Consider the following 57,671-nt stretch of genomic DNA (forward strand, 5'->3'; position numbering starts at 1 on the left):
AGGAAACAGAGTTAATTCCCCAAATGATGCACCAGTCGAGAGGGTAGTAATTAAGTTGTGAGCGCTATCTAGCAGCCTCACCTTACCCCCAAGAACAATATAAATCCCGGCCGATGCTGTAGCTGCTTGCCAAAATTGTTTGGCGATTGGTGGTTCAATAATTTCTAAACTTTGGATGCACTTTTCTAACTCCCGTCCTGACAAAGACTCACCCAGTATATGGGTGAGTTGTTCCGCTAAATATTGCCGGGAAAACCCTGATGGCATTTCCCCACCTCCAACCCCAAGGGGGAATTCAAAATTTAATAGGACTTACGTATGCAGATTTTCGGGTGTAGGGGTATAAGGGTGTAAGGGTGTGAGGGTGTGAGGGTGTAATACCGTTTCTTGATAAAGACGCACTTTATTCTTTACTGTAGAGACGTTGCATGCAACGTCTCTACATCATTCATTTGGCGCAACTCCATAGAGAATTAGTATAAGGGTTGCAAATATTCATACCCCTACACCCCTATACCCCTCTAACCCCCTACACCCCTAACCCCCTATACCCCTAATCACGAATTAAAAGACCAATTAAGACTAGGTTCAGATGTGGTTTTTAAGTCGCCAATTGTAATTGCAGCATCCTCCAGAGAATTAGTTTCTTTCGGCTGGGAACTTTTGCGTTTAGTGGAAAGTCCCATTTGTTTAAGCAGGCGATTAATGTGGCGATCGCTAATTTCAATCCCTAATTCTGAAGCTAAATGCTTGCTTAACCATTGAGCCGTCCAGTGAGTAAAAGCATACCCATAATCACGAGGGCTATTACTTACTAACTCTCTTAATCTTTCCAGATATTGAGCATTCACAATCTTCGGTCTACCTATGGGACGTTCATTCCATTTATGAGCTAAACCAGCTTCGGCTAGACCAATCCAATAACGAGCCATTTCTTGGGAACAACCTAATATTTCGCATATTTGAGCTTGAGATTTACCAATATCAGCCATTAACATGATTTCGATCCGTCGGCGATATTCTGGCTGTAAATTGTTTTGTAAATGTTTGAGTAAAGCCTTCCGTTGGAAAGGTGTTAAAAACTTGCTCTCTTGGTTGTCATAAATAGCAAAAACTGTTTCTTGATTAAAACTGTGTGACATAATCATTACCAGTTGCTGTCTAATGTGAAACTGCTGTAAACTTGCGTATTACAACTAAAAAATTAGTTGCAAAATTAATTTCTCATCAGTATCCGATGATGAGTGTCTACCCCCCTATCTGAGAAGATTAAGGCGGCTATTTATCAACATTTAGTACTCAGAATCTAGTAGCCATAGCAGTTGTAATATCGAGACTCCCACCTCGCTTCTAACGATTCACAACTAACAACTGACACGCGCAGCGCAATAAGATTCCTTATCCAGTAGTAGTCAGCAAACCTAACAAAATATGCTGATAGCATATATGTCGTCTCTCCTGATAAACAGCATTATCTGGTAAAACACCTAGAATGAATGAGTTTTGCACTGGTTAACTGGAATAAATCGGCAGTTTTTCTGAAGCTTGGTGTAATACTGGTATTTTTCTCGCCGATAATTTTCTAAAGTTTAATACTCAAGTCCGATTTTTAGGATGTTACTGAACTTTGCGATTTTAGTTCAGAGGTAAGCCTCTCTATCTTTAAACTTAGTTTTTTAGAGACTAATAAGAGGTTAAAGCCTGTTATACATAGGAATAAAAACATATGCAGCTAGGTATAAGTGTAAACAATGTTGTTTACATCCACCTAACAATAATTGTTTTCAGCAGTAGAATCTGATGTGCCTGGAGTTAATTAAAAAACTAAATTCTCGTAACAGTGACAGTGATTTAATTTAGTTTTTTACACCACTGTTATTCTTTTAAGAATTTTTCATCATATAGTCAATAGTTTTCATTGAAAAACTTAAAACTTCATCAAATCTTTATATTAGCCATGTAAAGAATAAATATTGCTTATTGGTTATGATAAAAGTTTGAATATTAGATTAGTTTTACTTTTACTTTGCGGACAAAAATTTAAACTTAATAACTTCATTTTTTATTGGATTTCTTCTAATTCAAGATAATAATTATAAAAATCATAAGCGGACATACATCTACCTTGAGCAGGAAATATATTGGATTCATATTTGATTTCCGAAATGTCCTTAGGGTGAGCAATATTTACACGCATTAAGCAGGAATTGTACAATAAATTTTATTAAATTTACAATAACATAACTACTGAAACAATTATTTTTATACCAAGGAAAATAATTAAGATTGTAGTAGTATATATCTTTACAAAAAAATAAGCAAATAAATTACATCAGTTATAATTTTGTCATTATCACTACAAACATTTAATTATTTACTCTGTTCTACTTAACTTGCCGTAGGGTACTTGATATTTTGAATTGGCATTAGGTAATTTATCAAAAGATAATATCAAACTTGATGGCTTATATTTTTATTGGAATATATTTGGTTTCCCAGAGTAGTTTTCAATATTCTTGTAATTGATTTTCCAAGGATGAATTCAAAATCTTATTTAGTTCAGTAATCAACCATTGGTTAAACATATTATTGAGAATTTCTTGATATCGTTCCCCCGTTAATTCAGCAGGAATAAATTCCTCTACCATAAATAAGTGATAACCTTGGTCAGTTTGCAGGGGACTTATTAACTGTTTAGGAGATGTTCTAAAGATAACTGTGGCTACATTTACAGGGAGAGAGAATCGATAAACCTTACCTTCGTAACCGCATCTTTGCCTACGAACAGCATCAACATCATATAAATATGCAGCCTCATAGAAACTTATTTCCTCGTCTTCAATTTGGTAGTAAATTTCTTGAGCAAGTTTTTCCGAATTGACAATAATTTGATAGAGACTAACTTGCTCAAACTCCAGTTGATTTTGAAGAAAAAAAGCTTCTACTTTATCAGCAAATAAGAAATTAGCTAACTTTTGAGATAATAAGCGATCGCGGATACCCATTTCCCAATCCTCAGGGGAAGCTAAATGATCTGTCAACCACGCCAGAGTATCTGCGGCTTTCTCTAAACGCTTTTCCCGACGCTGGCGGTTCGCCTCAGACTCAATTTCTTCTGTTGTCACCGTGATTCCCTTAGCCTCAGCCACCTGCAAAATCAACCGTTGAAATAAGATTTTTTGATATACCTCTTTCAACTGCATATTTTTTTTGAGAAAATTGACAATTTCCTCAGGTGCAATAAATACTTTGGTTAAATCACTCATTGATGTAATTAGAAAGTGACTATATTGAATACTGGACTGATGAAAGGCGAATATAGGAATTCAATTTGATTATTGTTGACTTAACCTGCCCTTACGCATAAAAATCTAAGTACCTGTAGAGTCGAGCATTGCCCACCTATATTACAGAAATCAAGTATGAATCCTCTATTTAATATCATGTTATCTAGAAAGCTCTTAACATCTTTGGGGTAGATAATTAGTTAACTGACATCTTACACCTCCCCTTCTTAACACATAAAAAAGCTGGAGGCTAATTAATCGGGTTAGCTTCCAGCAGTTTTAAGAGTTGCTGTATAAATTACAAATTTATCTAGCAGAGGTAATCCTATCTGGTAGGACAAGGATTACTAAATTTTAAAAGGGCAAGAACTATAAGTTCTACCAGCTACGACAACAATCAAACCACGACTTTTATTCTTTTGTCTTGCTACTTTTGGTATGGTTCAAGCAATACCATCCCCAGTATAGAAAGTTTCCCGAAGTCCTCACCACCACATGAGAACTTGATATAGAGTATTAAAGTTAAGATTGGTAGGTGCCAGCAAACCAAACTTAATCCTTGCTCAACTTTCTCGAAAAAAGAACCGTTAGTAATAGTTAGCTTGTCCGTCTTGCTGTAGGATTTATTCAATTCCCCAAACACTAAGTACTTCAGCAATAGCACTCAGTTTTGTAGGTTTCATAATTAGATAATCATTGATACAATCAACGACCTCTATTTGAGTAGCTATATTTAATGTATAAGATTCCATTACTGAAAATTTGCCATTTTGGCAGAATTTAGTAATTAATTTACATCTGCTGTAAAACTTGCCGAATGTGATCTGATGTCACCTCGTCAGTAACTGTCACTACACCAATTTGAGTTGGTAAAACAAACCGTACTTTACCATCTTTGACTTTTTTATCTAATTGCAATGCCTCAATAATCCCTTCAATATCTAATCCGGCTGGTAACTTTGTCGGTAAACCCGCCTTTTCAATTAAGGCATTTTGACGGTCTGCATCTGCTTGTTGCCACAGTCCTAAATTTACAGCAATTTGCCCAGCCGCTACCATGCCGATACCTACTGCTTCACCATGTTTGAGTAGCCGATAGTTAGTTAAGCTTTCCACCGCGTGACCAACGGTGTGTCCGTAATTCAAAATCGCACGCAGTCCACCTTCCTTCTCATCTTTGCCGACAACATCAGCTTTGGCTTGACATGAACGAGTTAAGATAGCATCCATCAATTCTGGCTTGATGTAGCGCAGTTGGTCGAGACGTTTACTTTGTTCTAGCTGGTTGAATAATTCTGCATCCCAAATCACGCCATACTTAATTACCTCTGCCATTCCCGCGCGAAATTCTCGTACAGGCAAGGTTTTTAGTACTTGGGGATCAATTAACACAAATCGCGGCTGATGGAACGCACCAATCAAGTTTTTCCCGTGGGGATGATTAACACCTGTCTTACCACCAATAGCCGAATCTACCATTGCTAAGAGTGTGGTGGGTACTTGCACTACATTAATCCCCCGTAGCCAAGTAGCGGCGGCAAAGCCAGTCATATCACCAATTACCCCTCCCCCCAAAGCCACCATTGTTGAGGATCGTTCTAGGCGATTTTCTAGGGCTATATCGTAGAGTTTTTGAATAGAATTAAGGGTTTTGTAGCGTTCCCCTGCTGGTAAGCAATAACTTGCTACTTGAAATCCAGCAGCTTCTAAGGAATCAACCGCAACTTTGCCAAAATGCTTAAAAATCGTGGGATTAGAAACCAGTAATACTTTCTTGCCCAGTTTTAACCCAGCCAAGCTTTGACCAATCTGATCTAAACTTGCAGGTGCGATCGCAATCTCATAAGACTGCGTTGGTAGATTCACATTAATTACAGAAGTCATTACCCAAACCCAAACAAGCGCCGTGGGCTGTATTCTACCTTATTCTGGGGAGGAGATGGGATGACATATATTTATTTCCAAACTTCAGTTAAGTCCAACACAAACCCTGGTAAGACATTTTCCCCTGACAAGTTGACAGGATGATTAAGGATTTCCACACCTTGACCTGGGCGATAAACTTCTACTTGTCGATTTTTGCGGTCAATTAACCAACCTAAACGAGCGCCATTGTCGATGTATTCCCTCAACTTGGCGCGTAACTTTTCTATAGAGTCATTTTTAGAACGCAGTTCCAGGACAAAATCAGGACATATGGGGGCAAAAGTCTCTTGTTGTTCTATACTGAGGGCATCCCATCGGTCTTGACGTATCCAGGACGCATCAGGAGAGCGATCGCTACCATTGGGAAGATGAAAACCGCTTGAAGAGTCAAAAACCACTCCTAACTTAGCCTGACGGTTCCATAACCACAGTTGGGCGTTAATATCTGAATTTTTATACCCTGTATCACTCCCAGTTGGAGGCATAACAATTAACTCACCCGTAGCAGTTCGTTCTAATTGTAAATCTCTGTTAGCCAGTGCTAATTGAACAAATTGTTCGTGGGAGACTGTCAGCGTTAGTGTAGGTGGAATATTGACAGCAAGAGTCAGGGATAAGTCAGTTTTTGTCATTGTTCCGTCCTGAAACTGGAACCAAAATAGGAGTCTTCTAGTTAGTTCCAGATTAGCATTTACGCCAGATTTTCTTGGGAATTGGGGATTGGGGATGAATGATGATTGACTAATGACCAATGACCAGTGACCAAAATTTAATGATTCAATAGAGTTAGTAGAATATTGTGGAGAAAAATAAATGTTGGCAATTGTAGCTTATATTGGCTTTTTGGCTTTGTTCACTGGCATAGCTGCTGGTCTGCTGTTTGGTTTACGCTCTGCGAAGATACTGTAGTGTGAAAAAATAGACTCCCGACTTCTTGAATAACGTGAGTTCGACAAGTCTTTTTTGACCTCTCCCCCAACCCCTCTCTCTTGAAAAGTTCTGATCGCCGGAAGCCGGCGCTCAGACTTTTCGCTCCGACGCAGAGAGGGGAGTAAAGACCATGACATATTGACGAACAATAAAGGTTCTGAAGCCTCTCTCCTTGCAGGGGAGAGTTTTGGAGAGGGGTTTTTCCAGCCGTCGAACTCACGTTGAATAAGCCGGGAGTCTGAAGCGATTATGAATTACCCATGACTACAGGTTGTGGTCTTTGGGACGGGGGACGCATTTCTAAGCCAAGTAGGTTGAGCATTTCCTGGTCAGCATCGTAATCTGGACAGGGTGTTGTCACCGTCAGCATTTTATTATCGTCGCTGGAAAAGATGGAATTTGCTCCTGCCATAAAACAAAAGGCTTGTTCCACTTGAGAAAGTCTCGCCCTACCAGCACTTAAACGCACATCTGAGGTGGGCATAACTATACGTGCAGTCGCAATCATTCTCACCACATCCCAAACAGGTACATCTGGTTGATCTTCTAGAGGTGTACCTTCTACTTGGGAGAGAATATTAATTGGTACGGATTCTGGATGAGGATTGAGGGTGGCTAAGGTTTGTAACATTGCCACACGGTCATCTATGCTTTCACCTAAACCGAGAATGCCGCCAGAACATACGGTAACATTAGTCTGCCGCACATTTTCGATGGTGTTTAGGCGATCGCTATAAGTTCTCGTGGTAATAATAGTGCTGTAGTAGTCAGAGGATGTATCCAAGTTATGGTTATAAGCGTACAATCCTGCTGTCTCCAACTTTTTGGCTTGGTCAGTTGTCAGCATTCCCAGAGTACAGCACACTTCTAAACCCATGTCTGTGACATCTTTGACCATTTCTAGCACTCGGTCAAACTGAGAATTATCTCGCACTTCCCGCCAAGCTGCACCCATACAAACACGGCTGACACCCTTTTGTTTAGCATTTTGGGCAATTTCCACAACCGTTTGCTTATCAAGGAGTGCTTGGGGTTTGACTTCAGTTTGATAACGAGAAGACTGGGCGCAGTAACTACAATCTTCAGGACACCCGCCTGTTTTAATCGATATCAACTTACATACTTGTATTTGTTTAGGATTATGAAATTGCCGATGTACACTAGCAGCTTGATAAATCAACTCTAGCAATGGCATATCATATACTGCGCGAATCTCTGCTGTGTGCCAATCGTAGCGTATTCTTCCCACCGACATCAGTAAGTATCCTTATTTGAGTATTAGGGACTGGGGACTGGGCTATTACAGTCAACAGTCAACAGTCAACAATCAAAACCAATCTTAAAACCGTAGCTTGTACAAATCAAAGAACTCCCCTGGTTGTCGTCCAACTACTTTAGCACCAGCCGCGTTAATTATTTTTTCCCACTCGGCTACAGGTTCTAGAAACACCTCCGCACCCAGGTAAGTTTCTAACACTGCCCAATCTTCAGCTTGGGGGTGTGCGGCGTTGAGGATATCAAAAACAAAATGTCCACCTGGTTTGAGTACACGCTTCACGGCTTGTAACACAGATGTCCAATATTCCAGGGGAAAATAGCAACTGAATCCTGTGGCGATCGCTAGATCAAAATAAGCCGATGTGTATTTTAGCTGATGGGCTGCCCCTAATTCCACTCCTTTGAATAACTTGGAATTCAACTGAGAACCACGAGAATTAAGGGTATCTCGCGCTACATTACTCACTTCTTGCCCATAAAAAAATGCTTGCCAATCTCGCCAAGGATAAATCAAAAAACTGACTCCACAACCAATATCCAAACAGTGTTGATTTTTTTGGGGTTGGGCAATTTCCCAGAAAGGAGAAGCAATCTTTCCTGCCAATATGCCAGAAACCCATTCTCGATAAATCGGCATTTCCTGAACTTCTGCTGGTAGTTCCAAAGTTTGATTTTGATACTGTTGGTTAAAGCGATATGCTACCTGGGCTACCCTTTGTTGCCATTTATCTGAACGATTGATGTTGTCTATGTAAGGATTTTGTGAAGTAGACAGATGGCTTTGAGACGACTTTTGAGACATTAGGGCTACAAGACTCCTGAAATTTATTGTGATTACAAAGTAAAATTAGACAAACTATTTAATCAAGGTGAGTTTTCTCAACGAAAGTGTTTATATGAAGGGTGTAAGATTTTTCTGCGAAAATTCTTGTTTTAGCTAACCGAAGAGCCTTTTGGATGGTAAAAGTGAGAAAAATCTGACTACTGAATACAATATATGGGCAGACTTTTTTGTTTGGCAGTCCCTCACAATTAGGAATTAGTAGTTATTTGCTTCGTCAGGAATTAAGACTCAGGACTCAAGACTCTCTATGTTAGCAGGCAAAATTTTACAGGGTGGAAAATACACCCTCATCCAAGAAGTAGGACGTGGTGGCTTTGGCATTACGTTTAAGGCTACGCATCACTACTTAGGACATGAGGTAGTGATGAAAACCATCAACGAACGGCTGCGCCAACACCCTGATTTTGCAAAGTTTGAGCGTCAGTTCCAAGATGAAGCCAGAAGACTCGCCACTTGTATCCATCCTAATATTGTCAGGGTAAGTGATTTTTTTGTTGAGGATGGATTACCTTACATGGTAATGGAGTATATCCCTGGAGAAACCTTAGGAGATGCTTTTGTTTTACCGGCCATACCTTTACCAGAAGAAACAGCAATTCATTACATCCGCCAAATTGGGGCGGCATTGCAGGTAGTACACAACAATGGTTTGCTGCACCGGGATGTTAAACCAGATAATATCATCCTCCGTCAAGGTACACAGGAGGTAGTGCTGATTGATTTTGGCATTGCCCGTGAATTTAATAGCGGTGTGCGACAAACTCACACAGGGCTAGTATCTGAGGGCTACGCCCCCATCGAACAATATTTAACTCAAGCACCGCGCACACCCGCCACCGATGTTTATGGTTTAGCGGCAACTTTGTATGCACTGTTAACAGGACAAGTTCCCTTACCAGCATTATTGCGCGATCGCGAACAAATGCCAGCCCCCCGCGAACTACAACCCCACCTCAGTGCAGCCGTGAATCAAGCCGTTATGCGGGGTATGGCTGTAGAATCTCGCTTCCGTCCCCCAAGCGTTACCGAATGGCTACAACTACTACCCGGTAGTGGCATCAATTTGCCAATTCACGCATTACCTACTCATGCAGTGCCAACCATCGATTTGTCTGTGCATCTGCAAGAAAAGTTTTCTGGTGCTAAAACATCCGGTAGTGTTAAAAAACCATCGCCCCTGAAAAATATCGCCTTAATGGCTCAAAAGTCTGGCACTTCTCAACTCTTCCTGGGTGTCATCATAGCTTTGGTTGCTGCCGCCGCCGGATTTAGTGCCACCAGCCTGTTTTCCCGCTCTTGGACACAGCCATCGGCAAAACCCCTGTTTGAAGAACGCCCAATGGTACCAGTAGGTGGAAAATCTCAAGTTGATTCTCCCCAAAAGCAAGATAATACGAGGCAAAACTCGCAAAATTATTCCGCCAGCGAAACTACGCCTGTATCCACCTCTAGAAGACGCAGGCGTAATCTAACTAACCAACAAACCGAATCTCCCAATCCCAACAGCAATTCTCCAGAACAATCACCGCAACTAAATACAGGAGAATTACAGCCCCGCAATTATGAACAACCTGGGCTGTCACCTAACACATCCTCTACGCCATCCCTCGTAGAAAAATTGCGAGAAATCCGTTCATCTCGCACAGCCAAGCCAGCCAACACTACAGATACCAGTCCACCATCCTCAACTCAAAATTCCACCACACCAGTTGAGCCGCCGTCAAATTCTATAGTTGTGCCAGTACAACCCACAGAGCCAAAAAATTCAGATTCTTCTGTGGTAGTCCCTACAGTGGAAGTAAAGCAAAATTCCTCTACTGAGAGTCAAATTCCAGCACCGTCACAGAAAAACGAAAAATTTCCAGAGAATACACAAATTAATAATTAAGCATTGGTAGTTGGTAATGGGTAATAATAACTTCTCAACTACCAATTACCAATTACCTATTAACCATTTTTCTTATCGATTTTTCAATACTTTCAAGATTTAAAAATAAAAATTACTGAGTATTTTTTATATACAAAACTACTAATTGTACAGCTTAAAATTTGTTGCATATACATTGCCATGAAGTATAAATTACATTATTGTATAAATTAATAATTTAGCTTCTTACTGTTAGTTTAGTTCAGGGAAAGTATGGAGTCAGGGAAGATACATTGAAAAAGTCCCTAATAGCCTAATTGCTGCCTTTCTATAGACCGTACAGTATAGAAACTAACTTAGTAAATGATGAACCGTTTTCTATGAAGCCTTCTGTTTAGTTGAATTTACACAAGACTATAAGGGCTTGCTGGCATGAGACTATCTGAGCTAGATCCACTCATACCGCTTATTCATTTAAAAGAAGAACTTCTCAAGTTACCAAAGGGCTACTCATTTTATGAAGAAGAGGTGGTAGATTTTCTCTCTCGCAGAAGATGGCCTGAGAGCGATCGCCGCATTGACCGCACAACCTTCTGGCGTTGGAGGAACGATAACGGAATTGAACACCAAAAAGTATTCACTCGATCAGATGTTCTCAAACTCTGTCAAATTTGTGACCACTATCGAGTCGATGGTACCCGCACAGAATATTTGGCAATTATGAAAAAGAAAAAAGAGCTAGCACTAAGCAAATAAAACGTGAACTGTTGACTGTTAACTGTTGACAGTCAACAGCCCTCATGATGGATTGTGCAATTTATAGCTGTTGACGGTTGACTGACATGAAAACCTTGTTTTGTGAGGATTTTATCTTAGGTTGATGTCTTAATTGATCTGGCTACGACTATAAAAGCACAAAAGCTGACCAATGCAAAACCACTCCCGACATCAGCCCTAGTTGTGTTAAGTTTTGCAACTGCGGCGATCATCAATAACTTAATAACTATAGAGTGATTAAAGCTTAATAATTGCTTATATTCGGAATTTCAGCATGGCTCGTCACTCAGATAATTGTATTCAAGAAGCGACAAATATCAAATTTGATGCTAATTTGCTCAGGAAATACGATCAGCCTTTACCTCGCTACACCAGTTACCCGCCAGCAACAGAGTTAAGAGAGAATTTTGAGGAAAGGCACTTTACAGAGGCGATCGCCATCGGTAATGATAAAAAAACACCTATTTCGCTGTATTGCCATATCCCCTTTTGTGAAAGCGCCTGCTACTTCTGTGGCTGTAATACCGTCATCACACAGAAAAAATCAATAGTGGAACCTTATCTAAATTACCTAAACCGAAATATTAGGCAAGTAGCCAATTTAACTAATAATCAACGTACTGTTCAGCAATTACATTGGGGTGGTGGTACTCCTAACTATTTATCTCTTCCTCAGGTGGAAAGCCTTTGGCAAACTCTCAATGATTGTTTTCGGTTTGATGAGAATGCAGAAATTTCTATTGAAGTGAATCCGCGTTTTTTAACTAGAGAATATTTGTTTTTCCTCAGAGATTTGGGTTTTAACCGGATTAGTTTTGGCATTCAAGACTTCAATTTCCAGGTACAACAAGCAGTCAACCGGATTCAACCAGAGGAAATGTTGTTTCAGGTAATGGATTGGATGCGAGATGCTGGATTTGCCAGTGTAAATGTTGATTTGATCTATGGTTTACCCTATCAAACCCTAGAGACATTTAAAAGTACCGTTGACAAAACCATTCAACTAAATCCCGATCGCATCGCTGTTTTTAACTTTGCTTACGTACCTTGGTTAAAACCTGTTCAGCATCTAATTCCGCCAGCCGCTTTGCCTTCGTCACCAGAAAAGCTGGATATTTTGCAAATGACCATAGAAAAATTGACCAGTCATGGTTACGTGTTCATTGGGATGGATCATTTTGCTAAACCCAACGACGAATTAGCGATCGCCCAACAAAATGGTAAACTACATCGCAACTTTCAAGGATACACCACCAAACCAGAATCTGATTTACTGGGGTTTGGTATGAGTTCAATTAGTATGCTGCATGATGTATATGTACAGAACCATAAACGGTTAAAAAATTATTATCAGGGCATTGATAGTGAGACGCTACCCATTGAAAAAGGAGTCAAACTTAATCAAGATGACATTATTCGCCGCACCATCATTATGGAATTGATGTGTCAATTTCAACTTTCACCAGAAAATATCCAAGAAAAATATGATTTGAGCTTTGATAGTGATTTTTCCGAGTACTTTTTTCCAGAAAAATTGCCACTCCAATTATTAGCAGCTGATGGCTTGATTAGACTTTTCCCTGATCATATAGAAGTTACACCTGCCGGTAGATTGCTCATCCGCAATATTGCTGCTGTATTCGATGCCTATTTACAAAAGTCGTCAACTAGCGGTTTTTCCAAAGCTATTTGAAGTTTTCCCAACCTTCCTCAATCCCTATCCCCCATGAATACGTAAGTCATACTTACAACTGATGCCAAGATGACCAAAAACTGGTCAAATAGAGGTATAGTTACCCACACCGGAGTAATGACAGACCGCGTATTAATTCTTGGAGGACGGGGGCGGATTGGTAGCAGTGTTGCTCAAGATATAGCCACCCATACCCAAGCCCAAATTACAATCACCGGACGTTCCCCAGCGTCAGAGAAGGACATTACCTTAGCGTCGGGGGGAAGGATGCAGTTTTTGGTGCTGGACTTGGCAGAAGTTGACAAATTGCGACAGGCGATCGCCCAATCCAATTTAGTTATCCACTGTGCCGGGCCATTTCACTACCGAGATGCCAATGTGTTGAAAATATGTATTGAACAAGGGGTTAACTATTTAGATGTTAGTGACCACCGTTCTTTTACTAGCAAGGCTCTCAAGTATCACGAGGAAGCCGTTACTGCGGGTGTAACAGCAATTGTGAATACTGGCATTTTTCCGGGAATTTCTAACAGTATGGTACGTCATGATGTTGAACAATTTGATGACGCACAAAAGATACATTTAAGTTATCTAGTAGCTGGTTCTGGTGGTGCTGGCATTACAGTCATGCGGACTACTTTTTTAGGATTGCAGTATCCTTTTGAAGCTTGGCTAGACGGAAAATGGCAGATAGTTCAACCCTATAGCGAAAGAGAAGTAGTTAAATTTCCCTCTCCATACAATAATAGTGGAGTGTATTGGTTTGATATGCCAGAAACCTTTACATTACCTGAAGCTTTCCCCAGTGTAAAAACAGTTATTACTAAGTTTGGCTCAGTTCCCGATTTTTATAATCATTTAACTTGGATTGCTGCCCACGTTTTCCCTAAGTGGTTGATGCAGCGTCGTAGCATGATTGAATTCTTATCTCATGTCAGCCATTTCATGACAGATGTCACTAATAATTTTAGTGGTATTGGTGTGGCAGTCCGCTCAGAAGTGACGGGGATAAAAAATGGTAAGCAAGCCGTTTATTGCTCAACTTTAGTACATGAAAATACAGCCGTTGCTTCTGGCCATGGGGTAGGCAGTATAGCACAATTTTTGCTAGCAGGTAAGCTGAAAAAACCAGGGGTTTGGCCTGTGGAAAAAGCGTTACCAACAGAATTATTTCTAATAGCTATGGCAAACCGAGGCATGAATATTAACCATAATTGGTTATGAAAAAAATCAAAATCTCCAGCACTATGAGTGTTAGTTAAGAGAATAGTAGAATAGTAGGTTGGGTGGAGCGATAGCGTAACCCAACAAAGTCTTGAGAATGTTGGGTTCCGTTCCTCCACCCAACCTACACCAGTCTAAGTTGTTGCCTTAACTGAACTGTATTGAACCATAATTGGTTATGAAAAAATCAAAATCTTCAGCATTATGAGTGCTAGTATGGTGGGCAATGCCCACCATGAAATTAAACATAGTTCACCCTAAATTTGAGCCTCAATTTTAACGATTATCAAGCGCAGGGTACACCATTAACAATTCAAAATACTCTACGGGTACTCTGCGAGAACGCCTTTGGCGAACGCGGTAGCGTTCCGCAGGAAAGGCTTGCGCCTACAAAATACCCTTCGGGTTCTCCGCAGGAGTACAAAATTAAGGAAATTTTGCCTACGGCACGCTGTTCGCGTTCAGACGGGGATTTAAACCCCATCTGTAGCAAGTCCCGTAGAGTGCGCCGGCTGCCGGCCTTAGTGTAGCGGTAGCAAGTCCGCGTTCGCTTTTAGCGTCTCGTAGAGAGCGTCACAGAACTTTGTCAGAGAGGGGTCTTAAACCCTTTTATTTACGATAAGAATTAACCTAGATTCTATAATTTTTCTCACCGATGAGAATACATTCTACATAAGCAAGAAAAGTTATGAGATACGTTTACATTATTTAATTTTTTCTATGTTACATATCAGCACTTATAGGGATTAATAGAAAGGTGAGAAATGCAGTTATTTTCACTGGAATCCCTATGCAGTATCCACTAGAACTTACATTCAAGTTTTGGGCTTTAGCGCCGCAAATATCCGTCATAGACGCTCAAGGCAATTTAGTTTTCTACGTCAAACAGAAGCTGTTCAAGCTTAAAGAAGCTATCACCATCTTTGCAGATGTAGAGCGGACCCGTCCCCTATACTACATCAAAGCCGATCGCATCATTGATTTTTCTGCGCGCTATGAGTTCACCGATAGTAACGGTACGAATATTGGTGCAGTCAAGCGACGGGGTTTAAAATCTTTATGGCGTGCGCGTTACGATATATTTGATGGCGATACAACTACCTTAAATATTCAAGAAAAAAATCCTTGGGTGAAAATAGCCGATGCCTTATTTGCGGAAATACCCATTGTCGGTATTTTTACTGGTTATGTATTTAACCCTGTTTATTTAGTCAGCCGAAGTGATGGTACAGTTGTAATGCGTTTAGAGAAAATCCCTTCCTTTCTCTCCAGAAAATTTACTATCAAACAGGTTGATCAAATTAGCGATCGCGAAGAGCAACAAGTCCTACTAAGCTTAATGATGATGCTTTTATTAGAACGCAATCGTGGTTAGTGGCAGAAGTTGGGAGAGGAACCAGAAGCTAGTTATTGTACTAACCTCTCTAACCTCTCACCTCTAACTCATCACTACCACTAACCGATTAATTTCTGCCAACTCATTGGCCCAATAATTCCATCGGCCAGCAAACCATTTTGTCTTTGGAATCTTTTAATTGCTGCTTCTGTTTGCGCGCCATAAATACCATCAACTTCAACTCCTACTCGGAATTGTAAGTATCTCACCACCGGGCCACCAGCGTGGTTCTGTCTGATAATTCTTTTAGCTAAAATCAGATTGATGGCATTCCATGTTGCCTCATTGACGATGCCAGTTTTCTCCAGTCCCACGATGCCTTGAAATCTCTCTATAGCAAACTTTGTCTCTGCATTAAGTTGGCCATTTTCAACGAGAGATTTATTACTTCTATCTGTAATTTTGAGACGATTTAATGATTTTTGTAGTCTCAAAATACTCGTATCTATATTTTGTTCTTCATCTGGAACAGAAGGTACAGGAGTAGTTGGTAATTTTCCTGTTAATCCCTTGACAATTGCATTAGCAGTTGCTTCCGGATCAAATAAGTTCATGTCTTTTTGGGCATCAATAAAGCAACACTCTACCAATATTGCTGGCATATTTGTATTACGCAAAACAAACAGGTGAGAACCACTTTTAACCCCACGATTAAAATATCCTAACTTAATAATTTCGTCTAATACTGGTTTGGCGATTCTTCTACCATTATCACTCGTGGCAAATACTTCAGTACCGTTGGCTTGTCCATTAAAAGCATTAAAATGGATGGAAACAAAAACCTCTACTTTGTTGGCATTAGCCTTATTACATCTTTGAGAGAGAGAATCTTTGACTGAAGTAGCTCTATCTGGTTTACAGGATATTACTTCATGTCCTAAAGCTTTTAACTTAGATATGACTCGATTGCCTACATCTAAAGTGAGATTATCTTCAAACTTAATCCCTCTAGCTCCGGTGTCTGGTGAGCAATTATGACCAATATCAATTCCATATCTCATATATACATCCTCAAATGATTGCCTCAATACTTCAAAACTATTGCCATTTTAAACGTTAAGTTCATAGGACTGCTATTACAGTGAACTCAGCAAATAAATCAGCAAAATACTGCCGTACAAATCATCGATTAATCAAGTCCGTATTGTAACAAAAAAATCGTTACACATAATTACTCAACAATAGTTAAAAATACAAAACAGTAGGATTAATTAATATTTATCCAAATCCAAAAAATTCTGTTTACGTTGGCAAGCATAACACATCTTATCAGTAGGTAAATATGATCCACCTACTTATCTATCTTTGATATAGAAATCTGATTTTTCAGAATTATCATCAGTGTCAACTGACAATTGTATGGAATTAGAGGAGAAGTTTTTATTGGAGACAATCACTATTTTTGAATCAGCAAGAATTTCGTTGCACGACGATCTACGATCGCCTACAGATCGTCGTCATATTGAGAATGCTAAACTACTAAATCTCATCCACAAAATTAGGTCTGGCTTGTTGCGTTGTGTGTAACTTGGTTTCTAAAGCTGACCAATTTTCCTGCTCAACTAGAGCAATTACCTCATCAAGATTACGGCGATATTGGTGCAATGACCCCAGTAATGCTTGGCGATTGTATTGCGCCATCATCACCCCTAACTCTGGATTCCCACCACCAACGCGGCTAGTATCTCGAAAACCTGAACTAGCAAGGTTTTGGGCTAATTGTAAAACTTCCGGGTCAGTTTCGCTGATGCAGGCGGCAATTAAGGAGGAACTGACCATGACAGGTAAATGGGAAATCCAACTGACGGCGCGGTCATGTTGCTCTGGCTGACAATAGTAAATCTTAGCCCCTAACGATCGCACAATTTCCTCTACAAGTGCGATCGCTCCTTTGGGTGTTGTCGGCTCTGGTGTTAACACATAAGGTCTATGAGCAAATAAATTTCTTTGGGCAGATTCTATCCCACTATCTGTTGTCCCAGCCATTGGATGACCACCGACAAAGTTTTCCCACAGAGGGGAAATCGCTTCAACTATCGGTGCTTTCACTGACCCAACATCAGTCACCACAGTGGACTGGGGTAGATGATTAATCAACTGCTCCACTTGGGGAACAATAAGACCGATAGGTGTACAAATAAATACAACTTCTGCGGCTGTTAATAAGCTTATGTCAACGGAGGCTTCATCAACACTACCTAAGGAAACTGCTGTTTCACAAGTAGATTGCTTGCGGCTAACACCTAAAACATGATGACCTTGCGATCGCAAATCATAACCCAATGAACCGCCAATCAAGCCTAAACCTAAAATTCCAATTTGCATTTTTATCATTAGTCAATGGTCGTTTTTAATTACGAATTAGATAAATCATGAGGTATTAGATGAATGTAGAGGAATTGCTGGCACAATATGCGACTGGAGTCATCAATTTTAGTGGTGTTGACCTCTCGGAAGCTAATTTGAGTGGTGTCAAACTCTGTGGTGTGAATTTTAGCCAAGCAAATTTGAGTATAGCTAACCTGAGTGGATCAAATTTGAGCGAAGCTGACTTCAGCCATGCCAAACTGAACGTAGCTAGACTGAGTGGTGCCAATCTCACTAATGCTATTTTCAATCATTCCAGCCTCAATGTTGCTAATTTAATTCGTTCTGACCTCAGTCGCGCTCAATTACGTGGGGCTTCCTTGGTACGTGCTGAGTTAATTCGTGCGGAACTCAGTCGGGTTGATTTGTCGGAAGCAAACCTCAACAGTGCTGATTTGCGAGAAGCTACACTCCGCCACGCCAATCTTCGCCACGCCAATTTGAACGGAGCCAGCTTGAAAGGTGCATCCTTGGTAGGAGCTAATTTGGAAATGGCTAACCTTAATGGCTCTGACTTGAGTCGTTGTGATTTAACCAGCGCCAACCTGCGAGATGCTGAACTAAAACAGGTAAACTTCCGCCATGCTAACCTTAGTGGTGCAGATTTGAGCGGAGCGAACCTCCGGTGGGCTGATTTGAGTGGTGTAAACCTGAGTTGGGCTGATTTAAGTAATGCAAAATTGAGTGGTGCTAATTTAGTCGGCGCAGACTTGAGCAATGCCAATTTAACAAATGCTAGTTTAGTCCATGCCAATTTAATTCAAGCAAAATTAATTAGAGCAGAATGGGTGGGTGCTGATTTAACCAGCGCCATTTTGACTGGTGCAAAACTTTACTCTACTTCCAGATTTGGCTTAAAAACAGAGGGTTTGATTTGTCAATGGATTGACTTAAGTCCTACAGGCGATCGCTCCATTATCCAACGGTTTGACACTGAAGATCCACGAGAATTTTTCAACGAAACCCCACCAACCATTCAAATTGTTATCGATGCAGCTTTAGAAGCAGAAGCGAACTTTGCCTTAGCTGGCGCTTACTACCACATCGCCCAAGAATACTCCATCCTCAAACAACCCCCCAGCATGGAAATCAGTCGTCGTCGGACTGTGTTTACATTCCGGGTAGATAATGACGCGGACTTATTACCTACAGCCTGTATGGCAATTTTACCTTTTAAAGATGCTGTTAATACCCAAAAGAATATTTATGCCCTGTTAGCCATGATGGAACAGGAAAATATATCTTCCTTAGGAATAAAAACACCCCATCGGGTGAAGGAATTAACAAGTGCGATCGCGGAAGCTATAAGTCAGGCACAGACCATGAAAAAAACCAAAAAGAACCTGCACTTAGCTGCAAAAATCGAATTTTTTCAAGCTCCAACCCAAACCATATTAACTAATTCCAGCGCTCAAACTTTGATTGTTCATGACAGCCCCAACTTTGGTAAGCGATTTATCAACTCCTCAATTACCGAAATGACTTTTTCATCCGATGTATCCGGTGAATCTCTGCCACATAACTTACCTGGGTTAAACACACTTACAGATTTTGTTAACAGTTTTCACTATGTGAATGAATAATGAGAGAGATGAAGGAGCAGAAAAATTCAAGAAGGCAGAAATTCTTAATTTTGTACTCCTGCGGAGAACCCGTTCGCGTTAGCGTTGCGTAGCAAAGGGTATTTTGTAGGCGCAAGCCTTTCCTGCGGAAAGCTACCGCGTTCGCCAAAAGCGTTCTCGCAGAGTACCCGTAGGGTATGAGTGAATTTTGAATTGATCAGTCCCGATTAAACAAACTTTTGGAGGTTGACAAACTGGTATGTTTAACAAAATGATGGGTCGGACTCGTTATGTAGTATTTCGGTTATTTCTACATTTAAGCGGGTCTGACATAGCTCCCATATTAGGAGAACTCAATCGGATTGCGAGAGATGCAATCAATGCCGAAGGAGAATTGGAAGTTTTAGGAGAAGGATTGGTAGAACTATCCGAGACCCTACTACGCTACGATGAATACTGGCTCTCTGCTGCCAATGAAGGTGATGTATTTTGGAATGAAGGCGAAGCCGGAGATTACGTCAACGAATTATTTAGCGATTCTGCTGCCAGATACGGTGCTGATTTAGAATTAGATACTGATGACTTTGATCGCCCCCTCTCGTTACCTGCAACACGCAACATTGTCATCATGACTACAGTTGCCTATGAAGGGGAAGTACCGGAGTTAGAAACTGATTTGGCTAATATTCAAGCGTTACAAGAAGCCTTAAAAGCCCTAATTAATCTCCACTACAAACACAAGCTCAGAGCCATCCAAGTGCATTTCTCACCAGCACGGTTAGGGGATGAACTGAGTAATGATCAGCTATTGCAATATTACCCAGAGTTGATACCTTTATAACCAGGACTTACCCGTGAGAACTCAAAATCAAAGGGTTCAGGGGTATAGGGGTATCGGGGTATTGTTTGAAACCCTTACACCCCTATACCCTTACACCCAGTCTCAACAGACAACCTGTGTGCGTAAGTCCTAGACTTGTGTGGTTGTCCGTACCTACAACCCATCAAAGAACTTGTTAAGCTCGAAAATAAGATGACAATGCCATGATCATGACCATACTACGTAAAGTAACAGTAATTTTTTTAGCAGTCAGTTTGTGTCTGACAACCGTTGCTTGTGGAGGAGGAGAACAAACCAACTCTACAAATCGGAATGTTAACCAAACTTCTGCAACTACTAAACTCAATGACGGTCAGTATCAAGTACAACAAGCTACTTATGATGATGCGAGCGGGGAATACACTTTATTTTTACTCAACAGTACACCCCCAACCTTTGCCACCGAAAACTTGCAAATGGCAAGGCTGACTGATGATGAAATCAAAGAAGGTAAGAAAAGTTATCTGAAGGTTGACAATGGACAACCAGTTTTATATTTGACAGAAGATTTTAAAATTGAGTACGTCCACAACGTTACCGAGAATAAAACTAATCCCCAAACCGGACAGCAAGAAACAGTTGTAGTTCGCCGAGAAAATGGCTTTTGGGCCCCCTTTGCTGGTTCTGTAGCTGGTAGTATAGCAGGTCAGGCGATCGGTAATGCCTTGTTTAGACCCCAGTACTATGTTCCCCCCGTCTATCAACCAGGTGGAGTAATTAGCGGGTTTGGTGGATATGGTAATAGTTACGACCAAGCAGTATCCAGCTACCGCAGCCGTTACAATGCGCCACCCGCAGCCGTTAGAAATCGGACGGCTTTCCGTACCACTGGCACTATTAGAAGGTCTCCTAGTTCCACTGTCCGGACAGCCCCACGTACCACCACAAACCGTCCTTCTGGTTCTGGTTTTGGCGGTAGTACCCTAAGACCTTCTGGCAATTCCAGCACCACCAGACGCAGCCCTAGCGGTAGTAGTTTTGGTAGCGGACGTTCTCCCGCCCGCCGTTCAACTGGTTTCGGTTCCAGACGACGCTAGAAGATTGGGCATTAAGGACTGGAAAAACATCTGAGTAGGGTGGGCATTGCCCACCATATCAAAGTTTACGTCGGCATCACCCATCACCCATCACCAGTTGGAATTGTAATGATAAACTCAGCCCCCTTTCCTGGCGCAGAGATACACTGTAACTGTCCCTGATGGTTTTTCACCACAATTTGGTAACTAATTGATAGTCCCATACCAGTGCCTTTACCTATGGGTTTAGTGGTAAAGAAAGGGTCAAATAGCTGGCTACGAACTTTCTCTGCCATTCCCATCCCGTTGTCAGCAATGCAGATCATCACCTGATTTTCGGTGGTAAGTTCAGTCCGAATCAGAATTCGGGGATTGTTAGTTGTTTTACTATTTACCACTGACAACTGACTACTGGCAACAGACTCTTCCAAAGCGTCAATTGCATTAGTCAGTAAATTCATAAATACTTGATTGAGTTGTCCGGCGTGACATAAGATATTCGGTAGGTTGCCGTACTCTTTAATTACTTGAATCTCGCTACAGCCTGGTTTAGCTTTCAGACGATTTTGCAATAATAGCAATGTATTATCGATACCTTCATGAATATCTACTGCTTTCATGCCATCTTCGTCTAGGCGAGAAAAGTTACGCAAAGAGAGGACTATCTGTCGAATACGTTCTGCTCCCATGTGCATTGAATTGAGGACTTTGGGCAAATCTTGAGAAATAAACTCTAAATCCATCCCGTAGATATGGTCTAGGATTTCTGGTGCTACCGGGTTGTAGTGACTTTGATAGAGTTTTACCAAGTAAAGCAAATCCTCTATATATTCACGGGTATGGGTGATATTACCGTAGATAAAATTCACGGGATTATTAATCTCATGGGCAACACCCGCGACTAACTGTCCTAAACTGGACATTTTCTCCGTTTGAATTAATTGTGCCTGGGTTTGTTGGAGTTCCCATAAAGCTGCTTCTAATTTTTGGGCTTTTTCTTGGGACGCTTGGGCAATTTCTCGGTATTTAGCTTCGGATTTTCTTAGTTCTTCTTCAATCTGCTTGCGCTTAATGCCGATAGCAACTTCATGAGCTGTAATTCTCAAAGCTTCAAAGGTAGATTCGCTCAGTACTTGGCGAGAGAACATGGCGATGACCCCTAATATCTCTCCTTCCACAATCAAGGGATAGCCAGCAAAGGCAATCATTCCCTCTTGCTTTGCCCACTCTTTATTCCCTACACGGGGGTCGGTTTGTACAGAGTTGGTGAGATGGGGTTTGGCTTCTTCGGCGATTAACCCTATTTTGAATTTACCGACTGGTACAAATCTATGGGGGCCATCGATGTGGGTATACATCCCCGAACTAACTTGCAATTCGAGGATGTTATTTTGTTTATTTAGTGTCCAGATGCGGGCAAAGGCTGCATTGAGATGTGTCACCATAGTCTCAGTACAGCCACGCATTAACTGTTGTAATGTATGATTTTGAGAAAAAACATTATCAATTGCTGTCCGAAAGTTAGCTAACAAGATTCTTTCTGCTAGCGCCGCTTCTGTAAGTTTGCGGTCAGTTATATCGTGAGTAATGCCAACAAAATACACAACATTACCATTTTCATCTTTAAAGACAGATGTGCTAATTTCCTGCCATCGCCAGCTACCATCTTTGGCTTTTATCCGGTATTCTAGCGGCTGATGCTTGTTGCCAGATTTGGCAACTGTGGATAAATAATCAGTAAATAGTCGCACATCATCATTGTGGACAAAAGAAGCGAAAGATTTACCTTCCAGTTCTATTACTTCATACCCTAAAGTTTCTGTGACATTAGGTGAAGTGTAGCAAACATGACCATCACTCGTGAATACAATAATAATTTTATGAAAATTTTCTATAACTTGATATAAATTGTTTTCGGTTTCTAAACTAACTTTGAAGTTAAAGTATTTTTTTCCAGATTCTCCAATTTGCAGAGGCGCTTTTGTCTGATGAACTGGTAGTTTGGCAACTTGATTATTTGATGGTCTCACTTCCTATAAATCCCACTTATCTATTGGAGTCATGCCACAAGTCAGGCGATTTCCTGAACCTTATTTAGATAATTCTAAAAAGGATTTCACGGAAAAGCCGTAAAGATATAAAGAGTATTTTTATAGTTAATTGATAGTGAAAATACTGACTCGTTGTAAATTAATATTGCTATGATTTTCTATATCACGTATATCAATCAAGAATTATTTAAATTGAATATTCAAAAATTCATCTTGGTTTTATAAATTCCTAGTCCAAATTATCAATTTATAAAAAAAGTTATTTGGTCAACAAGCCACGTTACCAAAATGTACTAAAAATTACCCATATCTCTTTTTTCCAAAAATTAAACTCTCCACATCCTTCTACATCCTCGTGTGAGTAAATCACACCTTGGTTTAACCACGCCAAAGCAACTAATCAACAAGATGGCAAATAGGAAAGTGAAAAGATTTTTTTTGTGTTATAAAACTCACAGAAATTTATCTTAGCGGAAAGCTGCTCTATGGAGCCAGAAAAATTGGGACGTTTTAAAGAGTACGGCGAACTTATTCTGCAAAAATTAGATTTTGTTCCTCAATCTCCCTCCCAACAAGAAGATTGGGTTCCTGCTAGTCTGGATGATTGTCTTTTACGTCTACGGGAAGCTGCTCAAAAAACTGTAGAACTGGCTACATCGCCTGTGAAAATTGGCGTGATGGGAGAATTTAGTAGTGGTAAAACTCTCCTGTTGGGTAGCCTCATTGGCTATGCAGACGCTTTACCCATCAGCGAAAATCCCACTACTGGTAACGTCACAGCGATTCATCTCATCCCCCATCCAGGTTTTACTACTACCCAGGTAGGTAATTTCACGGTCGAGTATCTGACTCGTGAGGGGGTAAATGAGTGCTTACGCTTCATGTTAGGAGAAGCTAACCGCCGGACAATAGCCGCCGGACTTCCAGCAATGCAACCAGCAAAACTCAGTTCTGGGAAAGAAATTCTCGGTTGGTGTGAAGCCAGTTGGAAGAGTAGTAATAATTTAGAGTTGCGTTATATTTTGCGGGAGTTGGTGCTGTTTATCCGCGCCTATAGTTCCTATGGGGAGGCCTTGTGCGGTGGACGTTACGAAATTGACCCTGATTCCGCCCGTGAAGGTTTACAGTTGGCGGAGCAGCCTTTGGCTATCCAAACTCTCGGCTTTGAAGATTTACCACCAGCCCATATCCGTTTACCGAGTCCACCGCAAAAGTTAGCCACTAAGTTATTACAGAATAGTTTCCCTTTAATTCGCCGTGTGGATATTGATGTGAAAATCTCTAGGGAAATTTGGGATATTACAGATGCTTCCGAATTTACTCTTTTGGATTTTCCGGGGTTGGGTGCGGCTAACTCTGGTGCTAGGGATACCTTCTTATCATTGCGGGAATTGGCAGAAGTACAGACAATTTTGGTACTGCTTAATGGTAAATCGCCGGGGAGCGATCGCGCCAATAAAATTTTCACGATGATGCAGCAGCAGCGCCCAGGACAAGACCTGAAGGATTTGATTTTGGTGGGTGTGGGGCGATTTGACCAGTTACCGTTGGAAAGTGAAGGGGGGGAAAGACTACTCGACCAATTAATTGATGAGAGTCGAACACCGCATTTAACAGCCGATAAAGTTTTACAGCAACTACGAGTTTTACAAACCACCATCGACGGGGCGAGTGCATTCACCACCAACAAAGACCGCATTGCTTTACTATCGCCACTGTTGGGATTGGCGGAACTAGCCAAGCGTTCCAGCACTATCAAAGCGGGTTCGCCAGAGTTTTTGGCTAACTTGGACTATCCCAATTACTTGGAGAGGTCAAAACAGTTGCAGCAAAAGTGGGGATATTTGAGCGATCGCCTGCTAGAATCAGATCCACGCAGTCATTTAAGTCGTAAGTTAGGTTACTTTGCTCAAGACGGGGGTATCGCCAAGCTACGGGAATTGATGCAGAATCACGTTGCGACTCACGGACTTAAGCAACTGTATGAGGATACTAGCCGCGCCGCCGATAATTTACGGCAACAACAGGATAACCTCAAAGGTATCATCGCCGAAATTCATGAGCAAGGCATCCCCACAGGTGACAGTCAGGCTTTAATTGATTTGCGGACTGCATTGGAAAATTTAGATAAAACTTATCGCAACTTCCAAAAAGATTTGGGTAAAGAACCACTCAAAGACCGTCGGGGAACTGTGGTCAGCGATGTGGTGAAAGATGAACTGACCTTTAGAGTTTTGAGTTGGAATCATTGGACTTTGTTATTTAACAAAGCGAATAATGGCACAATCACCATAACCGAATCGAAGGGTGCAGCCGGTAAGTTATTTGACAGAGGAAATAGAACCAATACCAGTATCCCTACCAAGAGTGATGATTTTTATCCCGCTTTTGAAAAGACTGTCAAAGAAGTAGAAGAATTTGCGCGCGATCGCATCCGCCAAGCAGTGGTAGACTTACTGAGTAAATTATCCCAACAAATTGCTCCAGAGCGGGAACGTTTGCAAGCACTCCTCAACCCAGAAATAGAACAAGATATTGAAGCTAAATTCGGTGGAGAAGAAGCTGATTTATTTTACCAATTGTTGTTAGGTAGTGACCCGATCCAATGGCAAGCAGCAATCATATCAGAAATTAATCATCAAGAAAAATTCCTCACCCCAGAAATTATGTTTCCTCTGGCGCGTCAGGATGAAAAACACGATATTGGTCAAATTTTTGATTGGTCACCAGAAAAAGCACAAACAATATCTAAGTCCAGCAATCATCAAATGTTTGTGCTACGACTCCGGGATGAAATCACTGCTAGTGCCAGCTTACATTTGGTGCAATATGTTAGTGAAGTAAATCAAAGAGTCAATGCCGAATTAGATGGAATTTTAGATCAAATTATTCCCACCTTACAAAATATCTCCAAAAAAGATGGCTTGCTAAGGTTTATTGCTGCTGGTGATACCCAATCTTCTGGTGCAGTTCCAGCTTGGTTACAAAATCTCTCGGAAATTGCCGATTTAGCGGTCAAATATCCGTAATTAGTAATTAGTAGCCACCACTAATTACGACTGCATAGGAAACCGAAAAATGCCTGTAAAAATTCAGCTTGCACCACGCTTTCAGATGCGGGTTAATGAAAAAAAATATCTGGAACTTCCCACCGTTCAATTAATTGGTACTGGGAACAATGTCCCCCATATTTCCCGCATAACCTGCACTGTAAAGGGCGTATCAAATGAATTGGCATTAAAAATAGAAAAATCCTATAGACAATTTGAATCTGCTACGCCAAAAATTTCGCAAATTGGGCAATTAGAGCAGTATCCTTGTAAACTAGAGCAAACTTTAACACAAGCTATCAACTGTAATTTACAAGTAATTGTTGAATATTTCGATTCCGATTTATCCGGAAATCCCCTGCTATCTGCACGCAAAAAAATAGCAGCTTATTGTCATCTGTGGTCACTACCTATGAAACCAACAACACAACCAGATAATACCCAAGAAATCCGTAATAATCATGAAAAACAACCCGATGTTAAACAACGTAAAAGATTCCCCGGATGGTTTGCTTTAGATTTCGGCACATCTAATTCTACGGTGACACTTTTTGACCCCATTGAAGTACCAATTGCCGAAGTTTTACCGAGAGAACAAGAATTAAGATTACGCGATCGCATATCACAATGGTTGAGTTCTCCGGCTGCTATCGCTTTACCAGAAGCAAGTGCCGGTGAATGGGAGAAGTTTATCCTTGATATTAGTAAAAATTTAGAAGTTGCTCCTAGTCAATTAAGTGAAGTTTTTCAAACAGATAATAAAGACAGATTTTTAGAAGCAATTCGGCAAATAGAACTATGTTTAGGAAATAGTGATAGATTTCGTCACGCTATTAGCAGAAAATTATATAATATCTACCATGAAGTTTTTCGCGTACCTACCTTAGAATCGCAAAATCTCATTCCTGTAGTCTTAGATATTGACCGTCGAGATACAGAAATTCCCAGCGAGTTAGAAATCTCTAGTTTGACAGATTTAAACATTCGTATGGGTAGGGAAGCAAGGGACAATCGCAAAAAAGCGATCGCTCAAGGAACCAGCAGTTCTCTAAAGGAAATTATCAGCAGATTTCACCATTCACCCAAACGTTATTTTGGACAACAGCGTGATTTCTCAATCATTTTAGATGGTGCAGAAGAAACCATAAATGTTAACCAACTTGTACAAGCCGCTTGGTCACATTTAATTGATTTAACTGAAGATTATCGCCAACGCGCCAGACGCAGATTTTCCGACGGGGAATTTTTAACCGCAGTTGTCACCTACCCCACAGTTGCACCGCCAGTAGTGCGGAAAGAAGTCAAAGAATTAGTTGAACAATTAGGTATAGATGATGTACAAACCGCCTATGATGAAGCGGTATCTGTAGCCATCTTCTTTTTATGGCGTGAGTTTGGTGGTAATCTCAACATTGGCATTGAGTCCTTTAAAACTCGTTGCCGTCAAGAGAAAAATAAATGGTCGCAAAACGTTCTCGTCTTAGATATTGGTGGGGGAACCACAGACTTAGCTTTAATTGAACTCACCCTAGAAGATAAAACCCCATTCTTTAGTAGTAATGAAGATAGAGGCTTAGGCGGACGTTATTATAAACTCACGCCCAAACTGCTGGGTTCCTCTGGACATTTACAACTGGGTGGCGAGTTAATTACCTTGCGCGTGTATCGGTTGTTAAAAGTGGCGATCGCTGATACTTTACTCACAGCAATTAGCGTTGGTAAAATCGAAAGCGACAAACTAGAAGATTTAATTAGCTCGGAATTAAACGAACGCTTTTTAGAAAAAGGCAAATTCAAAAGCGGCAGTTTACTGAAATGTTTAGATAAAGAAAATCCTGAAGGTGACGCTGCTTATAAAGATGCCTTAGATACAGCCGAGAAAGTCATCCCCACCCGTTGGCAACAAGCACCCCAACGCCTGCAAACCTTCTATACTTTATGGGATCATGCGGAAGCAGCCAAACTAAAATTAGGACAGAAAACACATGATAATGGTTCTCCCCTCACCTTTACCCTGTCTGAACAACAAATAGCCGAACTACTTACCCAAAGCGCCATCAAATTCCAAGTCAAAGAATTAGATACTCTCCACGTCACCTTAGACAGCCAACAATTTGAACGCGCCGCCGCCTCAGCCATTAAAGAGGCCATAGGGATAGCTAAAGGCTTGATGGAAAGCCGTTTACGTTCCGAAGATAACAATATAGACCCCTGGAATACCCATAAAGTTGATTGGTTAATTCTCTCCGGTAAAACTTGCAACCTCGACCTAGTACAGCGCCACATCTACCAGGAATTTAGCAACTCTCCCCATTTCGTCTGGAATCCCGAACGCATCACCTTTGTCTTGGAATATACCAAACTAGCCACCTCCGCCGGTGCTTGCTACGCCGAGAAACTGCGGAGGCTCAGATTTGACCCCGAAGAATCCAAAGGACTGCTACGTAAAGGCGCTAACCAATTAGAAATAGATGTCAAAAACCTCTTTTATTACCTCCCCTGCAACTTCAAACGCAAAACCCAAAGCAACGACCTATTAACAGTCTTCAAAGCTGGACAGGAACTATACCAACTCACACCAGGGGAAAACGTCGCCAAAGTCCGTACAGAATGGCAAGGGATACAGTTAACCAACATCATTTACCGCCAAGACTACGAAGACGGAGACTTACGCCTGTGGGGTAGCTTCGACGGCAAAAACCTCATGGAAAAATTGACAATGGAGGAAGGGGAATTTCTGCGAACAATCAAAGTCCAGTTTGAGATAGACCAAACCCTACAATTTAACGTCCTCCTGTGTCAAGGAAACCCCCATTACCTAATTGATGTTCCTGGTATTGATGTCAATTCAGCTATCTCAGCCGTATCCAATACATCCACCCTATTTACTGACGGTAATTTGAAGTGGAACATCGCCGTTGAACGTCCAGATAAAGATTTAAATGATGGTGATATTGCCGTCAATGTAATTGAATCAGCCACGGTAGATCAACCAGATGCTTATCATTTAGTCTTTGAAGTAGACAGAAATAACCACAAATCCCTGCAAACCTTCCATTATCTACACGATGGTTCACCCCAACCAGGCGCAGGCTTAATCAGTAACCCCCTTCCCCCCTTCCCCCAAACCGGACAACACACCTTTTATGTTTACCAAACCGATACCGCAACCAACACCAAAAAATGGATACGTATAGGCGCACTCCGCAAACCAGATGTCAGCACAGACTATCCTTGCCAATATCGCGTTACCCTTGACAATCGAGGAATTTTACGCATCCACGCCGGTGATGTACCTTACTGGATATCTACAAGCGCAGAATGTCTCCAACAGGAAGGCTGTGTTTACTGTGCTGAATTGGATTTGCAACCTAATGAGGTGGATAAAGAACGTGACCCTTTTTGTGGAATACATTAAACGCAGAGGGGCGCGGTGAACCAGCGTTGTAGGAGGGTTTCCCTCCGTAGACGACTGGTGAACCCGAAGGGAGGTAGGCGCAAAGGTACGCGGAGAGTTATACAAAATCTCTCTCTGCGCCTCTGCGCCCACCGAAGTTTGCTCAACGGGTGGAACCCCCACACCGCAACTTCTCTCTGCGTGAGATAAAAAAAGGAAATACTAATGCAGCACCTACATCAGCTACTAACAACGAAAAACTCAGAATTAGCCCGGCTATTGCGGTTTAGCCTGCATGGAATAGAAGCTTCCCTGAAAAAAGCCCAAGCAGAATTTCCGCAAGACCCAGGCGCAAAGGTATGTGATGAAGTGCTGCAAGAACTGCGCCATCTTCTACAGCCAGAACAACAGGCTATAGCTATCATCCAGCCACCAGATGAATTCAAGCTAAATTCCCTGCGAGAGGCTTTTGATTCTGACTCAGAACTCGGTTTATATCTGGGAGATTCTTTGTTACAAAGTTATACAGATGCCGATTTATGGAACGAAATTCACCGCAAATTATTACGAGTTCCTGAAGGTTTGGCTCAAGTTTGGCGACAAAAAGCTCTAGATTGGGCCCAAGAAATGGGCGCAGTAGCAAATAATGAATATGTCTACCACCTGCCTTTCATCCGCAATGAAATTATTTACCCTGGCTTGAGTGGTAGCATCAATGCTCAAGGTTTATGCTTATCACAAAAAGCATTTTTTCACAATAATATTATTCAAAATGATGCCTCAGAGGAAATACATTTATTAGCTAGCTTCTTACTTTTATGGAGTAAATTTATAGAGATAGAACCAGATTTACATCATGCCCTAAAAAGCGTTTTTAGTTTCGATGTTATTCCTTTACATTCTCAGCCAGAGCAACAAAATCAATATATAGATACCTTTATAGACCGCTTTCAACGCACAAGAAAAGCCGAAGAAATTGCCGAACCCTTGTTAACTCTACGCGCTTGGATTGACATGGATGAAGCAATCAATTCTTTAGTATTTATACCACCATCTGAGCGTTATTCCTGGTGGGGTAAACTACAGCAAGAATCAAGACGCGCCCTAAAAAAAGTAGCCGATAGAGCCATAAATGCAGGTTATGACGTGCGGATTCGCCAGCTAACAGGAATTTACGCTGATATTTGTGCCTTTTCTAAAGATGATTTACAACTCGATTGTGGTGGTATTCCTGGGGAGGTTTTGACTTGTTTGCGAGTCTATGCACGAATTAATCAAGAGGAAATTCCTGGTCGTGTTATCTTTCGTTCGTCAAGGTAGAACAGGCAGGGGGAATCAATTCAAAATTAAAAATATCCTACGGGTACTCTGCGAGAACGCCTTTGGCGAACGCGGTAGCGTTCCGCAGGAAAGGCTTGCGCTACAAAATTAAGAAATAATGGCTTCTCACTCCCCTATCCCTTATCTCAATAGCGGAGTGCGATGGTGAGCAATGCTGATGCTGCAAGTGCTGCGGCTGTGCGAATGTGGTTCCAGAATGTCCAGTTAGTCAGGTAGCTAGTCCAAAGTTTCACCCCATCAGTGCTATCTGGATTGGCGATCGCCAGCGCTTTGTTTAGCGGTACATTAAATATGATGGTCACGCCGAATGTACCAAAAAGATAGAGTAGACTACCAGCAAGCAAATAGACAGCACTGGGTTGATGCCTGTTTAACAGTAAAGAAATTAAAAGAATCATGCACGCCACGCCTGTTCCCAGAAACGCTGTCATAAACAATGGGTTAATCACTGTAATATTAATGGACTGCATAGCGACAATGCCCTGCGTGGGTTGAAGTCTGGCAAGAGCATTCATGACGAAGGTGGAGAAAGCGAAGAAGACTCCAGCCATCAGCCCGCAGCCTAGTATTGCAAAAAGCTTCAGTATGAAAAACGAGTTGTCAACAGTTGCCATAAGGCCTTTATCTCACCAATCGGTTTTTAAATATTGCAGCGATGATCGACGGTCGGTCGTAGAGCATCGCTTTTCTAGACTTATACTATTTTGAATATTTCTGCATATCCTGATTAAGTACTCACTACTCACCAGAGAAAAATAATGGTAAAACTAGCGCGGCAAAAATTCCCACTAGCACAATTATTTCAATTACTCTGAGAGGGAAATTATTCTGCACAAAATTATTAATTTCATCGCCAACATTAGCTGATAAATTACTCAACCAATTTTGTAAACGACTAGGCCATTTTGTCGGGCTATCTTCTGGGCGTACCTGCCAAGAAAATATGGAAAGTAATAACGGCACACCACCCACTTTACTAGACATTAAAATGTGAATTGCTAAACAGGCAACAATGACAAGCCAACCAATTAAATGCAGGTAGTACCAAGCATGATTTAACTCTCCTGTAGGAAGCCATTCTTCTTTCATCATTCTGCCAGACAAAACAGCTAAAACCGCCGCAATCAACATAAGTGTGTTGGCAATTCTTTGTAAGCTCACCCACCAAATCGGTCTACCAAATTGAGTTAAGTTTTGTAAAGAATCTTGTTGTAATAGCTTGCGGTTTCCTGCATGAAAACTATAGAGGGCTAACGCCGGGAACACAAAGAAGAAAAAGACTGCAAATGTGCCGTGAATGTCTATACTTTCACCAATGCGGGGGATGGGTAACTTGCCAAATCTACCATCGAAAGTATTGTAAACTAAAAAACCCGTGATGATGGCGGCGATCGCTAAAAATCCACTCACACCATGAAGAATCTTTAATAACAAAGGCTGATAGGGCGCAGAACGGGACATGGTTATAATCTTGGTAGTAATTTTCAGCAGTATTCCAGAAATATTATTAGATATTAGCTGGCTTATCATCAATAGCTAAACAAATTAATAATTCAACGCCAATAAACGCTGATATATGCTGCGATTAGAATAAAGATTTATATTTTGTTAATTTATGCTCAAAAGCCCACTCCGATATCCAGGCGGTAAATCAAAAGCTATCAAGCAGATAATTGAATACCTACCGACAAGCTTTCATGAATATCGGGAACCATTTGTAGGCGGTGGTTCTGTATTTATTTACTTAAAGCAAAAGTTTCCTACGTTAAAAATTTGGATTAATGATTTAAATACTGAATTATTTCTATTCTGGAGATTTGCCCAATCTAATTTACCTGAGCTAGTGCAAGAAATACGCCGATTTAAAGATAGATATCAAGATGGTAAATCACTGTTTTTGGAATTAACCACAGTCGATGTTACTAGTCTGTCTGACTTCGACAGAGCAGTAAGATTTTTTATCCTCAACAGAATTACCTTCTCTGGTACTGTAGAATCAGGTGGTTTCTCTCAACAAGCTTTTCAAAAAAGGTTTACTTACTCTTCAATAGAACGATTAGAGAAATTAGCAGATATTCTAACTGAAGATATCAAGATTACTAACTTAGACTACAGTCAACTACTGAATAGTGAACAAAACGACGTATTTATATTCTTAGATCCGCCATATTTTAGTGCTACAAAATCTAGATTGTATGGTAAAATTGGGGATTTACATACATCTTTTGAACATCAGCGATTTGCTGAGTTATTGCAACAATGTCCCCATCGTTGGCTTATTACCTACGACAATTCACCGGAAATCCGAGCTAATTTTTTATCTGCTCACATATACGAATGGGAATTGCAATATGGCATGAATAACTATAAACAAAGCGGTGCTGCCAAGGGACAAGAGTTATTTATTAGCAACTATGAAATCAAACATAATTCCCATAAAATGGCAAAAAATCAACAGAATTTATAGTTATAAATGAATATTTCAACCTCGCTTTGACGACAGTCAATTTTTCGGTAGGATAACTGCCATGCCTCTCAACCTACACAAACTTGAGTTATGACAACTTCCCCAATCCCTACCCAAGAATCTTCTACTAGTTGGTATCTTCTACTGCAACAATTAATAGATGGTGAATCTTTAAGTCGATCGCAAGCTGCTGAATTGATGCAAGGTTGGCTTAGTGAAGCCGTACCTCCAGAGTTATCAGGAGCAATCTTAACAGCACTCAACTTTAAAGGCGTTTCTGCCGATGAGTTGACTGGTATGGCTGAAGTACTACAATCTCAATCTAAATTGGGGAGTGGAGAAAATTCTTCCCAATTACCCATTACCAATTACCAATTCCCCATAATCGATACTTGTGGCACTGGTGGCGACGGGTCATCAACTTTTAACATTTCTACTGCTGTGGCGTTTGTGGCGGCTGCTTATGGTGTACCTGTTGCCAAGCATGGTAATCGTTCGGCTTCGAGTTTGACGGGTAGTGCCGATGTTTTAGAAGCTCTGGGTGTTAACTTGGGTGCTTCTAGTGAAAAAGTACAAGCTGCTCTGCAAGAAGTCGGGATCACATTTTTGTTTGCTCCCGGTTGGCATCCTGCATTAAAAGCGGTGGCTACTTTGCGACGGACTTTAAGAATCCGCACGGTGTTTAATTTGCTGGGGCCGTTGGTCAATCCTTTGCGTCCCACAGGACAAGTGGTGGGGTTATTTACTCCCAAACTTTTGACAACTGTTGCCCAAGCTTTAGATAATTTGGGTAAGCAAAAGGCGATCGTCTTACATGGACGAGAAAGGCTGGATGAGGCTGGGTTGGGTGATTTAACTGACTTAGCAGTATTATCTGATGGTAAGCTACAGTTAACTACGATAAATCCCCAGGAAGTGGGTGTGACACCTGCTCCTATTGGCGCACTCCGGGGTGGGGATGTACAAGAAAATGCGGAGATTCTCAAAGCTGTATTGCAAGGCCAAGGAACCCAAGCACAACAGGACGCTGTAGCTTTAAACGCGGCTTTGGCGCTACAGGTGGCGGGTGCAGTCCCATTATTAGACCATGCCAAAGGTGTGAGTGTAGCTAAGGAGATCCTACAGACTGGTACTGCTTGGGCAAAATTGGAACAATTGGTACACTTTCTGAAGAGTTAGCTTCTGAGTGCGATTGGCGGCGAAATTCTACGACATTGCGCTTAATAGTGACATCGTAATTGCCAAAAAAGTCATGTCCTAAAAGCCCAGTTTCGAGTTCTGCCCCAGCGATCGCTACTGGTACCCTATTTACTATCACCCCTCCCACTGCCATCGAATCTACATAACCAATGGGAAACTCTACACCCTTAGAACTAGCGGTGTTAGCCTTGGCCTTACCCACAGTAACAACTCTCAAAGCATTTGCCATCTGTTGAGTGATCACAGTACCACTGGCTCCAGTATCCACAATCATGTCAAATTGTTGCTGACCGTTAAAAGTCACCGTCACAATTGGTGTACCCCCAATTCGCCGTTTAATTGGGGCGACAAAAACATCTTGTTCCGATGTTAGTGCTGTGGATATCGGAAAATCTACTTGTTCTGTTGACAGTTTTGCGCTTCCAGGTGGTGGGACAGGGATAACAAACTGGGGTGAGCTAGACTGTTGGGGCGCAGTTGCCACTATCCTGGGAGTCGGTCTTGTAGGCAATGGTCGGGCGACAGTATTAGCTTGGCGTACAGCGTACTTCATCTGACGTTGATACTCAGAAATTTTAGTTTGAGCGATCGCAAACTCAGGACTTTGCTTTTCAACTTTTTTCATCAGAGCGATCGCATCATGGAACTGACTGGCTACCAAATACCAATCATCAGGGGATTGCGCCGATTGACTAATACTCTCAGCACCAGCCGCCTTATCTAACCCCATCTCAAAAGAACTCGGTTCCATTGGCGATGATGGCAACTCTGTTGACTGCGAAATATTTGGTGCTACTTGTGGTTCGTCAGCAACTGGTACTGGTAAATCCTCCGTCACCACAGACTGTTGATTACGAAGAATAGCCGTTTTTTGTTTGCCTCCGCTACAAGCAACACTTAAAAAGGCGATCATACTAGACAAACAAATCAGGACTGCGCGAGATAAAAAGGGCTGAAGCATAATTAATTTTAATCTTACCTGTTCCAGCGAAGGCATCCAAATGTGGGGACTAGGGAATTATGAATCAGATATTTTTCTTTTACACACGCCAGAGTGCTTCTCTACGAGACGCTATAGCGAACGAGTCGGGAGACCCTTTCGGCAGTTCCTCCTGGGGGAAACCCCCAAGACCGGACTGCCTCACCACGCAACTGGCTCCCCTGCACCCCCATACCCTTATCCCCCCCCAAATAGAGCTATCTTGATTTTAAGTTTTAATTAATTTCCTGGCGAACGTGTAATTCACAAACTCATGGGATAATTAACACTCGCAGTGTGGGTATTAGGGACTAACGACTGAAAAAATCTCAACGATCACAAAGCAACGGAGAAAAAAATTTCTCCAATTCTCAGTCCCCAATCCCCAATCTCCCCAGTCCCCATCCTAATTCATCGCTTATGCCCCTGTCTGACGCAATACCTGCTCTCCTTGTCTTGGCAGATGGAACTGCTTACCGTGGTTGGTCTTTCGGTGCGACGGGAACCACCATTGGCGAAGTCGTCTTCAACACCGGTATGACTGGCTATCAAGAAGTATTGACTGACCCTAGTTACTGCGGACAGATTGTCGTGTTTACCTATCCCGAATTGGGGAATACAGGCGTTAATCCTGAAGACGAAGAATCAGCACGTCCCCAAGTGCGGGGTGCGATCGCCCGAAATATTTGTCATAAACCGAGTAACTGGCGATCGGCACAATCCTTACCCGACTACCTCAAACAGCACCAAATCCCCGGTATCTTTGGTATAGATACCCGCGCCCTCACTCGCAAAATTCGGATGTACGGAGCCATGAACGGCGGCATCTCCACAGAAATTTTGGATGAAGCGGAGTTGTTAGAACAGGTACAAGCAGCTCCCAACATGGCAGGCTTAAATCTAGTCCGGGAAGTTACCACCTCTACAGTTTACGAATGGTCAGATCCCACAACAGCAGTTTGGGAATTTAACCCAGAGGGTACAGTAAATAATGGGGAATCCTTGACAGTTGTCGCCCTAGATTTTGGTGTTAAACGCAATATATTACGTCGTTTAGCCAGTTATGGTTGCCGAGTCATTGTTGTACCTGCCGATACATCACCAGAAGCAATCCTAAAATACAATCCAGATGGTATTTTCCTCTCGAACGGCCCTGGTGACCCCTCGGCAGTTACAGAAGGTATTACCACAGCCAAAGTATTGCTCGAAAGTGAAAAACCCATTTTCGGTATTTGTATGGGACACCAAATTTTGGGTCACGCCTTGGGAGCAGAAACCTTTAAGCTGAAATTTGGACATCGGGGTTTAAATCAACCAGCAGGTTTACAACAACGGGTAGAAATCACCAGCCAAAACCACAGCTTTGCCATTGACCCAGATTCTTTACCTGAGGCAGTTGTGGAAATCAGCCACCTCAATTTAAACGATCGCACTGTTGCCGGTCTGCGCCACAAATCTCTACCTATCTTTTCAGTACAGTACCACCCAGAAGCCAGCCCTGGTCCTCACGATGCTGATTACTTGTTTGCCCAGTTTGTTCATCAAATGCGGACAACAAAACAAGCCACTACAGCAGAAGTGAGTTAAAAAGGGATTGGGGATTGGAGACAAGGAAATACAGAGGAACCGGGAACAAGGGAAAAGAAATTTACCTAATACCCAATACCCAATACCCACTCCCCGATCCCCATACCCCAGCAGGTTGTAGACAACACGCCCAAAAACCATCTATACTTGAGCGTTCACTTTAACGACGAGGAGGGAATTATTGCTGAACCACTAAATCTAACCGTAAGCCTGAGAGGTACTCGTGAAGTCCGCGATAACTATCAGCTATTCCGCCTCACAGGTCTGTTAGATGCCTTTTCTGAGCCGACGTTTCGCAAGGTACTTGGCGGCAAAATTGATGAAGGCCCAAAGCATATTATTCTGGATCTTTCGCAAATTGACTTTGTTGACAGTTCCGGCTTGGGCGCTCTGGTGCAGCTAGCCAAGCAAGCTCAAACGGCCGAAGGAACCTTGCAAATTGTCACCAATGCACGCGTTACTCAAACTGTCAAGCTCGTTCGCTTAGAGAAGTTTCTCTCACTGCAATCCACAGTTGACGCAGCTGTAGAAAACATCAAGGGTGCTTGACCTCATAGAGAGATTAAGCTATCCGATATTTTTCGGCATAGCTTAATTTATAGAAAGGTTGGCGAAAAACCTCTCTCTGTCTGGGAGAGGTACAAAAGCCAACGATGAGAATAGAGAATGGAGGCTAGTAGTTCACCAACCCAAAATTGCTAGGCTAAGGCAAGCAGGGGAAGCAGGGGGAAAAAGAGATTTTTGGCTGCTATTAACCTTGCAAAGTTGATTTGCCAGACTACTAGCTAAAAAATTGACAACTCATCTCTAAGCTCGTCATTGCCAGCGTTTAGGCTGACCAAGTATTGATCCATAGCAAACTAACCAATAAAAAGATATATTAGGAAATGATTTTTATAGCACTGAATTCAGCTAGGTGTAGCAACATGGCGTAGTAGAATATCAGCCTTTTGATAGATGCCTTATAAATGTAGTAAAGTATAAAGGCAATTATAGATACCTTTTGAAATTAAAAAACTGCCAAAACTAGGCATCTAAAATTTTTTATCTTTGCTTTTTAATATTACCCCGTGAAGGAATGATGAATTTGTGAAGTCCCAGGAGGAAGAGTTACTAGATAAACAAGGTGAAGACCTTAAGCCAGATTCATCTTGGAATCAAGCACTCTTGGCAACCACTGCGCCATTAATTCAAAATATCTCCCAGACACAATTGCAGCAGATTTCTCCTGCGGCTTTGGCTTATGTAGGGGATGCAATTTATGAACTTTATGTTAGAATGTTTTACCTGCTACCACTACAGCGATCTGATGCTTACCATCGTTTAGTAGTAGCACAAGTAAGAGCAGAAACACAGGCGCTACATTTGCGATCGCTGACTCCTTACCTGAGGGCAAGTGAATTAGAAATTGTCCGCCGAGGCCGTAATGCTGCCGCAGGTCGTCCCAAACGAGTTGATCCCGAAATATATCAACAAGCCACAAGTCTTGAAGCTTTAATAGGCTACCTTTATATCACCGATTTCCCACGTTTAACCGAACTGTTACAGAAAATCCATCTAGAGAAAGAAGAATAATTTAACTACTCAATCTCAGCGATCGGAAGCTTTTTAAGTTTAGGTTCAGTACATACAGGAATCGGACTGTCTACCCATGCGCCATACGCCAAAATCTTATGACTAACAAACCTAAAAAAATCAAGACTACCAGCGAAGCAAATCGCGGACAACCAGTAAAAATCAAGGGTAAGCGTGTCATAGCTAATCCTATTCGTAGTCACAGAAATGGAGAGAGCAATCCTACTAGCTCTAACAGCAGCTCACGGCCTCCGCGTCCACGCCGTCAATTTTCTGATGCAGCACCTATTCCCAAAGTCAAAGAAGAGAACGAAAGCGACATTATTTATGGTCGTCATCCAGTACTGAGTGCGCTGGAAAATCAACGTGGACTCAACCGCATCTGGGTAACTCCTCGACTGCGTTACGATCCCCGGTTTCATAATTTGATTCTCCAAGCCAAAGAAAATGGCGCGGTCATAGACGAAGTAGAACCCAAACGCTTAGACCAAATCACCGACCAAGCTAATCACCAAGGCATAGCTGCACAGATCGCTCCCTACTCATATATTGAGTTTTATGAACTAATTGCCCAAGCTAAGTCTGTCACCGATCCCGTCATTATCGTCGCTGATGGCATCACCGACCCCCATAATCTAGGGGCAATTATTCGTACAGCCGAAGCAATTGGCGCTCAAGGCTTGGTTATTCCCCAAAGAAGAGCATCCGGGATCACCTCTACAGTTGTGAAAGTAGCAGCAGGGGCTTTAGAAAATTTTCCTGTAGCAAGGGTAGTTAATCTCAGCAGGGCTTTAGAAGATTTAAAAGAGGCTGGCTTCTGGATTTATGGAACTGCGGCTGGAGGTAGCGAACCTCTGCACACAGTCAGTTTCCGCGGCCCCATTGTTTTGGTCATCGGCTCGGAAGGCGAAGGCTTGAGTATGTTAACTCAGCGCTCATGTGATGTTTTGGTATCAATTCCCCTGATGGGTAAGACCCCTAGTCTGAATGCCTCAGTTGCCGCAGGAATGGCGCTTTATGAGATTTTCCGCCAACGCTCATTAAACACTTTGTACCTAGATAAATTGCCAAAGCCTCTATGAAAATAATCAGTAAAAGAGTATAAAGAAATGTAACAACAAAAAATAGCAATCTCTATTGCTGAACATTCAGTACCACTTTGATCAATTGGCGACAACCATGAAAACAATTTGGCAAAACCTGAAAGAAACTACAATTAATACTTTCAATACTTTTGGCTTGGCTTGGTGGGTGGAGATTACTACTCAAAACCCACGCTGCACATACTACTTCGGGCCTTTTCTGAATTCTGCTGACGCGAAGGTAGCCATCAAAGGCTACGTCGAGGATTTAGAGACAGAAGGGGCGCAAGGAATAGGTGTGAATGTGAAACGCTGTAAACCTAATAACTTGACGATTGCTGAAGACCTGGGGGAACGTCTTGACCGCAAAGTAAAGCCTGCCTTTAGCGGTCAGATGTAAGTTAGGCAATTAGTTAATAGTCATTAGTCATTAGTCATTAGTGATTGCATTAAACTCTTGACTTGGGACTTTTGACTGTGGACTTTGTATTATTAATTACTCATTACCTGTGAGTTGTTTGCTAACCACAGGTCAATATCGTTTATTACCTGCTGGGGTATTTCCCAAGGGAAAAGATGGGCGGTATGAGGGTAGCATTGCCACTGACTCTGTTTGAGATGTTGGGCTGTTTCTAAACTAGAATCGGCTGTAATGTGTTTATCTTGAGCGCCAGCCAGCACCAGACTAGGGCAATGAATTTGCTCAAGGTCTGCGAGTCGGTTGTATCCTAAACGCAAGGCGCTGTTAAGGGCGCGAGTGGCAGATGGAGAAGTTTGCAAGTAAGCTGGCAAAGCTTCCCTGGCTATGTAATTATAGGCAGTGGGTGTGTGTTGCTGTATGAGATAACGAAACAGCGATCGCTTGCCAAAAGTCTCAATATTCCAGCGCCAGCCCGGTTTGATGTAGTTTAGTAACCCAGCAACACCTGTATAAAGATTATCCTGCCAGGAAATCGGTGGATGATTACCACGGGGTCTAGCTGCTGTCGCCACCAAAATCAGCCCAGTGATACGCTGCGGTAGGCGCAAAGCCAACTCCATCGCTAAAATCCCACCCAAAGACCATCCCAATACTAAGCATTTCTCGATCTGCAAACGATCTAATAAAGCTTCTAAGTCGGTTAAATGATCCTGCATGGTAAAGTTGCCCCGAAAGCGACTGGTGCCGTAGCCACGCAAATCAGGGGCAATAGTTTGGTAACGTTTTGATAAGTGATTTGTAAAAACCGACAGACTCCGACCACTACCAGGATGTCCATGCAGTCCTAATATGGGGAAACCTTGACCTTGGATATGAATGTTAAGTTTCTCAGTCACAGTAATTAATTCAAAATTCTTAATACCCCATGAGTAGGGGCGGGTTAATCCAATATGATGCACAGTTAAGGATGCTCCCGTCCCTACAAAACCAAATTTTAAACCTACTCCCTGGCGTTCCTTATTTCCTGTGCTTAACTTCCACCACAGTATGAACGTTCCCACGGGGGGTAAAATCAGCTTTGACAGTTGCTTCTAGAGGGTCACAAGCTGCGACAAAATCATCGAGAATTTGGTTGGCTGATTCTTCGTGGGAAATGTAGCGATCGCGGTAACTGTTAATGTAAAGTTTGAGAGCCTTTAATTCCACCACTCGCTCATCAGGGACATAGGTAATATAAATAGTGGCAAAGTCAGGATAACCGGAAAATGGACACTTACAAGTAAATTCCGGCAAGGTAATATTAATATCATAGCGCCGACCCACACGCGGATTGGGAAAGGTAATTAATTGTCCTTCCGCAATCTCCCGTTCGCCATACTTAACTTCCTGGCTAGGCTGAGATACCGTTTCCGGTGAAGAATTACTCATAAATTATTAGTCCAAAGAAATGTAAAGATCCATCACTAATAACTTAACATCCAACACCCAGCACCCAGCCCTCGAAACTATTCTCGCTCCCAATCAGGACAACTTCCATCATCCCACCCATGAGGGTGCATACCGCAGACTAGCAAATTACCTCCATACACATGACCGTGGTAATTACTGCAACCTATACAGGCAGCATTTTGTTCTGTTGTCGCTTCGACTGAATAAGGAAAGCCAGGATCAACATCCGCCACAACATCCTCTAGTTCCCAGTAGATATCCAGAATCGGCTCGGTTAAATCCTGTAAATACTGGTCAACTTCGGTAACAATACTGTTTTGGACTTGTTCAGTGAATTCTTCTGTTAGCTCAAAAAAGGCATCTACCATTTCACCCATTCCTAAGAAGAAGCGTTCTACTTCATCGGCCGCAGTTTCCACCATTTCCATCAAATCTTTTTGCCATTGATCCATAAACTTAACGCCCTGGCTTGCAAAAAATAGGACGCATAGTGCTACTTGACTGGAAACACTAAAGTACACCCTAGATCACATATATTATAGATTCTCAGGTACGTACTAGTACGCCCAGTTCACACCGTGCTGATAGGACTTTTAACTGAGCAATCTCTATTCTTTTTGCAATCTTTTTAACTCTTCTTGCAGGTCTAGCACTTGTTGGCGCAGTTCATCTACTTTCTCTGTTGATGCCTCTTTCACCGTTGGTTCTTCATCTTCCTCTAAAATTTCGATGCGACGAGGTTCAGAAGAGGGCGGTTTTCCAGGAGCTTCATCTGTTGCTGGAGGCTGTTGGGCTTGCTTCATCATATCTTCCACAAAGCGACGGGCTTCGTCTGTGGTCATTTCACCCTTGGCAACCATCTCGTCTGCCAGTTTTTGGACTTGCGATCGCAGTTCAGTTAATTTACCCCCAGCTTTCTCGCCAGCGTAAGAAGCCAATCCGACACCGAGGTAAAATGCTTTTTGAACAATATCTCCAAAACCAGGCATTGCTGCTGATAGCTCCTAATAAATAGGGCGACCCGGAGACTACGCCTACTACAAGCATCCTGTGTTGCTGCTACCTTCCGGTCCTGACAAGGTTTAGGCGTTGGAGTCGCATAGATCCAGGTCTATTAATAATATAACATCAAATTCCGTAACTGTGCGTTATTCAACAACAATTTTCCATTCGTAAAGTTTAAAGTTGACACAACCGCTCTTTACTAAGGGATCATCGGCAACAATGGCCTCGGCTTCTGCCATTGAAGCAGCCTCAAATAGCAACATCCCGCCACCGAATTGCGCCCAATAACCTGTTCGGGCTTTGTAACCCTTGGTAATCAAATCTCTGACGTAGGCTTGGTGAGCTGGTACGTATTGGTCAAAGATGGATTTATCAACTTTGCCTTCTTCTAACTTGACGAACCACGGCATTTTGCTTGCAACCTCTAGAAATCCTATTTTCTAATATTTTTAACGGTAATGTTATCTTTAGGGAAATAGAGTGAGGAGCGATCGCAGTTTTTTAGATCGTTAATTTTCAAACTACTGTATTTGATCTTCCCTTTTGAATTTTGAATTTACCAAAAAGTCGTTTTTTCGTCGCCTTGCTACCGCCGCAAGAGATACAAGACTACGCCAACCAAATCAAACAGCACTTTGCAGATCATTACGCTAGTCGCCACGCGCAAAAGTCGCCGCCACACATTACACTGCAACCACCGTTCGAGTGGGTAGATAATCATATATCTATACTAGAAACCTCCTTGAGAGATTTTGCCAGCCAGCAACAGTCGATACCAGTAACTCTCAGTGGTTTTGATGCCTTTGCACCCCGTGTTATTTATATCAATGTCGAGAGAAGTCCAGCACTGTTGAACTTGCAAGCTGAGTTAATCGGCCATACAGAAGCTACCTTGAAGATTGTAGATGCAGTTGGCAAACAACGCCCTTTTGTACCACACATGACAGTAGGCTTTCGAGACTTAACAAAACAAAACTTTCAGGCTGCTTGGACAGAATTTGCCAATCGTCAACTAGATTTTGAATTCACTGCGGATAAGTTAACTTTGCTGATTCACGATGGTAGACGTTGGCTGATTAAGTCAGAGTTTAATTTCCTCTAATCGGCAGCACATATAACTTTTTATTACAGATGCTTTGAGTGTAAAGACAGAAAGGTTTGATTATTAAGTGTATATATTAATCAAATAAGTACACTTAACATGAGTATCACCGAGACGCTCAGAAAAGGGTCAAAAGGCTCAGAGGTGAGCGAACTGCAAGAAATACTAGTTAAACTAAAATTCGATCCAGGTCGGATAGATGGTGATTTCGGTAACAAAACAGAAGCGGCTGTCAAACAATTCCAACAAAAACAAAATATTACTCCTGATGGCGTAGTAGAGATAAATACTCGTAATGCTTTAAATAAAGCCATTCAGCGACAAATAGAAATAGCAAAACTTTATGGTGGAGCTTCCGGTAAATTACCACTACCAGGGGTGAATTTGATCAAAGAATTTGAGGGCTGTAAGTTGATAGCTTATCCCGACCCTCTCTCTAAAGGTAAACCTTATACTATTGGTTGGGGTTCTACTGTAAAAAAAGATGGTAGCGAATGGTCTTTGGGGGAAAAAATTACCCAAGTAGAGGCGGATGAACTGTTAATTTTTCAGTTAGAGCGTAAATATTTACCACCTCTAGAGAGAATACTTAGATGGGAAGATTTCAATCCTTACCAACAAGGAGCATTATTGAGTTTTGCTTATAACTTGGGGGCAAATTTCTATGGTTCTAAAGGTTTTGAGACAATTACTAGAGTATTGAATAATCAAGAGTGGGACAAAATTGAACCCACTCTAATTATGTATAGAAATCCGGGTAGTCCAGTTGAGGCGGGGTTAAGACGCAGACGAGTGGCTGAGGCTAAACTATTTCTTCAGCCATTGTCATAGTCTTAGGGGGGAGTTATTTAACATCAATTATCAGGCTAAATCGAACAGCAATAACTCTGTACCGACGCTTGTACTGATTTTCAGTTGCTCTTCTGTGTTGATTTGTACGCCATCACCTGCTCTGAGTTCTTCACCATTTAAAGTGGCGACACCTTGAGCGATTTGCAACCAAGCATAGCGATCGCCTTTTACGTGATAATTGACTACATCACCTGGTTTTAAAATAGAGGCGTAGATATCAACATTTTGGTGAATAGTGACAGCACCATCACGTCCGTCTTTAGCAGCTACAAGACGCAGTTGACCGCGTTTTTCTTCTGGGGTGAAAGCTTTCTGTTGGTATCTGGGTGCTAATCCTTGTTCGTCAGGTAAAATCCAGATTTGCAGTAAATGTAATGCTTCGGTGCGTGAGTGGTTAAATTCACTATGTTGAATTCCCGTACCAGCACTCATAATCTGCACATCGCCAGGACGAATAACTGAACCAGTACCCAAACTGTCTTTATGCTCTACTGCACCTGAGAGTACATAAGTGAGAATTTCCATATCACGATGTCCATGAGTGGGAAATCCTGCACCAGGTGCAATGCGGTCGTCATTGATGACTCGTAAGGAACGGAATCCCATACGGTTGGGATCATAAAAACTGCTGAAAGAAAAGGTGTGATAACTATCAAGCCAACCTGTTTGACTACGACCCCGTGCATTTCTATCATGAATGAGATTGTTGATTGTATTTTGAGACATAGATTTACCTCGTTAATTGGTAATTTTAATTGGTGATACAAGAACTTATTTTTGTTGGGTTCAATTTGGTAAAATGAAATTTTTAAAATACATTTTTGTTTTTTATAATTTATTTTTTGAACTATTTAAATAGTAAGATATGGCAATATAAAATGAAAAGTACGCACTAAAAAGTGGCGTACTTACCAAAAAGATACTATGAAATTGCAATTATAGAGATTCCCAAAAAAGTTTATCTAACAGCAGCTGGCTGTTGAATTTTATTAGCAATTGCACCACCGTCTTCTTTAACAGCTGCTGCTTGTAGATGCGCGTCTAGGAACCACAGTCGCTTATCGATGGTGCGGGAGATTTCGGTATAAAGGTCTGCGGTATCAGCATCACCTAAATCATCAGTTTTAGCGATCGCTTCTCGGATATGCTTGGCGTAGGGTGCAAATCGGTCTGCTAAAGCTGCTACGTACTCCTGACTATCCAAAATATCAAAGGGAAATTCTGGCAAAATTGAATTTTTTGCGGCGGCGCGTGCTGTTCCTACAGCATATCCACCCAAAGCAGTTACCCTTTCAGCCACAAGATCAACAAACTCTTCTAATTCCCCAGCGAGTTCGTCGAATAATTCGTGTAATTGATAGAAATCAGTACCTTTAACATTCCAATGGGCTTGTTTTGCCTGAGTTTTTAAGTCCAAAGTGGCTGCTAAAGTTTGATTGAGGATAGCAACAATTTGTACCCGTTTTTCAGATGGAATATCAATACGGGTGGGATAGAGACGGGATGACAGAGTATTATCACTCATGATTCTACCTAATGGCTTGTGCGAATTAACTCTCTAGATAGTAGGATTAAGTGCCTCTTGTGCGTAACTCTCTAGCGATAGATAACATTCATCTTAGACATGAATGCCAGCGATAGATGCAGAAAAATGATGAATGCGCTGTCCTCGTGCTGTTTTTCGCTACAAATCGGTATTCACAAAAGGATAGTAGAGGATTAACCGGACTTTATATTGGGAAGCCTCTCATCTTCTCAATGCAGCTGCTTTATAATTGTCCTGTCGTAGCTAACAAAACGGGTAAATAAATATGGGCAGCAAATGTGGGTAAAGTTGTTTTGTACACACCAATAACAACTTATTTACGTGATTTAGAGCCCATATTTGCTATGTAAATATACTTTACTACATCCAAAGACTATGGATTTATCAAACTTTACTACACTGCAAAACTTAGAAGCTGCCTTTGGTGGTGAATCAATGGCAAATCGTAAGTATTTATTTTTTGCCGAAGTAGCCCGTAAACTGGGATTTACAGATTTGGCTAAACTATTTCGGGAAACAGCAGAGCAAGAAACAGAACACGCTTTTGCCCATTTTGAGTTACTGCATCCCGAATTGGTTGTAGAAAATCCGTCTGCCTTAACTGACGAACAAAAGCGAGAAATTGTCTCTCGGTGTTTATCTTTGGCTATTGAAGGCGAAACCTACGAATACACTACAATGTATCCTGATTTTGCCGCAGCTGCCCAAAGCGATCGCGATCATCCGGCGGCGGAAGAATTTCTCAAACAAGCGCAAGAATCTAGCGAACACGCCAGCACTTTCCGCGAAGCTGCACACCGCTTTGGTTTATTGAAGTTTATCGAAAATTACCACGCCGATCGCTACACTGAAGCATTAGAAGTATTAAATGGTGGACAACCTGTTACCAGAGTAGTTGGTGAAGATCCCAACACTCGTAAATGGATTTGCAGACAATGCAGTATGATTTATGATCCTGTTGCAGGTGATCCCGATTCTGGAATTGCGCCAGGTACGCCATTTGAAGATATCCCTGACGATTGGCAATGTCCGATTTGTGGCGCTACCAAAAAGACATTTAAGCTACTTGAGGAAAAAACTGCGGCTTAGAGGCAACTATTTGATTTGTCCAATATACGTAGGGCAGACACTTACGTTTGTTCAATCATCAAATCAGATTCCCATAGGAGGCTTGGTAATTGGTAAACATCAAAACCAATTACCAATCAGCTATTACCTATTCCCAAGCATAAATCAAACTCGATATTACCGAAGAATTCAGAATACATCTCCCTGAATCCAGAATAGATTCTGTCCGACTGGATGGAGAATCGAGGTTTAAAGCAGAACGTTTTTAATCGTGGATAAGAAAAAAATTCTTTCCGTGGCTGTTACCCTTGACTTCAGGCATGGGGTATTCTGAATTCTGTAGCTTGCTTCCCTGAAAGGGTATTCTGTCTTCTGACTCCTTCTCATAGAGCAGCGTGTTTTCTTTCACTTTGAAGAATTTCCGTTGCTTTTTCGGCAGAAAGAGGCTTATAGAACAAGAAACCTTGGACATCCTGACAGTTGATTGATTTTAAAAAATCGAGTTCTTCCTGCTTTTCTACCCCTTCAGCCGTTAGCCTCAAACCTAGACTCCTGCCCAAAGTCACGATCGCCTTGACGATATGTGCTACTTTGCTATCTGTGGTCAATGCTTTGATGAAAGACCCATCAATTTTCAGATTGTGGAGTGGTAAAAGCTGTAACCGGGATAAGGAAGAATGGCCAGTACCGAAGTCATCAATGGCAATATCAACACCCATCTGCTGCAAATTTTCTAACACACTCCTAGTAAAATCAATATCCTCAATAGCTGTTGATTCCGTAATTTCTAATTCTAAAAACTCTGGTGCTAAACTTGTTTCGGCTAAAATTGCCGAGACAATTTCTAGCAAATTGGGTTGACGAAACTGTTTGGGAGAAAGGTTGACAGCCATTTGCAAAGGAGGTAATCCAGCTTCTTGCCAAGCTCGGTTTTGCATACAGGCTGTACGCAATACCCATTCACCAATAGGAATAATTAACCCAGTTTCCTCAGCAATGGGAATAAAAATACTCGGTGCTACTATCCCCATTTCTGGATGTTGCCAGCGTAACAATGCTTCCATACCAGTAATTTGTCCGGTGAGGATATTAACGCGGGGTTGATAGTAAACTGTTAATTCTTGCTTTTCTAAGGCATAACGCAGACTTTTTTCTAAAGTTAGCAGTTCTGGGGTTTTACCACTTAAGCTAGTGGTGTAAAACTGATAGTTATTTCTCCCCTCATCTTTGGCATGATACAGGGCTGCGTCTGCGTGTTTAATTAAAGCTTCTGCATCTGGACTGTGGTGATCGAGTAAAGCTATGCCCAAACTAGCACTTACGTAAAGTTCATGCCCATCCAGATGGAAAACTTCTTCTAAAGCTTTGAGAATCCTGTAAGCTGCCTGGGTGACTTCTTCGATATAACTTATGTGGGGTAGGAGAATTGTAAATTCATCACCTCCCCAACGAGAAACAGTGTCTCCACTTCTCAGACAGTCACACAATCTTTGGGCGACACTTTTTAATAAGCGATCGCCCAAGCTATGACCCAGAGTATCATTAATGACTTTGAAACGATCCAGGTCAAGAAACATGACAGCTAAGCTCTGTTGACTGCGCGATGCGTTAGCTAAAGCTTTAGCCAGTAACTCATTAAATAGTAAGCGATTGGGTAATCCTGTCAGCAAATCATGTAGGGCTTGGTAGCGAATTTTTTCTTCCACTTGTTGACGTTGCCAAGCACCACTAATACTAGCTGCCATTGTCAAAAGTGTAGATTCTTCATGCCTTGACCAGTAACGCTCTTGAGTGCAATCTGCTAAACCAAGGTAGCCCCAAAATTGATCTTCTAGTCTCAGAGGTACTAACAACAGAGACTGAATCCCCTGCCTTTCCAGAAGTTCACGTTCCACTATGGGCAATTTTCGCCTCAGTTCATTGATGGATTTACCACTAGATAAAATACTGTACCAACGTGATAATTCAGCAGACTGATAAAGCTGATTCTGCCAATATTGAATAGAAGGCTGGAGGCCGGAGCAATACCATTCAAATTGTAAGCTTACTGCCGTTTTCCCCGTAACGGGATGAGGATGGTTTTTAAATAAATAAGCTCGGTCTGCCTGGGCGGCTTCACCCACGACAGCTAAAGCTTTTTCAATAGCAGTGTCATAATTCATTTCCACAACTAACCAATTAGCCGCTTCTGCTACTGCCTGTAACAGGCGATCGCGCTGATGTAGTTCGGCTTCAGCTTGTTTTTGTTCAGTAATATCACGTATAATATAGGTTCTAATTAAATCGCTTTCTGGTAAATTATGGACTGATTGTTCATAAACTGCATGACCAACTGTCACTTCTCGGACAAACGGATTGATTTTGGGGTTTTCAGCAACATTGAGAATATCTTTTAAAATCGGATGTCGTTTACCCAGTTCTCGCAAATCTGGAAATTTCACAGATGCAGCTGGGTTGATATATGTGACTCGTCCTTCTAAATCTGTCTCAATAATTGGATTGGGAATCAGTTCTGGGAAGGATGCTAAGCGAGCTAAAGCAGTCTCACTAGCACCTTCAAACTCAGGATCAACAACTAAAGTTTGAAAAGGATTAACAGGTTGGGACAGCTCAGATAAAAACGTTGATAAGTCTTCAACGTCAGCAGATGCAAAAAAAGCTTTTTCGGAAATGTTGGAAATAGCATAGTATTTGGCTTGAGCTTGATGGCTACCAAAGTTGATCACATCCCCGTGCCTGAGATTGTGGGAAAAGCATCTAGTCCCATTTACAAGTAAACCATTAGTGCTTCCCTGTCCTTTGAAGTTGCCATCAATGATCCGAAAACTACATTGGTCAGTCTCAGGAAGGGTTACCCGCAGTAAAATGGCGTGTTGTCTGGATACTGACCGAGAATGGAGAACAATCGCATTACTGGTATGCCGTCCAATAGAATAAGTGGCCTCCTGCAATGGTATGGTGCGCTGTCCTTGCAAGTCTTGGACAACTAGTATGTGGCGTATTTTCTCCCACTCGTTGCCTGGCATTATTCTTTCTCAAATCCTCAAATATTTTGAATATACAGTGGAAATATATTAATTAGACTTCACTATTTATAACAGCCATTCTTGCTAATGCACATCAATTCATTATTCAGCTTTCTCAATGCCAAAATTTCCTCAACTCACAAATGGATGGCAAAAGGTTAAGCTGCCTTTGCTTTAACTTGCACATCTTTTCGTGTTGACTGTTAACAGTTGACGGGTTAACCGTTAGTAGTCAACAAACCACACAAATGACTATGTAATGTAAAAGCGTCATAGCTTGTCATGGATTAATATTATACATAGTTTTTTTGATGTAACTTTTTGCCAAATGTTTATTATAAATAATCACAATAAACCCTTCAGGCTCAATATATCTTGCGTTTATTTACGCAATTTGTGTGAAAATTGCGTAATTTATATACAAATTTTTAGAGCGGAGATTTTTTGAACTCTGGGAAATTTTAAAAAGGATTATAAATCAGGGAAAAATATAATCCATTCTCTTGCCAGGTTCTGGCTTGTGAATCAACGGATATTAAAGGAATTCCCCAATCAAGACGGGCGCTAAAGCGATCGCCACTTGACCACCGCAAGCCAAGACCAACTGATGCTAGGGTATTAGGGTCTGGAGTCTCTCGATAGTTATTCCAAGCAACACCAAAATCCACAAACGGGGTGACTTGTAACAAAGCATCAGACCGAGATAATCGCAGAATTGGTATTTGTACTTCGGCTGAAGCAAAAGCACCATTATCAGTTAGGAGAAAATCTTGCCGATAACCCCGGACGCTATCTAAACCGCCCAGACCAAATTGTTCCAAAGATAACAGCCCTTTGGATGCTATCTGTGTATTAGCTTTGATAATTAATAAGGTTTCTGGAGCTAGGAGACGCGCCCATTGTGCTTGTCCCTGCCAAGAAAAAAAGCGACTATCGGGAGGTTCAGCATTAACTGTGGCGTTCAATGCACCTATACCCAGATTAAATTGCGATCGCACTGCGAAAACTTGCCGACTGTTACGAGTAGTCCATTCTTGGAAGAAACGCAACGCAGATATCCTGGTGCGTCCCTGATCATCAGCACCAGGGGAAAGCACACTAGGAGGTAAACGAGGTTCTTCGTCGAACAGTGAAGAAGATATTTCACTTTCTCTACGTGAGGCTGTCAAACCAATGGCGAATTCTTGGCTGGGAGATTGAGCTAATGGTTGACGATAGGTGATTTCGTAGTAGCGAGAGGAGGACTCGATATCGAGAGTATTAAAAGGTTCTTCAATCACATTGCTGGACGAAGTGCCAAAATTAAAGCTGATTGTGCCGTTGCGGGGGTTCAATGGCAAAGTGTAACTTGTATCAAGGGTGTTACTACCATCAGTATTACTATAAACTAAACTGATGTTATCACCGAACCCCAGTAAGTTAGCTTCATTTAATTGTACTCGGCGGCGAAAACTCCCGACTCCAGGCGATCGCCCATTATCTAAAGCTAATTGAGCATTAAAAGATTTTGCCTCTGTGATTTGTACCTGTAGCACACTCGTCCCTGGACGAGAACCTGCTGAAAGTTCAGCAGAAAGATTTTGAATCAACGGATTAAGTTGTAATAATTGTAGTGCTTCTAGTAAACTTTCGCGGTTGAGGGGGGGTTGTGTGGCGATCGCCAACCGACTGCGGACATAATTAGGCTTGAGTCGCCGATTTCCAGTAATTTGAATATCTTCTAACCTACCTTCCACTACCTGAATTTTAATGACACCAGATTTAATAGTTTGCGGTGGGATATAAGCACCAGAAGTAATGTAACCTTTATTGACGTATAGTTCGGTAATTTTAGAACGAGCTTGAAACAGTTCTGCTAATGTAATAGGTCTTTTGGTAAACTCGGTGGTAACCTTGGCCAACTCTTCCTGACTAAATACTGTACTGCCAACAACTTCAAACCTTTCTACTGTAATAGTTTGAGGCGCATTTTCCGGTACTTGCTGCTGTGGGTTAATGTCGGGAGAAGACGGTTGGAGTAACTCTCCTGGTGGCGGTAATTGCTGTGGCTGCTGGGGTGGAGGTAAAGGAACAGGTGCAGGTGGTTGGATATCTTGAGGCTGAGGTAGTGGCTGCGTAGGGTTACTATTTGGTAGTTGCGTCCGATCAACAGCTTGAGCGTTCACAGGCAGAAAATCTATGCTGTTGAGTGATAACAATATACTCAACGGCAACCAAGAAACTGCAAGCTTTGGGTGGCGATACATCATGCTAGTAATTTGTTTATTTGCCAACAATAAGAGATTTGCACGGCTACGGCTTCAGAAGTGAATATTACTTCATCTTCTGGTCTAGGTATACGCTAACTATCAAAATTTCATCTACGCAACGGTTAAAGGAGCAGGGGGTGCAGGGGGTGCAGGGGGAGCAGAGGAAGCAGGGGAAGCAGTGGGAGCAGAGAAGAATAACTATGGACTATGGACTATGGACTACTGACTACTGACAACTGACACCTGACAACTATCTATTGACTTACCTCGACAATTAATTTGCCAAAATTCTCCCCTCGCAACAAGCCAATAAAGGCACGAGGAGCATTTTCCAAACCAACGACTATATCTTCTTTATATTTCAGTTGTCCTGACTGCAACCATTCAGTAACATCACGGGCAAAATCAGAAAAACGGTGTTGATAATCACTCACCAAAAAACCTTTAATTAAAGCTCTTTTAATGAGCAAAGGCAGTAGATTCGGGCCAGGAGGTGGTGATGAAGCATTATATTGGGAAATTAATCCTACCAAAGGAATTCTGGCTCCCAAGTTAATTTGCTGCAACACCGCTTCTAAAATTTCACCTGCTGTATTGTCAAAATAAACATCAATACCATCAGGTGCAGCTTCTTTGAGTGCTGAAGCGATTTCCTGCGTCCGGCGGTTAATTCCCACATTAAAGCCTAATTCTTTGACAATATAGTCGCGCTTTTGGTCACTACCAACGATCCCTACCACTCTAGCGCCTTTAATTTTGGCAATTTGACCTGCTACCGCACCGACAGCACCAGAAGCGGCCGAAATAACTACAGTTTCACCTGCTTTTGGTTGACCTATATCCAGTAAAGCGGCGTAAGCAGTGAGACCAGGCATACCCAATACGCCTAAATAGTAGGATAGAGGAGCCTGATTGGGGTCAAGTTTACGCAAAGTCTTACCTTTAGCAACAGCGTAAGTTTGCCAACCATGATTGCTGAGAACAAAATCTCCTGGTTGAAAGTCTGGATGATGGGATTGAATGACTTGGCTGACTGTTTCACCAACAATAACTGAGTTTAATTCCGTTGAGGCTGCGTAGGAAGCATTGGTACTGAGACGACCACGCATATATGGGTCGAGGGATAAATAAATAGTGCGGTTGAGAACTTCACCTTCCCCAAGTTGGGGAATTGGTGACTCTACTAAAGCAAAATCACTCTCTTGTGGTTCCCCAACAGGGCGACTTTTGAGTACGATTTGTTGATTTACTGTATCAGCCATAGAAAAATTACTCCATAGTAAAACTGATGGCCAAAGTACATGATGTTTTTCATTTTGGCATCAGGCGATCGGCTACACCTGTCCATAGGTCATAGTCATATCCATGAAGCTGAGTCTCTAACGGAGGTGAAGTTGCGAGAAGGGCGAAAGTGTACACACAAGTCCAAGTAAAGTAAGAACAGAAAGGGTGTGAGGTTAATTAACGGCAAATTCTATACTCAAAAATTCTCCATGACTAATTCCCGTCAAATAGCTTTTATCGCCCTGAGAGACGTGCATAAAGGGGCTTACACAGATGTTGCTTTAGATAGGGCGTTGCAAAAAGCAAATTTATCAGATATTGACCGCCGTCTAGTGACAGAATTACTGTATGGCAGTGTTAGAAGACAACGGACTCTTGATTTTATTATTGACCAACTCGCCAAAAAGAAATCGCACCAACAGCCAACAGAACTCCGCAGTATCTTACATCTAGGTTTATATCAACTGCGTTATCAAGAGCGTATCCCTGCTTCTGCGGCTGTGAATACCACTGTAGAATTAGCGAAAGATAATGGTTTCGCTGGACTGACAGGTTTTGTTAATGGTTTATTACGGCAATATATCCGTTTGGCTGAAGCATCACCAGACTTTCTCGAATTACCAGAAAATCCGGTGGAAAGGTTGGGAATTTTACATAGCTTCCCTGACTGGATTATCAAAGTATGGTTGGAACAGTTGGGTTTGACGGAGACGGAAAAACTCTGTGAATGGATGAACCAAACACCAACCCTTGATTTGAGAGTCAACCCCTTACGTACTTCCGTTGCAGAAGTGGAAACAGCTTTAAAATCTGCGGGGGTTTTGGCTAGACCTATTCCCCATTTACCCCAAGCTTTACGACTTATTGGAAATACTGGTTCCATCCAAAAACTTCCAGGGTTTAGTCAAGGTTGGTGGGTTGTGCAGGATGCTAGCGCTCAGTTAGTTAGTCATTTGCTTGATCCCCAGCCCGGTGAAGTGATCATTGATGCTTGTGCTGCACCGGGAGGGAAGACGACTCACATTGCTGAGTTAATGAAAGATCAGGGAAAAGTTTGGGCAGGCGATCGCACTGCTTCACGTTTGCGTAAGCTGAAAGAGAATGCCCAACGCCTGAATTTACACTCGATTGAAATTTGCACAGGTGACAGTCGCAACTTACCACAATTTTATAATGTTGCTGACCGTGTTTTACTGGATGCCCCATGTTCTGGCTTGGGGACTTTGCACCGCCATGCTGATGCGCGCTGGCGACAAACACCAGAATCTGTCCAGGAACTCTCGACGCTGCAACAGGAATTATTATCACATACATCAAAATTTGTCAAAGTTGGGGGTGTGCTGGTTTATGCCACTTGCACGTTACATCCGGCAGAAAATGAAGAAGTAATTACGGAATTTATGGCTAGAAATTCTGATTGGCAAATTGAGCCGCCTAGTCCTGATTCCCCTTATTCTGACTACACTACACCACAAGGTTGGCTGAAAGTTTGGCCTCACAATCAAGACATGGACGGCTTTTTCATGGTGCGCTTAAGAAAAACCAACGTTTCCGAATGATTACTATCAGGGATAGTACGATTTGATTGAAGCCTGAATCTCCCAGAGGAGGCAGCGATGGTGACAGATTCCAATGTAAAAAATTTAGTTAAAATCTTGATAGGTGCGGCTTGGATTGATGGCAAAATCCAACCAGAAGAACGGCAATATCTGCGCGAGATAGCCCAAGCGAAAGGTTTGGCTAGCGATCCAGAGATTAAGCCTTGGCTGTATGAGTTAGTTGCTGTCAAACCCAATGAATGCTACAAATGGGTGAAAGAATATCTAGGCGATCGCCCTAGTCTCGAAGACTGCGAACATTTGATCGAAGCCATTAGTGGTCTGATTTACAGCGATGGAGAAGTAGCGATTGAAGAAGCAAAGCTCCTGACAAAACTACAGGATCTAGCAAAATCAAACGAATCAAACCAAGCAGCTCATACTGTACTGTTAAAGCAGATCCAACAACTGTATCGGCGTTGGGTAGAAGTTCAAAATTAACTATAGTCAAAAGTCCATAGTCCAGACTTGATTGACTAAACGACTAATGACTAATAACTAATTAAGACTTCGGTTCGCCCAGACCCGGAGTTTCTTCTTTTTCCACCTTAGGGACAAAATCGGGGCGTTCTTTGCTTTCCCAACCAACAGGACGCTTAGAGTTGTACCAAGCAATGGAGCCAATGGTGACAGCCGCAATAAAACCGACTACATACACCAACGTAAAAGCTGTGGGGAAGTGATTTCCACCCGTAGCGATCGCATCTGCTGCCTGCATCAATATACGCATAAGTAATATGTTCCTAATTTACGCAACACTTCTTAACAGAGTATAAAAAAATTGTAACACCTACATCCCCCCCTAGTTTGAAATACTTGCTATTACATAGGGCAGACAACAGAGAATAGGGAGTAGGAAAGAAGGGTTAGAGGTAGAGAATTTTCTTAAAAGCCTAAAATCTGCATTGATTTTTCCAGAACTTCTTTGGGGCGAAATGGTTTGGTTAAATACAAATCAGCACCAACATCCATTCCTCTTTGTTTATCAAACTCCTGTCCCTTGGCTGTCAACATGACAATATACACATGAGTCATTTGTAGGTCATGTTTAACAATCTGACACACTTCCAAACCACTCATTTTCGGCATCATCACATCAAGAAACACTAGGTTTGGTTGTTCATTTTTTATGCTTTCCAGGGCTTCTTCCCCGTTTCTGGCGGTTAAAAGTTCTACCCCTTCGTCTTCTAATGCTTCTAGGGCTTGTTCCAGCAAAATCACGATATTGGGTTCATCGTCAACAATGAGAATTTTTTGGGTCATATGAATCAATTCAAAATTCAAAATTCAAAACAGCTTGTTCGTATTCCCTCGTCCCGGACTGATTAGCGGTCTGAGAGCATGATGAAGAATACATTCTCTAACTCCTTTTCAAATTTGAGAGTTTTCACTAAGTCGGCTTCTTGAGAGAAGATAGAATCGATGATGATCATGTCCGGTTTAGCTGACAGGGCTTTACGGATACATTCTTGGGGATCTGAGGCTTCAATCACGTTGTATCCCTGAGTTTGCAAGACATCCGATATAGTTTTTAAAGTTGACGCGTTTTGATCAACAACCAAAACCTTCTTACTAGAAATACCCTGGGAAAGGAGCGAGCCAATTTCATTGAGAAGTTCTTCTGTATTGATAGGCTTGGTGAGATAGCGATCAATCCCAATGTGGTGACCGCGTTCTTTATTTTCCACAATTGAGAGAATGATGATTGGAATGTCTGCGGTTAGGGGATCGTTTTTCAAAACAGCCGCTACATCAAAACCGTTAATTTGGGGCATCATCACATCCAGAACAATCAAATCAGGGGAGGATATTTTGATTTGATGAATCGCATCCATACCATCTTTGGCTTCCCGAACGTTGTAGCCTTCATTTTCTAGTTGTTGACGGAGTAGTTCTCGAATATTGGCATCATCATCGACAACAAGAATGGTTTTGCGGTTTTCGCTGCATACTTGGTTGGCAGTGATGACGTGTTCTTTCAGTTGTCTGACTAAGGCATCGAGATTGAGATTAGCATTGGTGTTGTGATTGCTAGCGTAGATGGGAATGTGGAAAGAGAAGACGCTACCATGACCTGGTTCACTTTCCACCCAGATTCTGCCACCATGATGTTCGACAATTTGTTTACAGATGGGTAGTCCTAACCCTGTACCTTTGGGTTTGTCGGTAAGGGTATCACCAACTTGGCGGAATTTCTCAAATACTTTAGGCTGGTCTTCTGGGGCAATACCAACACCTGTATCAATGACACTGATACATACACCATCTTTGTCTTGTTTGACGCGACAGGTAACA

The 57,671-nt window shown here is 41.9% G+C and carries 51 protein-coding genes and 1 other RNA gene (2 of these 52 only partly in view); 25 read left to right on the forward strand and 27 right to left on the reverse strand.

Annotation, left to right across the window (positions count from 1 at the left end; translation table 11 throughout):
- The 5 genes from GSQ19_RS01660 to GSQ19_RS01680 form a co-directional block, all read right to left on the reverse strand.
- On the reverse strand, positions 1 to 267 hold the start of the coding sequence (locus tag GSQ19_RS01660) for an ABC transporter transmembrane domain-containing protein (protein WP_011321060.1). The gene continues 2,769 nt to the left of window position 1, outside the view; only the first 267 of its 3,036 coding nucleotides appear in the window; its start codon is at positions 265 to 267; its stop codon lies beyond the left edge, outside the window.
- A 290-nt stretch (positions 268 to 557) separates the two neighbouring features.
- The gene (locus tag GSQ19_RS01665) at positions 558 to 1,142 is read right to left on the reverse strand and encodes a helix-turn-helix domain-containing protein (RefSeq protein WP_185479055.1); all 585 of its coding nucleotides are present in this window, start codon (positions 1,140 to 1,142) and stop codon (positions 558 to 560) included.
- Positions 1,143 to 2,507: 1,365 nt separating this feature from the next.
- Positions 2,508 to 3,266: a peptidylprolyl isomerase gene (locus GSQ19_RS01670; RefSeq protein ID WP_011321062.1), complete on the reverse strand. Its 759-nt coding sequence runs from the start codon at positions 3,264 to 3,266 to the stop codon at positions 2,508 to 2,510.
- Positions 3,267 to 4,079: 813 nt separating this feature from the next.
- A complete protein-coding gene (aroB, locus tag GSQ19_RS01675) occupies positions 4,080 to 5,171 on the reverse strand; it encodes a 3-dehydroquinate synthase (protein WP_011321063.1) in 1,092 nt (363 codons plus the stop codon).
- A 71-nt stretch (positions 5,172 to 5,242) separates the two neighbouring features.
- A complete protein-coding gene (locus GSQ19_RS01680; RefSeq protein ID WP_011321064.1) occupies positions 5,243 to 5,845 on the reverse strand; it encodes a Uma2 family endonuclease in 603 nt (200 codons plus the stop codon).
- A gap of 181 nt (positions 5,846 to 6,026) precedes the next feature.
- Here GSQ19_RS01680 and petL point away from each other — a divergent pair, with 181 nt between their 5' ends.
- Positions 6,027 to 6,122, forward strand: coding sequence for a cytochrome b6-f complex subunit PetL (gene petL, locus GSQ19_RS01685; protein WP_010996086.1), 96 nt, complete (start codon positions 6,027 to 6,029; stop codon positions 6,120 to 6,122).
- A gap of 268 nt (positions 6,123 to 6,390) precedes the next feature.
- On the opposite strand, the gene bioB is transcribed toward petL, so the two are convergent.
- Together bioB and GSQ19_RS01695 are read right to left on the reverse strand one after the other, a co-directional pair.
- On the reverse strand, positions 6,391 to 7,398 hold the full coding sequence (gene bioB / locus GSQ19_RS01690; RefSeq protein WP_011321065.1) for a biotin synthase BioB: 1,008 nt from the start codon (positions 7,396 to 7,398) through the stop codon (positions 6,391 to 6,393).
- 84 nt (positions 7,399 to 7,482) lie between these two features.
- On the reverse strand, positions 7,483 to 8,223 hold the full coding sequence (locus GSQ19_RS01695) for a class I SAM-dependent methyltransferase (RefSeq protein WP_011321066.1): 741 nt from the start codon (positions 8,221 to 8,223) through the stop codon (positions 7,483 to 7,485).
- 289 nt (positions 8,224 to 8,512) lie between these two features.
- Here GSQ19_RS01695 and GSQ19_RS01700 point away from each other — a divergent pair, with 289 nt between their 5' ends.
- The 5 genes from GSQ19_RS01700 to GSQ19_RS01720 all read left to right on the forward strand — a co-directional run bounded on the left by GSQ19_RS01700 (position 8,513) and on the right by GSQ19_RS01720 (position 15,201).
- Positions 8,513 to 10,153 (forward strand): serine/threonine-protein kinase, encoded by a 1,641-nt coding sequence (locus tag GSQ19_RS01700; protein WP_011321067.1) that lies wholly within the window; start codon positions 8,513 to 8,515, stop codon positions 10,151 to 10,153.
- 411 nt (positions 10,154 to 10,564) lie between these two features.
- On the forward strand, positions 10,565 to 10,888 hold the full coding sequence (locus GSQ19_RS01705) for a hypothetical protein (protein ID WP_011321068.1): 324 nt from the start codon (positions 10,565 to 10,567) through the stop codon (positions 10,886 to 10,888).
- Positions 10,889 to 11,183: 295 nt separating this feature from the next.
- Positions 11,184 to 12,602, forward strand: coding sequence for an oxygen-independent coproporphyrinogen III oxidase (gene hemN, locus GSQ19_RS01710; protein WP_011321069.1), 1,419 nt, complete (start codon positions 11,184 to 11,186; stop codon positions 12,600 to 12,602).
- A gap of 117 nt (positions 12,603 to 12,719) precedes the next feature.
- The gene (locus GSQ19_RS01715) at positions 12,720 to 13,826 is read left to right on the forward strand and encodes a saccharopine dehydrogenase family protein (RefSeq protein WP_041457027.1); all 1,107 of its coding nucleotides are present in this window, start codon (positions 12,720 to 12,722) and stop codon (positions 13,824 to 13,826) included.
- Positions 13,827 to 14,616: 790 nt separating this feature from the next.
- Positions 14,617 to 15,201, forward strand: coding sequence for an LURP-one-related family protein (locus tag GSQ19_RS01720; protein WP_041456417.1), 585 nt, complete (start codon positions 14,617 to 14,619; stop codon positions 15,199 to 15,201).
- Between the two features lie 80 nt (positions 15,202 to 15,281).
- Here GSQ19_RS01720 and GSQ19_RS01725 read toward each other — a convergent pair whose 3' ends face one another.
- Both GSQ19_RS01725 and GSQ19_RS01730 read right to left on the reverse strand, forming a co-directional pair.
- Positions 15,282 to 16,223, reverse strand: coding sequence for an N-acetylmuramoyl-L-alanine amidase (locus GSQ19_RS01725; RefSeq protein ID WP_011321072.1), 942 nt, complete (start codon positions 16,221 to 16,223; stop codon positions 15,282 to 15,284).
- Positions 16,224 to 16,701: 478 nt separating this feature from the next.
- On the reverse strand, positions 16,702 to 17,547 hold the full coding sequence (locus GSQ19_RS01730; RefSeq protein ID WP_041456419.1) for a prephenate/arogenate dehydrogenase: 846 nt from the start codon (positions 17,545 to 17,547) through the stop codon (positions 16,702 to 16,704).
- Between the two features lie 59 nt (positions 17,548 to 17,606).
- Between GSQ19_RS01730 and GSQ19_RS01735 the strand changes: the two genes are divergently transcribed.
- From GSQ19_RS01735 to GSQ19_RS01745, 3 genes are all read left to right on the forward strand, one after another.
- The gene (locus GSQ19_RS01735) at positions 17,607 to 19,172 is read left to right on the forward strand and encodes a pentapeptide repeat-containing protein (protein WP_011321074.1); all 1,566 of its coding nucleotides are present in this window, start codon (positions 17,607 to 17,609) and stop codon (positions 19,170 to 19,172) included.
- 238 nt (positions 19,173 to 19,410) lie between these two features.
- Complete coding sequence (locus GSQ19_RS01740; protein ID WP_010995316.1) at positions 19,411 to 19,992, forward strand: DUF1517 domain-containing protein; 582 nt, start codon at positions 19,411 to 19,413, stop codon at positions 19,990 to 19,992.
- Between the two features lie 203 nt (positions 19,993 to 20,195).
- Positions 20,196 to 21,068: a hypothetical protein gene (locus GSQ19_RS01745; RefSeq protein ID WP_011321075.1), complete on the forward strand. Its 873-nt coding sequence runs from the start codon at positions 20,196 to 20,198 to the stop codon at positions 21,066 to 21,068.
- Positions 21,069 to 21,151: 83 nt separating this feature from the next.
- Here GSQ19_RS01745 and GSQ19_RS01750 read toward each other — a convergent pair whose 3' ends face one another.
- Positions 21,152 to 23,077, reverse strand: a complete 1,926-nt coding sequence (locus GSQ19_RS01750) for a PAS domain S-box protein (RefSeq protein WP_011321076.1) — start codon at positions 23,075 to 23,077, stop codon at positions 21,152 to 21,154.
- A 506-nt stretch (positions 23,078 to 23,583) separates the two neighbouring features.
- On the opposite strand from GSQ19_RS01750, the gene GSQ19_RS01755 reads away from it, so the two are divergent.
- From GSQ19_RS01755 to GSQ19_RS01765, 3 genes are all read left to right on the forward strand, one after another.
- The gene (locus GSQ19_RS01755) at positions 23,584 to 26,127 is read left to right on the forward strand and encodes a P-loop NTPase family protein (protein WP_011321077.1); all 2,544 of its coding nucleotides are present in this window, start codon (positions 23,584 to 23,586) and stop codon (positions 26,125 to 26,127) included.
- 49 nt (positions 26,128 to 26,176) lie between these two features.
- Complete coding sequence (locus GSQ19_RS01760; protein ID WP_011321078.1) at positions 26,177 to 29,566, forward strand: acetate and sugar kinases/Hsc70/actin family protein; 3,390 nt, start codon at positions 26,177 to 26,179, stop codon at positions 29,564 to 29,566.
- Between the two features lie 204 nt (positions 29,567 to 29,770).
- Positions 29,771 to 30,865, forward strand: a complete 1,095-nt coding sequence (locus tag GSQ19_RS01765; protein ID WP_011321079.1) for a hypothetical protein — start codon at positions 29,771 to 29,773, stop codon at positions 30,863 to 30,865.
- A gap of 146 nt (positions 30,866 to 31,011) precedes the next feature.
- Here GSQ19_RS01765 and GSQ19_RS01770 read toward each other — a convergent pair whose 3' ends face one another.
- Complete coding sequence (locus GSQ19_RS01770) at positions 31,012 to 31,437, reverse strand: anthrone oxygenase family protein (protein WP_224311599.1); 426 nt, start codon at positions 31,435 to 31,437, stop codon at positions 31,012 to 31,014.
- 187 nt (positions 31,438 to 31,624) lie between these two features.
- On the reverse strand, positions 31,625 to 32,347 hold the full coding sequence (locus GSQ19_RS01775) for a cytochrome b/b6 domain-containing protein (protein WP_041456422.1): 723 nt from the start codon (positions 32,345 to 32,347) through the stop codon (positions 31,625 to 31,627).
- Between the two features lie 154 nt (positions 32,348 to 32,501).
- Between GSQ19_RS01775 and GSQ19_RS01780 the strand changes: the two genes are divergently transcribed.
- Positions 32,502 to 33,353, forward strand: coding sequence for a DNA adenine methylase (locus GSQ19_RS01780; RefSeq protein ID WP_011321082.1), 852 nt, complete (start codon positions 32,502 to 32,504; stop codon positions 33,351 to 33,353).
- A gap of 90 nt (positions 33,354 to 33,443) precedes the next feature.
- Positions 33,444 to 34,532, forward strand: coding sequence for an anthranilate phosphoribosyltransferase (gene trpD, locus GSQ19_RS01785; protein WP_011321083.1), 1,089 nt, complete (start codon positions 33,444 to 33,446; stop codon positions 34,530 to 34,532).
- Here trpD and GSQ19_RS01790 read toward each other — a convergent pair.
- Entirely contained in the window at positions 34,462 to 35,514 is a 1,053-nt protein-coding gene (locus GSQ19_RS01790; protein WP_041456425.1) for a retropepsin-like aspartic protease family protein, read from the reverse strand. The two genes, trpD and GSQ19_RS01790, sit on opposite strands and share 71 nt — an antisense overlap.
- 438 nt (positions 35,515 to 35,952) lie before the next feature.
- Here GSQ19_RS01790 and carA point away from each other — a divergent pair, with 438 nt between their 5' ends.
- From carA to GSQ19_RS01815, 5 genes are all read left to right on the forward strand, one after another.
- Positions 35,953 to 37,119, forward strand: coding sequence for a glutamine-hydrolyzing carbamoyl-phosphate synthase small subunit (gene carA, locus GSQ19_RS01795; RefSeq protein WP_011321085.1), 1,167 nt, complete (start codon positions 35,953 to 35,955; stop codon positions 37,117 to 37,119).
- 147 nt (positions 37,120 to 37,266) lie between these two features.
- Positions 37,267 to 37,668 carry an STAS domain-containing protein gene (locus GSQ19_RS01800; RefSeq protein ID WP_011321086.1) on the forward strand — a complete coding sequence of 134 codons (402 nt, stop codon included), beginning with the start codon at positions 37,267 to 37,269 and terminating at the stop codon, positions 37,666 to 37,668.
- A gap of 540 nt (positions 37,669 to 38,208) precedes the next feature.
- On the forward strand, positions 38,209 to 38,694 hold the full coding sequence (locus GSQ19_RS01805) for a Mini-ribonuclease 3 (protein WP_011321087.1): 486 nt from the start codon (positions 38,209 to 38,211) through the stop codon (positions 38,692 to 38,694).
- A gap of 98 nt (positions 38,695 to 38,792) precedes the next feature.
- Positions 38,793 to 39,776: a 23S rRNA (guanosine(2251)-2'-O)-methyltransferase RlmB gene (rlmB, locus tag GSQ19_RS01810; protein ID WP_011321088.1), complete on the forward strand. Its 984-nt coding sequence runs from the start codon at positions 38,793 to 38,795 to the stop codon at positions 39,774 to 39,776.
- Positions 39,777 to 39,873: 97 nt separating this feature from the next.
- A complete protein-coding gene (locus tag GSQ19_RS01815) occupies positions 39,874 to 40,176 on the forward strand; it encodes a DUF1816 domain-containing protein (RefSeq protein ID WP_011321089.1) in 303 nt (100 codons plus the stop codon).
- A gap of 92 nt (positions 40,177 to 40,268) precedes the next feature.
- Here GSQ19_RS01815 and GSQ19_RS01820 read toward each other — a convergent pair whose 3' ends face one another.
- The 6 genes from GSQ19_RS01820 to GSQ19_RS01845 all read right to left on the reverse strand — a co-directional run bounded on the left by GSQ19_RS01820 (position 40,269) and on the right by GSQ19_RS01845 (position 43,061).
- Entirely contained in the window at positions 40,269 to 41,093 is an 825-nt protein-coding gene (locus GSQ19_RS01820; protein ID WP_104010063.1) for an alpha/beta fold hydrolase, read from the reverse strand.
- 121 nt (positions 41,094 to 41,214) lie between these two features.
- Positions 41,215 to 41,625: a preQ(1) synthase gene (gene queF, locus GSQ19_RS01825; RefSeq protein WP_011321091.1), complete on the reverse strand. Its 411-nt coding sequence runs from the start codon at positions 41,623 to 41,625 to the stop codon at positions 41,215 to 41,217.
- A gap of 77 nt (positions 41,626 to 41,702) precedes the next feature.
- Positions 41,703 to 42,098: a hypothetical protein gene (locus GSQ19_RS01830; RefSeq protein WP_011321092.1), complete on the reverse strand. Its 396-nt coding sequence runs from the start codon at positions 42,096 to 42,098 to the stop codon at positions 41,703 to 41,705.
- Positions 42,099 to 42,254: 156 nt separating this feature from the next.
- Positions 42,255 to 42,635: a phasin family protein gene (locus GSQ19_RS01835; protein WP_011321093.1), complete on the reverse strand. Its 381-nt coding sequence runs from the start codon at positions 42,633 to 42,635 to the stop codon at positions 42,255 to 42,257.
- Positions 42,636 to 42,661: 26 nt separating this feature from the next.
- Positions 42,662 to 42,758, reverse strand: an RNA gene (gene ffs / locus GSQ19_RS01840) — signal recognition particle sRNA small type.
- Positions 42,759 to 42,794: 36 nt separating this feature from the next.
- Positions 42,795 to 43,061 carry a YciI family protein gene (locus GSQ19_RS01845; protein ID WP_011321094.1) on the reverse strand — a complete coding sequence of 89 codons (267 nt, stop codon included), beginning with the start codon at positions 43,059 to 43,061 and terminating at the stop codon, positions 42,795 to 42,797.
- Between the two features lie 140 nt (positions 43,062 to 43,201).
- Between GSQ19_RS01845 and GSQ19_RS01850 the strand changes: the two genes are divergently transcribed.
- Entirely contained in the window at positions 43,202 to 43,753 is a 552-nt protein-coding gene (locus tag GSQ19_RS01850) for a 2'-5' RNA ligase family protein (RefSeq protein ID WP_011321095.1), read from the forward strand.
- A 99-nt stretch (positions 43,754 to 43,852) separates the two neighbouring features.
- Positions 43,853 to 44,584 carry a glycoside hydrolase family protein gene (locus tag GSQ19_RS01855; protein ID WP_011321096.1) on the forward strand — a complete coding sequence of 244 codons (732 nt, stop codon included), beginning with the start codon at positions 43,853 to 43,855 and terminating at the stop codon, positions 44,582 to 44,584.
- Positions 44,585 to 44,614: 30 nt separating this feature from the next.
- On the opposite strand, the gene GSQ19_RS01860 is transcribed toward GSQ19_RS01855, so the two are convergent.
- Together GSQ19_RS01860 and dps are read right to left on the reverse strand one after the other, a co-directional pair.
- Positions 44,615 to 45,331 carry a pirin family protein gene (locus tag GSQ19_RS01860; protein ID WP_011321097.1) on the reverse strand — a complete coding sequence of 239 codons (717 nt, stop codon included), beginning with the start codon at positions 45,329 to 45,331 and terminating at the stop codon, positions 44,615 to 44,617.
- Positions 45,332 to 45,563: 232 nt separating this feature from the next.
- On the reverse strand, positions 45,564 to 46,130 hold the full coding sequence (gene dps / locus GSQ19_RS01865; protein WP_011321098.1) for a DNA starvation/stationary phase protection protein Dps: 567 nt from the start codon (positions 46,128 to 46,130) through the stop codon (positions 45,564 to 45,566).
- Positions 46,131 to 46,526: 396 nt separating this feature from the next.
- Between dps and GSQ19_RS01870 the strand changes: the two genes are divergently transcribed.
- A complete protein-coding gene (locus tag GSQ19_RS01870) occupies positions 46,527 to 47,240 on the forward strand; it encodes a rubrerythrin family protein (protein ID WP_011321099.1) in 714 nt (237 codons plus the stop codon).
- Positions 47,241 to 47,602: 362 nt separating this feature from the next.
- On the opposite strand, the gene GSQ19_RS01875 is transcribed toward GSQ19_RS01870, so the two are convergent.
- The 3 genes from GSQ19_RS01875 to GSQ19_RS01885 form a co-directional block, all read right to left on the reverse strand.
- Positions 47,603 to 50,245 (reverse strand): EAL domain-containing protein, encoded by a 2,643-nt coding sequence (locus GSQ19_RS01875; RefSeq protein WP_011321100.1) that lies wholly within the window; start codon positions 50,243 to 50,245, stop codon positions 47,603 to 47,605.
- Between the two features lie 461 nt (positions 50,246 to 50,706).
- Positions 50,707 to 52,494, reverse strand: a complete 1,788-nt coding sequence (locus tag GSQ19_RS01880; protein ID WP_011321101.1) for a ShlB/FhaC/HecB family hemolysin secretion/activation protein — start codon at positions 52,492 to 52,494, stop codon at positions 50,707 to 50,709.
- A 254-nt stretch (positions 52,495 to 52,748) separates the two neighbouring features.
- Entirely contained in the window at positions 52,749 to 53,756 is a 1,008-nt protein-coding gene (locus GSQ19_RS01885; RefSeq protein WP_011321102.1) for an NADP-dependent oxidoreductase, read from the reverse strand.
- Positions 53,757 to 53,795: 39 nt separating this feature from the next.
- On the opposite strand from GSQ19_RS01885, the gene GSQ19_RS30235 reads away from it, so the two are divergent.
- The 3 genes from GSQ19_RS30235 to GSQ19_RS01895 are packed head-to-tail and all read left to right on the forward strand — an operon-like array spanning position 53,796 to position 55,817.
- A complete protein-coding gene (locus GSQ19_RS30235; RefSeq protein ID WP_268744637.1) occupies positions 53,796 to 53,927 on the forward strand; it encodes a hypothetical protein in 132 nt (43 codons plus the stop codon).
- A gap of 60 nt (positions 53,928 to 53,987) precedes the next feature.
- Positions 53,988 to 55,337 (forward strand): 16S rRNA (cytosine(967)-C(5))-methyltransferase, encoded by a 1,350-nt coding sequence (locus GSQ19_RS01890; RefSeq protein ID WP_011321103.1) that lies wholly within the window; start codon positions 53,988 to 53,990, stop codon positions 55,335 to 55,337.
- A 57-nt stretch (positions 55,338 to 55,394) separates the two neighbouring features.
- Positions 55,395 to 55,817, forward strand: a complete 423-nt coding sequence (locus GSQ19_RS01895; protein ID WP_011321104.1) for a tellurite resistance TerB family protein — start codon at positions 55,395 to 55,397, stop codon at positions 55,815 to 55,817.
- A gap of 61 nt (positions 55,818 to 55,878) precedes the next feature.
- On the opposite strand, the gene psb35 is transcribed toward GSQ19_RS01895, so the two are convergent.
- The 3 genes from psb35 to GSQ19_RS01910 form a co-directional block, all read right to left on the reverse strand.
- Positions 55,879 to 56,106, reverse strand: coding sequence for a photosystem II assembly protein Psb35 (gene psb35, locus GSQ19_RS01900; protein ID WP_011321105.1), 228 nt, complete (start codon positions 56,104 to 56,106; stop codon positions 55,879 to 55,881).
- A gap of 155 nt (positions 56,107 to 56,261) precedes the next feature.
- Positions 56,262 to 56,639 carry a response regulator transcription factor gene (locus GSQ19_RS01905; RefSeq protein WP_011321106.1) on the reverse strand — a complete coding sequence of 126 codons (378 nt, stop codon included), beginning with the start codon at positions 56,637 to 56,639 and terminating at the stop codon, positions 56,262 to 56,264.
- Between the two features lie 62 nt (positions 56,640 to 56,701).
- Positions 56,702 to 57,671, reverse strand: the 3' end of a protein-coding gene (locus GSQ19_RS01910; protein ID WP_011321107.1) for a PAS domain S-box protein. 2,039 nt of this gene lie beyond the right edge of the window; only the last 970 of its 3,009 coding nucleotides appear in the window; its start codon lies beyond the right edge, outside the window; the stop codon is at positions 56,702 to 56,704.

It is taken from the genome of Trichormus variabilis 0441 (genome assembly GCF_009856605.1).
Taxonomy (GTDB): Bacteria; Cyanobacteriota; Cyanobacteriia; order Cyanobacteriales; family Nostocaceae; genus Trichormus; species Trichormus variabilis.

Bases quoted from the DNA above. Each gene is read 5' to 3' on its own strand.
- GSQ19_RS01700 (WP_011321067.1), top strand. From the start codon at position 8,513: ATGTTAGCAGGCAAAATTTTACAGGGTGGAAAATACACCCTCATCCAA.
- GSQ19_RS01680 (WP_011321064.1), bottom strand. From the start codon at position 5,845: ATGACAAAAACTGACTTATCCCTGACTCTTGCTGTCAATATTCCACCT.
- aroB (WP_011321063.1), bottom strand. From the start codon at position 5,171: ATGACTTCTGTAATTAATGTGAATCTACCAACGCAGTCTTATGAGATT.
- bioB (WP_011321065.1), bottom strand. From the start codon at position 7,398: ATGTCGGTGGGAAGAATACGCTACGATTGGCACACAGCAGAGATTCGC.
- GSQ19_RS01720 (WP_041456417.1), top strand. From the start codon at position 14,617: ATGCAGTATCCACTAGAACTTACATTCAAGTTTTGGGCTTTAGCGCCG.
- GSQ19_RS01880 (WP_011321101.1), bottom strand. From the start codon at position 52,494: ATGATGTATCGCCACCCAAAGCTTGCAGTTTCTTGGTTGCCGTTGAGT.
- GSQ19_RS01740 (WP_010995316.1), top strand. From the start codon at position 19,411: ATGTTTAACAAAATGATGGGTCGGACTCGTTATGTAGTATTTCGGTTA.
- GSQ19_RS01760 (WP_011321078.1), top strand. From the start codon at position 26,177: ATGCCTGTAAAAATTCAGCTTGCACCACGCTTTCAGATGCGGGTTAAT.
- dps (WP_011321098.1), bottom strand. From the start codon at position 46,130: ATGAGTGATAATACTCTGTCATCCCGTCTCTATCCCACCCGTATTGAT.
- GSQ19_RS01855 (WP_011321096.1), top strand. From the start codon at position 43,853: ATGAGTATCACCGAGACGCTCAGAAAAGGGTCAAAAGGCTCAGAGGTG.
- GSQ19_RS01860 (WP_011321097.1), bottom strand. From the start codon at position 45,331: ATGTCTCAAAATACAATCAACAATCTCATTCATGATAGAAATGCACGG.
- GSQ19_RS01835 (WP_011321093.1), bottom strand. From the start codon at position 42,635: ATGCCTGGTTTTGGAGATATTGTTCAAAAAGCATTTTACCTCGGTGTC.
- GSQ19_RS01875 (WP_011321100.1), bottom strand. From the start codon at position 50,245: ATGCCAGGCAACGAGTGGGAGAAAATACGCCACATACTAGTTGTCCAA.
- GSQ19_RS01815 (WP_011321089.1), top strand. From the start codon at position 39,874: ATGAAAACAATTTGGCAAAACCTGAAAGAAACTACAATTAATACTTTC.
- GSQ19_RS01765 (WP_011321079.1), top strand. From the start codon at position 29,771: ATGCAGCACCTACATCAGCTACTAACAACGAAAAACTCAGAATTAGCC.
- GSQ19_RS01715 (WP_041457027.1), top strand. From the start codon at position 12,720: ATGACAGACCGCGTATTAATTCTTGGAGGACGGGGGCGGATTGGTAGC.
- hemN (WP_011321069.1), top strand. From the start codon at position 11,184: ATGGCTCGTCACTCAGATAATTGTATTCAAGAAGCGACAAATATCAAA.
- GSQ19_RS01770 (WP_224311599.1), bottom strand. From the start codon at position 31,437: ATGGCTGGAGTCTTCTTCGCTTTCTCCACCTTCGTCATGAATGCTCTT.
- GSQ19_RS01830 (WP_011321092.1), bottom strand. From the start codon at position 42,098: ATGGATCAATGGCAAAAAGATTTGATGGAAATGGTGGAAACTGCGGCC.
- GSQ19_RS01885 (WP_011321102.1), bottom strand. From the start codon at position 53,756: ATGGCTGATACAGTAAATCAACAAATCGTACTCAAAAGTCGCCCTGTT.
- carA (WP_011321085.1), top strand. From the start codon at position 35,953: ATGCCCCTGTCTGACGCAATACCTGCTCTCCTTGTCTTGGCAGATGGA.
- GSQ19_RS01890 (WP_011321103.1), top strand. From the start codon at position 53,988: ATGACTAATTCCCGTCAAATAGCTTTTATCGCCCTGAGAGACGTGCAT.
- GSQ19_RS01695 (WP_011321066.1), bottom strand. From the start codon at position 8,223: ATGTCTCAAAAGTCGTCTCAAAGCCATCTGTCTACTTCACAAAATCCT.
- psb35 (WP_011321105.1), bottom strand. From the start codon at position 56,106: ATGCGTATATTGATGCAGGCAGCAGATGCGATCGCTACGGGTGGAAAT.
- GSQ19_RS01665 (WP_185479055.1), bottom strand. From the start codon at position 1,142: ATGTCACACAGTTTTAATCAAGAAACAGTTTTTGCTATTTATGACAAC.
- petL (WP_010996086.1), top strand. From the start codon at position 6,027: ATGTTGGCAATTGTAGCTTATATTGGCTTTTTGGCTTTGTTCACTGGC.
- GSQ19_RS01775 (WP_041456422.1), bottom strand. From the start codon at position 32,347: ATGTCCCGTTCTGCGCCCTATCAGCCTTTGTTATTAAAGATTCTTCAT.
- GSQ19_RS01895 (WP_011321104.1), top strand. From the start codon at position 55,395: ATGGTGACAGATTCCAATGTAAAAAATTTAGTTAAAATCTTGATAGGT.
- GSQ19_RS01735 (WP_011321074.1), top strand. From the start codon at position 17,607: ATGAATGTAGAGGAATTGCTGGCACAATATGCGACTGGAGTCATCAAT.
- GSQ19_RS01705 (WP_011321068.1), top strand. From the start codon at position 10,565: ATGAGACTATCTGAGCTAGATCCACTCATACCGCTTATTCATTTAAAA.
- GSQ19_RS01780 (WP_011321082.1), top strand. From the start codon at position 32,502: ATGCTCAAAAGCCCACTCCGATATCCAGGCGGTAAATCAAAAGCTATC.
- GSQ19_RS01755 (WP_011321077.1), top strand. From the start codon at position 23,584: ATGGAGCCAGAAAAATTGGGACGTTTTAAAGAGTACGGCGAACTTATT.
- queF (WP_011321091.1), bottom strand. From the start codon at position 41,625: ATGAGTAATTCTTCACCGGAAACGGTATCTCAGCCTAGCCAGGAAGTT.
- GSQ19_RS01845 (WP_011321094.1), bottom strand. From the start codon at position 43,061: ATGCCGTGGTTCGTCAAGTTAGAAGAAGGCAAAGTTGATAAATCCATC.
- rlmB (WP_011321088.1), top strand. From the start codon at position 38,793: ATGACTAACAAACCTAAAAAAATCAAGACTACCAGCGAAGCAAATCGC.
- trpD (WP_011321083.1), top strand. From the start codon at position 33,444: ATGACAACTTCCCCAATCCCTACCCAAGAATCTTCTACTAGTTGGTAT.
- GSQ19_RS01870 (WP_011321099.1), top strand. From the start codon at position 46,527: ATGGATTTATCAAACTTTACTACACTGCAAAACTTAGAAGCTGCCTTT.
- GSQ19_RS01725 (WP_011321072.1), bottom strand. From the start codon at position 16,223: ATGAGATATGGAATTGATATTGGTCATAATTGCTCACCAGACACCGGA.
- GSQ19_RS01730 (WP_041456419.1), bottom strand. From the start codon at position 17,547: ATGCAAATTGGAATTTTAGGTTTAGGCTTGATTGGCGGTTCATTGGGT.
- GSQ19_RS01790 (WP_041456425.1), bottom strand. From the start codon at position 35,514: ATGCTTCAGCCCTTTTTATCTCGCGCAGTCCTGATTTGTTTGTCTAGT.
- GSQ19_RS01670 (WP_011321062.1), bottom strand. From the start codon at position 3,266: ATGAGTGATTTAACCAAAGTATTTATTGCACCTGAGGAAATTGTCAAT.
- GSQ19_RS01905 (WP_011321106.1), bottom strand. From the start codon at position 56,639: ATGACCCAAAAAATTCTCATTGTTGACGATGAACCCAATATCGTGATT.
- GSQ19_RS01745 (WP_011321075.1), top strand. From the start codon at position 20,196: ATGATCATGACCATACTACGTAAAGTAACAGTAATTTTTTTAGCAGTC.
- GSQ19_RS30235 (WP_268744637.1), top strand. From the start codon at position 53,796: ATGATGTTTTTCATTTTGGCATCAGGCGATCGGCTACACCTGTCCATA.